The organism is Paenibacillus senegalensis JC66, assembly GCF_000285515.1.
In the GTDB taxonomy this organism is placed as follows: Bacteria; Bacillota; Bacilli; order Paenibacillales; family NBRC-103111; genus Paenibacillus_L; species Paenibacillus_L senegalensis.
On record NZ_HE610958.1, the window covers coordinates 379,549 to 432,868 of the forward strand.

The 53,320-nt window shown below is 48.3% G+C and carries 41 protein-coding genes and 1 pseudogene; 19 read left to right on the forward strand and 23 right to left on the reverse strand.

Annotation, left to right across the window (positions count from 1 at the left end):
* Positions 1-631: 631 nt before the first annotated feature.
* Positions 632-790 (forward strand): annotated as a pseudogene (locus PSHG_RS32090) (transposase); the annotation flags it as partial.
* Positions 791-874: 84 nt separating this feature from the next.
* Here the strand turns inward: PSHG_RS32090 and PSHG_RS10225 are convergent.
* Entirely contained in the window at positions 875-1,081 is a 207-nt protein-coding gene (locus tag PSHG_RS10225) for a hypothetical protein (RefSeq protein ID WP_010272502.1), read from the reverse strand.
* Between the two features lie 290 nt (positions 1,082-1,371).
* Entirely contained in the window at positions 1,372-1,863 is a 492-nt protein-coding gene (locus PSHG_RS31450; protein ID WP_010272503.1) for a WGxxGxxG family protein, read from the reverse strand.
* Positions 1,864-2,571: 708 nt separating this feature from the next.
* Between PSHG_RS31450 and PSHG_RS10235 the strand changes: the two genes are divergently transcribed.
* The 3 genes from PSHG_RS10235 (at position 2,572) to PSHG_RS10245 (ending at position 5,437) form a co-directional block, all read left to right on the forward strand.
* The gene (locus PSHG_RS10235) at positions 2,572-3,552 is read left to right on the forward strand and encodes a TIGR01212 family radical SAM protein (RefSeq protein WP_010272504.1); all 981 of its coding nucleotides are present in this window, start codon (positions 2,572-2,574) and stop codon (positions 3,550-3,552) included.
* A 193-nt stretch (positions 3,553-3,745) separates the two neighbouring features.
* Positions 3,746-4,333 carry a class I SAM-dependent methyltransferase gene (locus PSHG_RS10240; protein WP_010272505.1) on the forward strand — a complete coding sequence of 196 codons (588 nt, stop codon included), beginning with the start codon at positions 3,746-3,748 and terminating at the stop codon, positions 4,331-4,333.
* A 138-nt stretch (positions 4,334-4,471) separates the two neighbouring features.
* Positions 4,472-5,437, forward strand: a complete 966-nt coding sequence (locus tag PSHG_RS10245; RefSeq protein WP_010272507.1) for a type I phosphomannose isomerase catalytic subunit — start codon at positions 4,472-4,474, stop codon at positions 5,435-5,437.
* 298 nt (positions 5,438-5,735) lie between these two features.
* Here the strand turns inward: PSHG_RS10245 and PSHG_RS10250 are convergent, their stop codons facing one another.
* From PSHG_RS10250 to PSHG_RS10320, 14 genes are all read right to left on the reverse strand, one after another.
* On the reverse strand, positions 5,736-7,211 hold the full coding sequence (locus PSHG_RS10250) for a protein adenylyltransferase SelO (RefSeq protein ID WP_010272509.1): 1,476 nt from the start codon (positions 7,209-7,211) through the stop codon (positions 5,736-5,738).
* Between the two features lie 1,045 nt (positions 7,212-8,256).
* Positions 8,257-11,331: a glycerophosphodiester phosphodiesterase family protein gene (locus PSHG_RS10260; RefSeq protein WP_010272511.1), complete on the reverse strand. Its 3,075-nt coding sequence runs from the start codon at positions 11,329-11,331 to the stop codon at positions 8,257-8,259.
* Between the two features lie 182 nt (positions 11,332-11,513).
* Positions 11,514-12,341 (reverse strand): carbohydrate ABC transporter permease, encoded by an 828-nt coding sequence (locus PSHG_RS10265; protein ID WP_010272512.1) that lies wholly within the window; start codon positions 12,339-12,341, stop codon positions 11,514-11,516.
* Positions 12,331-13,215, reverse strand: coding sequence for a carbohydrate ABC transporter permease (locus PSHG_RS10270; protein WP_010272513.1), 885 nt, complete (start codon positions 13,213-13,215; stop codon positions 12,331-12,333). The genes PSHG_RS10265 and PSHG_RS10270 overlap by 11 nt, the downstream gene beginning before the upstream one ends.
* Entirely contained in the window at positions 13,215-14,012 is a 798-nt protein-coding gene (locus tag PSHG_RS10275; RefSeq protein ID WP_010272514.1) for a sugar phosphate isomerase/epimerase family protein, read from the reverse strand. The genes PSHG_RS10270 and PSHG_RS10275 overlap by 1 nt, the downstream gene beginning before the upstream one ends.
* Before the next feature lie 186 nt (positions 14,013-14,198).
* Complete coding sequence (locus PSHG_RS10280; protein WP_010272516.1) at positions 14,199-15,578, reverse strand: ABC transporter substrate-binding protein; 1,380 nt, start codon at positions 15,576-15,578, stop codon at positions 14,199-14,201.
* Between the two features lie 516 nt (positions 15,579-16,094).
* Positions 16,095-17,861: a B12-binding domain-containing radical SAM protein gene (locus PSHG_RS10290; RefSeq protein ID WP_010272518.1), complete on the reverse strand. Its 1,767-nt coding sequence runs from the start codon at positions 17,859-17,861 to the stop codon at positions 16,095-16,097.
* Between the two features lie 159 nt (positions 17,862-18,020).
* Positions 18,021-19,106: an ABC transporter permease gene (locus PSHG_RS10295; RefSeq protein WP_010272520.1), complete on the reverse strand. Its 1,086-nt coding sequence runs from the start codon at positions 19,104-19,106 to the stop codon at positions 18,021-18,023.
* Positions 19,103-20,110, reverse strand: coding sequence for an ABC transporter ATP-binding protein (locus PSHG_RS10300; protein WP_010272522.1), 1,008 nt, complete (start codon positions 20,108-20,110; stop codon positions 19,103-19,105). The genes PSHG_RS10295 and PSHG_RS10300 overlap by 4 nt, the downstream gene beginning before the upstream one ends.
* A 70-nt stretch (positions 20,111-20,180) precedes the next feature.
* Positions 20,181-20,615, reverse strand: coding sequence for a DUF6886 family protein (locus tag PSHG_RS31850; RefSeq protein WP_328285599.1), 435 nt, complete (start codon positions 20,613-20,615; stop codon positions 20,181-20,183).
* A 3-nt stretch (positions 20,616-20,618) separates the two neighbouring features.
* The gene (locus PSHG_RS31700; protein WP_262362324.1) at positions 20,619-20,750 is read right to left on the reverse strand and encodes a hypothetical protein; all 132 of its coding nucleotides are present in this window, start codon (positions 20,748-20,750) and stop codon (positions 20,619-20,621) included.
* A gap of 938 nt (positions 20,751-21,688) precedes the next feature.
* The gene (locus PSHG_RS10310; protein ID WP_042121810.1) at positions 21,689-22,672 is read right to left on the reverse strand and encodes a FecCD family ABC transporter permease; all 984 of its coding nucleotides are present in this window, start codon (positions 22,670-22,672) and stop codon (positions 21,689-21,691) included.
* Positions 22,673-22,731: 59 nt separating this feature from the next.
* Entirely contained in the window at positions 22,732-23,787 is a 1,056-nt protein-coding gene (locus PSHG_RS10315; RefSeq protein WP_010272528.1) for a FecCD family ABC transporter permease, read from the reverse strand.
* Between the two features lie 79 nt (positions 23,788-23,866).
* A complete protein-coding gene (locus tag PSHG_RS10320) occupies positions 23,867-24,913 on the reverse strand; it encodes an ABC transporter substrate-binding protein (protein ID WP_010272530.1) in 1,047 nt (348 codons plus the stop codon).
* Positions 24,914-25,383: 470 nt separating this feature from the next.
* Here PSHG_RS10320 and PSHG_RS10325 point away from each other — a divergent pair, with 470 nt between their 5' ends.
* From PSHG_RS10325 to PSHG_RS10355, 7 genes are all read left to right on the forward strand, one after another.
* Positions 25,384-26,310 carry an ABC transporter permease gene (locus PSHG_RS10325; RefSeq protein WP_235782050.1) on the forward strand — a complete coding sequence of 309 codons (927 nt, stop codon included), beginning with the start codon at positions 25,384-25,386 and terminating at the stop codon, positions 26,308-26,310.
* Positions 26,291-27,226, forward strand: coding sequence for a carbohydrate ABC transporter permease (locus PSHG_RS10330; RefSeq protein WP_042121661.1), 936 nt, complete (start codon positions 26,291-26,293; stop codon positions 27,224-27,226). Before PSHG_RS10325 ends, PSHG_RS10330 begins: the two co-directional genes overlap by 20 nt.
* A 75-nt stretch (positions 27,227-27,301) precedes the next feature.
* Positions 27,302-28,954: an extracellular solute-binding protein gene (locus tag PSHG_RS10335; protein ID WP_010272533.1), complete on the forward strand. Its 1,653-nt coding sequence runs from the start codon at positions 27,302-27,304 to the stop codon at positions 28,952-28,954.
* A gap of 122 nt (positions 28,955-29,076) precedes the next feature.
* Positions 29,077-30,537 carry a metallophosphoesterase gene (locus tag PSHG_RS30495; protein WP_010272534.1) on the forward strand — a complete coding sequence of 487 codons (1,461 nt, stop codon included), beginning with the start codon at positions 29,077-29,079 and terminating at the stop codon, positions 30,535-30,537.
* Positions 30,509-31,003, forward strand: a complete 495-nt coding sequence (locus PSHG_RS10345) for a phosphodiester glycosidase family protein (protein ID WP_010272535.1) — start codon at positions 30,509-30,511, stop codon at positions 31,001-31,003. Before PSHG_RS30495 ends, PSHG_RS10345 begins: the two co-directional genes overlap by 29 nt.
* Before the next feature lie 118 nt (positions 31,004-31,121).
* A complete protein-coding gene (locus tag PSHG_RS10350) occupies positions 31,122-32,015 on the forward strand; it encodes an endonuclease/exonuclease/phosphatase family protein (protein ID WP_010272537.1) in 894 nt (297 codons plus the stop codon).
* Between the two features lie 167 nt (positions 32,016-32,182).
* The gene (locus PSHG_RS10355; RefSeq protein WP_010272539.1) at positions 32,183-32,932 is read left to right on the forward strand and encodes a DeoR/GlpR family DNA-binding transcription regulator; all 750 of its coding nucleotides are present in this window, start codon (positions 32,183-32,185) and stop codon (positions 32,930-32,932) included.
* Between the two features lie 329 nt (positions 32,933-33,261).
* Here PSHG_RS10355 and PSHG_RS10360 read toward each other — a convergent pair whose 3' ends face one another.
* The 4 genes from PSHG_RS10360 to PSHG_RS10380 form a co-directional block, all read right to left on the reverse strand.
* Entirely contained in the window at positions 33,262-33,990 is a 729-nt protein-coding gene (locus PSHG_RS10360) for a FadR/GntR family transcriptional regulator (protein WP_010272541.1), read from the reverse strand.
* Positions 33,991-34,206: 216 nt separating this feature from the next.
* Positions 34,207-34,890, reverse strand: coding sequence for an alpha/beta hydrolase (locus tag PSHG_RS27220; RefSeq protein ID WP_010272544.1), 684 nt, complete (start codon positions 34,888-34,890; stop codon positions 34,207-34,209).
* Positions 34,891-34,925: 35 nt separating this feature from the next.
* Positions 34,926-36,293, reverse strand: a complete 1,368-nt coding sequence (locus tag PSHG_RS10370) for a GntP family permease (protein ID WP_010272546.1) — start codon at positions 36,291-36,293, stop codon at positions 34,926-34,928.
* A 696-nt stretch (positions 36,294-36,989) separates the two neighbouring features.
* Positions 36,990-38,108: an SGNH/GDSL hydrolase family protein gene (locus tag PSHG_RS10380; protein ID WP_010272548.1), complete on the reverse strand. Its 1,119-nt coding sequence runs from the start codon at positions 38,106-38,108 to the stop codon at positions 36,990-36,992.
* A 388-nt stretch (positions 38,109-38,496) separates the two neighbouring features.
* Here PSHG_RS10380 and PSHG_RS30500 point away from each other — a divergent pair, with 388 nt between their 5' ends.
* From PSHG_RS30500 to PSHG_RS10400, 4 genes are all read left to right on the forward strand, one after another.
* Positions 38,497-38,667, forward strand: coding sequence for a histidinol dehydrogenase (locus tag PSHG_RS30500; protein ID WP_010272550.1), 171 nt, complete (start codon positions 38,497-38,499; stop codon positions 38,665-38,667).
* A gap of 575 nt (positions 38,668-39,242) precedes the next feature.
* On the forward strand, positions 39,243-40,454 hold the full coding sequence (locus PSHG_RS27225) for an ABC transporter substrate-binding protein (RefSeq protein WP_010272552.1): 1,212 nt from the start codon (positions 39,243-39,245) through the stop codon (positions 40,452-40,454).
* Positions 40,455-40,569: 115 nt separating this feature from the next.
* Positions 40,570-41,673 carry a sucrase ferredoxin gene (locus tag PSHG_RS10395; protein WP_010272554.1) on the forward strand — a complete coding sequence of 368 codons (1,104 nt, stop codon included), beginning with the start codon at positions 40,570-40,572 and terminating at the stop codon, positions 41,671-41,673.
* Positions 41,674-41,931: 258 nt separating this feature from the next.
* Complete coding sequence (locus PSHG_RS10400; RefSeq protein WP_010272556.1) at positions 41,932-43,503, forward strand: sugar ABC transporter permease; 1,572 nt, start codon at positions 41,932-41,934, stop codon at positions 43,501-43,503.
* 95 nt (positions 43,504-43,598) lie between these two features.
* Here the strand turns inward: PSHG_RS10400 and PSHG_RS10405 are convergent, their stop codons facing one another.
* Positions 43,599-46,532 carry a DEAD/DEAH box helicase family protein gene (locus PSHG_RS10405; protein ID WP_010272558.1) on the reverse strand — a complete coding sequence of 978 codons (2,934 nt, stop codon included), beginning with the start codon at positions 46,530-46,532 and terminating at the stop codon, positions 43,599-43,601.
* Between the two features lie 412 nt (positions 46,533-46,944).
* Between PSHG_RS10405 and PSHG_RS27230 the strand changes: the two genes are divergently transcribed.
* Entirely contained in the window at positions 46,945-48,141 is a 1,197-nt protein-coding gene (locus PSHG_RS27230; protein ID WP_010272560.1) for an MFS transporter, read from the forward strand.
* 98 nt (positions 48,142-48,239) lie between these two features.
* Positions 48,240-49,193, forward strand: a complete 954-nt coding sequence (locus tag PSHG_RS10415; RefSeq protein ID WP_010272562.1) for a hypothetical protein — start codon at positions 48,240-48,242, stop codon at positions 49,191-49,193.
* A 674-nt stretch (positions 49,194-49,867) separates the two neighbouring features.
* Here PSHG_RS10415 and PSHG_RS27235 read toward each other — a convergent pair.
* Together PSHG_RS27235 and PSHG_RS10425 are read right to left on the reverse strand one after the other, a co-directional pair.
* The gene (locus tag PSHG_RS27235) at positions 49,868-51,058 is read right to left on the reverse strand and encodes a S1C family serine protease (RefSeq protein ID WP_010272564.1); all 1,191 of its coding nucleotides are present in this window, start codon (positions 51,056-51,058) and stop codon (positions 49,868-49,870) included.
* A gap of 41 nt (positions 51,059-51,099) precedes the next feature.
* Positions 51,100-51,948: an SDR family oxidoreductase gene (locus tag PSHG_RS10425; protein ID WP_026021304.1), complete on the reverse strand. Its 849-nt coding sequence runs from the start codon at positions 51,946-51,948 to the stop codon at positions 51,100-51,102.
* Positions 51,949-52,489: 541 nt separating this feature from the next.
* On the opposite strand from PSHG_RS10425, the gene csaA reads away from it, so the two are divergent.
* A complete protein-coding gene (gene csaA / locus PSHG_RS10430; RefSeq protein WP_010272567.1) occupies positions 52,490-52,819 on the forward strand; it encodes a chaperone CsaA in 330 nt (109 codons plus the stop codon).
* Positions 52,820-53,160: 341 nt separating this feature from the next.
* Positions 53,161-53,320 (forward strand): PadR family transcriptional regulator (locus PSHG_RS31455; protein WP_010272568.1); only part of this gene is annotated, 160 nt, incomplete at its 3' end.

Genomic DNA, 53,320 nt, shown 5'->3' on the forward strand with positions numbered 1-53,320 from the left:
CGAAAGTGTGTGCGAAAGTGTGTGCGAAAGTGTGTGCGAAAACGGTCATGCCATTGAATTCTCAGGCACAACTCCAGCATGAAAATAGCCAAGGTTGGCCAAGGTTGGCGGGGTTCGCGGGACTGTTGCCTGCGCTTTGTACGAAATGTCGTACAAATGCATGGGGTTGAAGCGCGAATACCGGTGTTTTGTGTGAAACGTCGTACAAATTCAGGGGATTGAAGGGCAATTACCCAAGATTTGTATGACAAATCGTACAAACGCAGGGGATTGAGGGTGATTACCCGAGATTTGTATGACAAATCGTACAAATGCAGGAAGTCAGTGAAAACTGACGACTGGCCCGGCTACAATGTGCAAATGGCCACGGAAAAACAGGTTCGTTTTGTTTTACAGCATCCATCAGCGACCTACAGATACGCGCTGCTTCATTCCACATATGGAGCGTTTGGCCGCATCTTCGTTACCCATGCCCAAAACCGTGATTGCGATACGGGCTATGGTGCCGAATGTCCTTCTGGTATCGTCGGGTTTTCTCCTTCAAATAGTTGCCGTAGAGGATGAGAAAATCAAATCGCGGCTGTTTTTCTTCGCCCACCGCATACTAGTAGTTTTCCTCTCACCTGCGATCTATGCTCGGCGTAAAGTGGAGGTAGAGAACGTGTTCGGTCACCTCAAGGGCAACCGGTCGTTCCGACGGTTCTCTTTACGGGGGCTGAACAAGGTTCACGTCGAGTTTGGGATTATGGCATTAGCCCACAATCTATTGAAAGTGGAGGTATCCGCCTGACCATTTTCCGGGAAAATAGCAAACAAAAAATGGACGGAACACATTACGGCCCATCCATTTTTTAGTCTCTTCTCAATATCAGAATTACATATTCAATTGGTGAAAAGAAATGGGACGATTATCGGTATCGAGCAGTTCCCTTTCCAGCGAACGCTTGAGCTTCTTCTTCAGCTGACTCATCAATTCATTGTCATAGGGAAAGCGTTCCCCGCTCAGAGCCATCAGCTCTTTAACAGTCAATTGAACCGAAACCGTTTCATTGCCTTTGGGTACTAACACCTGTGTATTCATTGTCGTCACCTCTTTAATAATAGTTAGTTATTACATTCCCGAATTAAACCAACCATACAACAAAAACGACAAACAGATGAGGCTCGATCCCACTTCTGGAATTAAATTTTTTCTAATTAAAATTTAACACACCATGTCAGTTTTTTCAAGCCTAAACCATCCAATTTCCCCACTATTTTTAATCGCTTCAAGGTGTCTTCAACCCTTGTTAAAAGAGGCTTTTTCTACTGTAGTCGCGGCCTTCGACTTGCTTGTGAGCAAATCAGAAGGCCGCAAAAAATGTGCCAAAATTAACGGGTCGGATCATCATTGCGTCGTCTGTTTCGAAGTCCTGCCAACCCGATGAGGCCAAGCAAGCCTAACCAGCCGTAATCCATCGTATTATCGGCTCGGGTTGCCATACCAACACGGTAAGAGCTCATATGGGCTGATCTATCCCCATTACCTGGAGTCTGATTCGTATAGGTGCTGCGGTACCCTCCGTTGCCGTTGCGGTCAACTGTACGGCTCGTGCGGTTAATCTCGGTAGTTCTGTCATTCACGGGATTAAGCCCATTGCCTGTTTCGAAGGGAGCATTCATGCTTCTGCCCGGAACCAAGCCCTCACCACGGGCAGTAGTCTGATTAGTCAAGTTCGCTGCCCCGGTGTTAGTGCCCGCTGTACTTACGGTGGTAACACCTGGAGTTGATGTTCCGGCAGGATCGTTAACAGCGGCACCAGCCGGCACTGCAAACGCAAGAGTCAGGGCCAAAGCAGCCGTGCACAGACCAGTTTTCTTCAAAGATAATTCCCCCTTGACGGTTATAAAATTAAGGCACCTGCTTATTTTCCTCATGAAAGCTCTAATGTATTCTCCCCTGTTAGCTGGAAAATGTCTTGATACAATATTGGCTCAAAACTTAAACTAGCGGTTGACAACAAAGGAGGAAATCACTACGGGGAATGAGGGGACCTCCGATCGCTGTTAGCATATGCTCCCGAAGTACGCTTCCTTCCAGAAAGCGTTGACCCCAGATTTCTTCGCCTCAGCGGTTGAAATCCGGTGGCAAAGGCGAACGCTTCCACGCTCCCGAAATTGCTTTCCTTCGGAAAGCTTTGACTCCCTCTTCCCCTCCGCTGCTGCTATCTTATACTGTCAACCTCCAATTATTAGAGTGAGCCACAATATTAGCATCTCAGCCAAAAAAGCTTTGTGCCAATAGTTGCTTTATTTATGTCCAAGCTTTTTGCCTTGAATTTCCATCAATCATGGACGGTTCAACCTTGTTCAAGCAAAGCGGACATTTATCTGCCAAAAAGGGGCAGCAGTCGCATTTTTAGTCCAGATAAGCTACAATAAAATTGCTTTACCCTACAGCATTTTGCCTAAATCCAAGCGAAGCTTGTAATCGTATAAGATATAGATAATTAAGGTTTTTTACACTCGTTACCGTTATGGATGAATTATTATGGGCAAGGTGCTTACTATCCTAGAAGGGGGCTTTGGTCCATGCCAACATTAACAGAAGCACCCCTGTTATGGGGAGATAAACGATTCCATACCTGGAACTACGAAATGCGGGAGCAGTTTCAGACCAAGGTATTTAAAGTAATGCTGGATGCCGGCTTCACCTGCCCGAACCGGGATGGGAATTTGGCTATTGGCGGCTGCACCTTTTGCAGTGCCAGGGGCTCTGGGGATTTTGCAGGCAGAAGAAGAGACGACCTGGTTACCCAGTTCAACCAAATTCGCGACCGCCAGCATCAAAAATGGCCGGACGGCAAATATATCGGGTATTTTCAGGCTTACACCAACACTTATGCGCCCGTAGATGTGCTGCGGGATTATTACGAAGTCATTCTTGAGCAGCCTGGAGTTGTCGGGCTGTCCATTGCTACAAGACCGGATTGTCTGCCTGACGATGTGGTAGAGTATTTGGCTGAACTTAATGAACGAACTTACCTGTGGGTAGAAATGGGCTTGCAAACCGTTCACGAAAAAACATCCGCCCTGATCAATAGAGCCCATGATACTGATTGTTATCTCGAAGGTGTAGCCAAGCTGCGCAAGCACAATATCCGCACCTGCGCACATATCATCTACGGGTTGCCCGGGGAAACTGAAGATATGATGCTGGAAACAGGCAGACAAGTAGCGGAAATGGACGTTCAAGGCATTAAAATCCACCTGCTCCACCTTATGCGCAAAACGCCGATGGTCAAGCAGTATGAGGCCGGGCTGCTGAGATTTCTCGAGATGGATGAATATATTAAGCTCGTTGTAGATACTCTGGAAATGCTGCCTCCTGAAATGATTGTTCACAGGCTTACCGGGGATGCGCCAAGGGAGCTTCTTATCGGGCCAATGTGGAGTTTGAAGAAATGGGAGGTCCTGAACGGGATTGATAACCTGCTAAAGGAAAGGAATACTTGGCAGGGCAGAATGTGGAGGGATAACCTCCGAAATTCTCCCGCTCCTTCTATTATATAGGCAAGGCTGGGCTATATTGGCAAGGATCAGCTGTACAGGCAAAGTTCAGCTATATAGGCATGGTTCAGCTTGCTAGGCATGGTTCAGCTTAAGCGAAACGTTAGCCGCAAGCCGCCTAGAAAGATAAGGTTTACCTTGCCTCTAGACAAGATCTGGAAGATTCGTTAGTTTACTCAAGCCAAGGAGGAAGTCTGTGGGGTTTATCTCAATACTAGGCTGCGCCCAAAAACTGGTGTCGGAAAGGGTTCAGCCAGGCGAACCGGTAATCGATGCAACCGTCGGTAATGGTGTCGATACGCTGTTTTTATCTAAGCTGACAGGCTGTAAGGGAGAAGTATACGGGTTTGATGTGCAGCAGATCGCACTTGAGAAAGCAGCTCGAAGGTGGCAGCAGGATCCAGGCAAAAAAGCTGGGGTTCATTGGCTGAACTGCTCCCATGCAGAGATGAAAAGCATTGTATCTCCCCATCATCATGGCCACATAGCGGCGATCATGTTCAATCTCGGTTATTTGCCCGGTGCTGATCCTGGCACGATTACTCTTCCCGCCTCAACACTTGCCGCACTGCAATCTTCTGTTGAGCTTTTACGCATCGGCGGTATCTTGACTGTAGTCCTGTACACCGGTCATCCTGGCGGGCAGGAAGAAGCCGACGCCGTGGAGGAGTGGGCGGCAAAGCTCAACCCTAAATCGTTTCAAGTCATTAAATACGAGAGAGTGAATCAATCCAAGCGCCCTCCTTATTTAATTGCAGTAGAGAAGGTAGCGCCCTGCGATTAAAGTTTGTGCAGAATTTCATTATCACTATTTCTGCTATGTCTTACATTTACTATATATTTCAAGACACCCTTTCACAAGGAATTGCTACTTTATAAATAGGAAGAGACAGATGAAATTTTGATGAAAAGGAGAGTCGCCATGCAGCTTTATCCGTTAAAATTTCAGCCGGAATTGAAAGAACGCGTTTGGGGAGGGCGTTCATTGGAGCGCTTTGGCTTACAGCTTCCCGCAGGACCTATCGGCGAGGGGTGGATGATTGGAGATCACCCTCATGGTACGACAACGGTCAAAAACGGAGCTTACTCCGGATTGAAGCTGAGCGAGCTTCGTCAAAAGCTGGGAGCGGCTCTGCTGGGAGACAAGGGTGCCGCCTCCAAGAACGGACAGTTCCCGCTGCTTGTCAAGCTTCTCGACTGCGAGGACGATTTGTCCGTCCAGGTTCATCCCCATGACGACTACAAAGGACTGCCGGAGGGAGAACTGGGCAAGACCGAAATGTGGTACATTCTCGACGCGAAACCGGGTGCCAAAATCATTTATGGGCTTAAACCGGGCATAGATCGCGACCAATTAAAACAGGCAATCAACGAAGGCAGAATTATGGACTGTCTGCAGGAAGTGCCTGTGCAGGCCGGGGATTCTTTTTATATACCTGCCGGAACGGTACATGCCCTCGGTTCGGGAGTCCTTGTCGCCGAGGTTCAGCAAAATTCGGATACCGTATACCGCCTATACGACTATAATCGCCCTGGACTTGACGGCAAGCCCCGCGAACTGCATATCAAGGAGTCACTGGAAGTCATCGCTTATGATGGTACCGGCGCAACCCGCATGACCACAGAAATTAGCAAGCCTCATGAATGGCTGAAGCTAGCCCATTCCCCCTATTTCATCGTGGAAAAAGGAGTGCTGGATGGAAGCTGGGCACTAGCCACCTCCTCAGACAGCTTTGTTATCCTGATAGTGGGCGAAGGCCAGGGATCAATTCATTGGGGCGGGGAAAGCCTTCCCCTAAATGCAGGTGAATGCCTGCTGCTGCCCGCCCAACTGGGCGCCTACCGCCTGGAAGGAAAGGCTACGCTTCTTCGCAGTTATTTACCCTAAAAATGTTCGCTGCATCCATAGCAATAGCCACACGGCGGTCAGTCGGCCACATGCAGTTCGCCCGTTGTAAATGATGACTCTATCGTCGCGCGATTGTAAGTGGTACTGCACTGCCAGTGGCAGCTGCTGTACTTGGACTTGGCTATACCGAAATCATATTAAAATGCCCGTCATCCCCATTTGCACTGCCCCGTCAGCTAAACAGTTAAAATTATGACTGATTAGTATATTGGGGAGCGTATCCATTTGGAGGCGACGGGCTTTAATTGCCTGAGCCGCTGCTGCCAGGATACCCGGGCTAAGTCCCGCAGTAAGTGCGGTAGGGAACCTTGGAAGGCGCCGGCGGCTCGGCATATTCAGCTTGCTCAGGAGAATGTTCATACGGGTTGGCTAACACCTTGAGCAGCTTTTCCATCACGGTGTAATCTTCATGTTCCACCGCCGCTTCAAGAGCTTCCTCCACCCGGTGATTACGGGGAATGACCGCAGGATTATGCGATTTCATGAGCGCCATTGTTTTCTCCGAAGACTCCTGCTGCCGTTTCAGCCTGGCCTGCCAGCGCGCATACCAATCTGCAAACTCACTGCAGTCCGGCAGCGCATTCCCTTCTGTTGTGCCAAATGTGAGGGCCAAAAAGGTGTTCGTATAATCAGCCTCATGCTTATGCATCAAGGACAGCAATTCCTTGACCAGCTCCTCATCTTCGGACTCCTCCTGAAAAATACCAAGCTTGGCTCTCATTCCGGAAAGCCAATGCTCGCGGTAATACTTGCCAAAAGCTGAAATTTCCTCTTCAGCTTTTTTAATCGCCTTTTCTTGATCTTCATCCAACAGCGGCAGAAGCGCTTCAGCGAACCGCGCCAAATTCCACGAAGCAATATAAGGCTGGTTACCGAATGCATAACGGCCTTGCCGATCAATGGAGCTAAATACGGTTGCCGGATCGTAGCTATTCATAAAAGCACACGGACCATAATCGATTGTTTCTCCGGCAATGGCCATGTTATCAGTATTCATCACACCGTGGATAAAACCAACCAGCTGCCAACGAGCAATAAGTGAAGCTTGACGCTTGATAACTTCCCTCAAGAACGCTAGGTAACGGTCCGTTTCCTTGACTGTATCAGGAAAATGCCGTTCCATTGCATAATCAGCCAAAGCCTGAACGTCTTGGGACGATCCCCAATTGGCAGCATATTGAAAGGTGCCGACCCGAAGATGACTTGCAGCTACCCGTGTAAGAACAGCACCGGTCAATTCAGTTTCCCGGTACACCGGCTCCCCGGTCGTAACGACAGCAAGACTGCGAGTCGTCGGAATCCCCAGGGCATGCATAGCTTCGCTGATGATATACTCCCGCAGCATCGGACCAAGCGCTGCCCGGCCATCTCCCCCCCGCGAGTAAGGGGTTCTTCCCGAGCCCTTAAGCTGAATGTCAAAGCGCTCCCCGCCGGGAGTTATCTGCTCACCCAGCAGCAAAGCCCGTCCGTCACCCAGCATGGTAAAATGGCCAAACTGATGTCCGGCGTAGGCCTGCGCCAGGGGCGAAGCACCTTCCGGAATTTCGTTGCCGGCTAAGATCGCTGTCCCTTCTCGGCTGCGCAGAGCTTCAGCGTTCAATCCTAACGTTTCAGCCAACCGATCATTCAGCAGGGCTAACTCCGGAGAATTTACCGGGTTCGGATCTAGCCGTGTAAAAAATAAATCAGGCAAGCGCGCATAGCTATTGTCAAACTTCCAGCCTGCATTGGCAGGCGCATAATTTTCTGCCATGATATCTCCTTTCCTCCGGCGCTTTGCTCCGTCGGTAATTACATTAGATTATAGACACGCAAGCCCCAGCGACGCAACTGATTAGATCTTTTGTAACAGTTGGGCGGCAGGCTGTGAGGTCTTTTACCGCTTGCTATAAATTGTAACGCTCGCCATGGTCCTTAAATGAGCAAAATCAGAGGGATAAAAATTGTAACGCTGCCATCGTCCTTATTATGCTTCAGACCACGGTTATCGAGACTAATTGTCACAAATAAGAGCGAGGAGGAGCGTTAGAAATCAAATCCCTGCTTTTTCGGCCAAATAAGAGCGAGGGCGAGCGTTAGCTCGGGGGCTTCGCTGGGCATCTTAGCAAGGCATTGTGCAGGATACCCCGCCGCTTGATCTGTCGCCGTTTAATGTAGTATAGACAATGGCAACGGGGGTATCACATATCGGTAAAGCTGGTGGACATTGTATTTGGATACGGGATACGCATACCGCTTGTCTTATGTTATCAGCATATCGTTTGCGTATTCTCAAGCATCGCTTGTCTTATGCTCTCAGCAAATCGTTTGCGTATTCTCAAGCTTATGCTCTCAGTATTACATTTGTTTTATACTTCCGAGCATAACGTTTTCTTGTAATGCTTGCCATGCAAACCCGTCAAACACTTCAAATCCATACGCTTACTCAACCGCGTCCGCATCGTGCTTAGTGCGCTATCTCGTATAAAAGGCAAGTGCGCATTTTGTACAAAATATAAGTGCGCAGCACTTTTTCACCGCTCCTCTTAAGATGCTGCCCTGAAAGTCTTCCTGCGCCATGTATATCTTGACATAAGCTTTGCAAATGAATCGAGTCTTGTGAACATTACCCTCCGAACCTGCAGGTGAATCTTCTTTAATGTGTCCCTTACCGCTTACCGCAATAAATAGGAGCCAATTCAAAAGAAGAACTCCAGGGACTTGTCATACCCCCATGGAGTTCTTCTAACTTTACACAATGTTGATGTTAATCCAGCTTATCATTTAACGTCAGCCATTTCTGTGCGCTGCTGTTTACCTTATCTTCTTACCATCACTTCGGCAGGCGGGGTGAACAAAATATACGTTTCTTCATTAAACTCATATTCATAGTAAAGCTGAATCCATGCTTTTCCTTGAGCAATTCCAGAAAGCTCTGTACCTTCTGCATTGACAGACGCCAAGTGAGAGGACGACTCCAGCACGCGGATCTTCGCCTCGACCTCTTCGCTCGCTCCAGAACGATAGGTAACAGTCGCTTTCATCGTTTGCGGTTGACCGATTCTAGCCTGAAGCCGCTCCGGGGCTTCGAGACTTACCGGTTCGTCCGCAAAGCTAAGCGGAAAATCGGTTACTCTGCTGAATGGCCAAGCGAAGGTGACGAGACCGCGGTGCTTGGAATAATGCATCATTTCCGGTGTCATTGAATTGCTCGGGTTGAAATGCACATTCTGTTCAACAGCCTCCCTCAGGAATTTCTCTGCATGTCCTGCCGGATTGTTCACCTCAGGGGGACCATTATGAATGTACACAAGTCCGATTTCCTGGTTTAGCTGACGCACGTTGACCGGCTCCTGCAAGCGGAAGGAGATCACATAAGAATGCGGCTCGAGATTATGGGCCTGAACTAAATCGATAATCTTTTGCTCGATGTTAGGAGCTTTGATTTCCAGGAATACAGCAATTGCCCTGGTTTGGTTCTTGTCCTTCACCCACAGCAAGAATTCTTCCAGTGTAGGAACCTCGACACGCTCAGCCGGATTCACATAGTTGGCATTCAGCTGCTTGATCTCGGCCAGTGTTTTGTCCCTTACCTTTCCCGTCCCATCGGTTGTCCGGTCGACATTGTCATCATGCATTAAAATGAGATGCCCGTCTTTGGTCTCCAGGATATCGACTTCAATCAAGTCAACACCGCTCTGCCAGGCTTCCTCAGCAGCCAGCAAAGTATTTTCGGGAACTTGGTCCATTGATCCCCGATGCCCTCCGATTAAGTGGCGGCGGATTATTGTATTCTCCGGATACACCTGCAGTGATTCGCTTACGAGCTGCGGATCCTCCGTCAGGATGCCGTCGGCACCGATCGCAATCAGCTTATGGGTTTCTACATCGGACTCACCGCCGACTGCCCATACACTGATTCCGCGAACTCTTAGGTAATGAACCACTTCTTTAGTTAACCGTGTATGGTTTAATACAACTACCTGGGCGCCACTGCTGCGAGCGGCCAGTACTATGTTTTCCAGTTGATTCTTATTAACCGGATGATTGCCGAGCCATAATCCGCCGCGCAAGGAGGAATTCGCTGTACGAACCTCGGCAATCACTTGTGTATCCTCCGATATGATGTGTGCATCGCTTACATCTTTTTCCTCCAGCAAGCGGACGACTTTATCCGCAGCCGATGAAGTATTGACTTGAATGACCGGAATCAAGCTTCCCTCAATCAAGTCGAGCGCTTCCTCCAGCAGCGGAACCCGCTCGCCTGCGAACCCGGGAGCGAACCAGCTGCCGGCATCCAGCGTTTGAATGACAGACCATGGGGTTTGATCCACCCGGCCGTTTCCATTCGTAGTCCGGTTGAGCGTATCGTCCTTCATAAGCACCAATTCGCCGTCAGCGGTTTGTTGAACCGGCAGCAGCACCTGGCTGGCGTCCAGCTCCAGCAGCTCTTCGATTGCGGACAATGTATTTTCCGGTGCATGGATAGCATCACCACCATTAGCGATTACCGTCGGCGCAATGATGATGCCCGATTCCGGCTCCCTAGGCATCAGCACGTTATCGCTCAGCTCGTGGTCCGGGATACGGCTCACATCGGCATTAGGGCCGAACAGAATAATTCCTGGCGAAGGATCCGGCCTGGCGACGAAATCCGCAGCGACATTGTTCGTGTCGGTGGCATTCAACCTTTCAATCGAGTGTCCGTTGTTATTAAATATTGTTGGCAGGAAAGGGGAAGCGCCAGGGAAAGGCGCATTCTCCATCCAAACGACTGCGTCGATAATTTGCATATCGGCATCATAGAGCAGCGCCTGATCGCCGGCATTGGCCAGACGAACAGTACCTTGCGTCCATTCCATATTTTTCTCAAGAGTGGGGACCTCTTCCATCGAATGCTCAAATTCAAAATCTGGCAGGACGCCGTAACGGGCATACAAGCCTTCAGCTGAACCGGCTACAACCATAACCTGGTAAGGTTCGATCAACGTTCCTTCAGGAAAGCGGAACATTCCCTCCCCTGCTGCGCCGACACGCGGAAATTCAGAGTCTCCGATATGATAGCCGCTTATGTCAATCACTTCACCACTTATGTTTGTGAATTCTATATATTCTCCTGTATCCTCGTCGTGAATTGCATCATAGAGAACTTCCGTTATTAACAGCGTATCGCTGATCGCTTGACCGCTGAAAGGATGCGGGGTATCCTCTCTAAAGTAATACTCGCCCGGCGTCGGCTCCATCGGCCAGAAGTCGACGGACGCATCGCCGGATGTATAAACGCGCTGCAAAGTCTGGATATGCTGAACCATGGCTGGAGCCGCATCATACAATACGCCATTCAAGCTGCGTTCGATAATATACGGGACATAGTCAATGACCTGCCGCTTGGCATCCATCAGCAGAATATCATCTCCCCCTTGAGCAAGCACAAGGTAGCCCCTGCCCCAATCCGGCGCATCGAGCATCAGCGGGACACTAGGGTCAAGCCGCGGGTTATAGGTGTTGTGCTGAGGCAGCTCAAAGTCAGCCGTAAACCCATAGCGGTCTCTTGTAATGATAGCCGACTGGGCCACTACCAGTGATTCTCCGGCATCAATGACCGTTCCCGCGGGAAACTGGTACATGCCTTCATTTCCGTTAGGGGTTGCCGCGTCCCCTATATAGAAGCCGCTTATATCGACGGGCTGCTGCCCGACATTGGAAATCTCAACATATTCCGCCCCATTATCGTTACCTGGAGGGTCATACATAATCTTAGTAATATATAGAGAGGGCTGTGCAATTTCTTCAGCGTATGTTTTCTTAGGAGTAACAACCACAAGACTTGCGGCCGCGAGCATGATACTTAACGCAGTGCAAACGGACTTCTTTAGCCTACTTTTGCCTGTCATAGATTAGCCTCCTATGTTAACCATAGTCATTCTCTCAGTACTTGCGAATTGAAAGAATACATCCACGCCACTCTTTCTACATCACCTCCTAACCTCTATTAAAGACCCGGGGACTTCTCTATGAATTCAAACCCACTTTCGGGAGGTTCATTTCCCGCTGTAAAATGTAAATATCGTTAAGATTACTTCACGCCTGTACTTAAGAAACTGCTGATGATGTGCTTTTGAACGACCAAAAAGGCAAGAACAGGCGGAATCGAAGCTACCGTAGCTACAGCCATCATCGGCCCCCAGGAGGTTCCGCCCTCTGCGTTGATAAATAATTGCAGGGCCAGCGGAATCGTAAACATTCGCTGATCATTGATGACCATTAACGGCCAGAAATATTCATTCCATACATTAATGAAAAAAATGATGCTGATCGAAACAATCATCGGCCTCACAGCCGGTGCGACAATAAGCCACATTCGCTGCCAATCATTGGCTCCTTCCACTTGGGCCGACTCCAGCAGCGCTTTAGGAATCGTACGAAAAGACTGCCTTAGAAAAAATACCCCCATACCGTTAGCCAATTGCGGCAAAATGATAGCCCAATATGTATTGAGCAGGCCCCAATTGCTGAGCAGCAAATAATTGGGGAGCATCGTCACCAGCACCGGGATCAGCATACTGGCTACAATAATGTAGAACAGCGCAAACCTGCCTTTAAACTCAAACTGGGTCAGCGCATAGGCAGCAATGATGCTCGTCACAATCTGAAATGCCGTAGCCAGTGTCGCCACGACAAAAGAGTTAAAAATAAAGCGGGTCATCGGAGTGCTCACCATAACGTGAATAAAATGCTCCATCGTCACTGGCAAGGGAATTGGATTGAGGAAATCGCTAAAGATTTGTCCAGTTTCTTTCAGAGAAGTGCTGACCATCCAGACCAGCGGAAAAAAACTAAGAAGAAACGTGACGGCAAGCAGCAGGTGCCAGCCATTAAACCAACCCGCTAATCTAGTTTTCATAATGCACCCTCCGTTCCATCACAAAGGCTTGTAAAACGATCAAGCCGCTGAATACGATGAACGTCAAGACGGCAACAGCGGAAGCCAAACCACTTCTAAAGTATTGGAAAGCATATTGGTACACCGTAAACACCAAGTGGGTAGAAGCCTGATCCGGGCCTCCATTTGTCAGCATTTGAATCGGAACGAAAGACCATTGAATGCCCAGTACTACGGTAATAACAAAAACAAACATGATCGTTCCGCTGGCCAAAGGGATATAAATTCTGCGGATCAGCCCCATATTGCTGCTTACTCCGTCAATCCTGGCCGCTTCCACAATATCTTGGGGAACGGATAAGATCCCGGACAGCAGCAAGATAAAATGGTAACCGAACGTTTTCCAAGACGTAATGATAACAACCGAGATAAGGGCCCATTTGGGATCCGAAAGCCAATTTATTCCTGAAACTCCTAGAAGCTGCAAAAGATTGTTGACCGACCCGCTTATCGGGTTAAACAGCCATAAGAACACGATCGAGGCTACCGCCAGGGAAAGCACGGTTGGAACGAAGATGGCACTTTTATAAAAGCCTTGCAGCTTCCCGCGTACCTGGGTAACGGCATAAGCTGCAAAAAACGGCACAACAAGCAATAACAGAACTAGCAGGACCGTGTACACTCCTGTATTCCATACCGATTTCCAGAATTCGGAGCTGGCCAACAAATTTTGATAGTTGTCCAAGCCGACAAATCTGCGATTAGGGCTCACCATATTCCAGCTGAAAAAACTGATTTCCAGCGATTTAAACAAAGGGTAGTAGATAAAAACAGCAATAGGAATAACAGCAGGGGCCAAATAAATATATGGCTTCAGTTTGTTATATAGGGTCATTATCTGTTTCCTGTCTTTCTCAGCTTTTGTTCCAATTGAGCAGCGTGGGCCAACACAATGTCAGTCCGCGTCCCTATTTGATATTCAAGAATATAAGCCGGTTCCTGCTCCAGCCGCTCCAGCTTCTCCCAGATCGGCTCCCACTGTACCGTTCCGTCTCCCATTGGCAAATGCTCATCATAAGCCCCATGATTATCGTGCAGATGGATAGCCGTTAGCCTCGAGTCCAATCGCTCAATTAATCGCGGAATATCCCAGTTATTAATGTGTGCATGCCCAATATCCAACAGCGCATCGATCTCCGGGATTTCGTCGAACAGCTCAACGAATTCATCGGGATTAAACAGCGCACAGTCATGAAACCCAACGTTCTCAACCATCACCTTGACCCCGAGGCGTTCACCCAATTGGCCGAGCTGCCTCAAATAGTGCTTAGAGCACGCCTGGGCCCCCTCCCGGTCATAGATAGGCGTGGATTGCAGATTGGGATGAATAACTGCATGCTTCGCCCCAATCTTCGCCGACCAGAGGAGCGCCTGCTGATAAACTTCATAAGAATATTGGGAAAGAGTCCGGTAACGGGGCGAAGCCAAATTCAAGTCAAATATCGGAGTATGTACACTTATGGGTCCGGTATGCTTTGCCAAAGCCGGTATCTCTTGCGACCATTCCGATGGATGATTGGCCCACTGCACTCCCTCTGTCACCCATTCCACCCCTCCTTGCCATTGCTCTAAAAAAGCATTTAGCTGGGCTTCGTCTTTCATATATGGGAGCAAATTGATATAAATAGACATGATCTTCACACTCCTTAAATTTGATATAGAAATAGCAGTTTTCCAGATCTTGTGAAGCAGGATTCACAGAAAGCACTCTTTAGTAAACAACCGCCAAGAATTCAGCATAGATTGAATTGGATCACCGGAGGCTGGGCCATTCACGCAGCTCCGGCGACCCCTAATTCACCTTCCAAGGGCTGCCGCTTAGTCTAATAATGCTCTAATCCGTTCCGCCGCTCGGGTTAAGGCTTCCTCTGCGGTGGCCGAACCAGTCAGCACCTGATCCCGCGCATCGATTAATGCCTGCTCCGCCTGCAGGCCATTCTCCCCTGGGAAATTAGCCCACTGGACAGTGGAATCTTTTTGCGCAATAGCCGCCTGCATTAACGGATTGGAATCTAGGAAGGGCTTCAAGCCGTTAGGATCATCCGCTACGCCTTCACGCGGCGGCAGATAGCCGGTGCCCTCCACCCAGCGGGTCAAGGCTTCAGGAGATTGCAAATATTTAATAAATTCCCAGGAAGCCCGTTGTCTGTCCTGATCTTGTGCAAACACGACCAATGAGTTACCCCCTGCGGGGATCGATCTAGGTTTGTCTCCAAATGTCGGAGAAGTTGTAGTTCTTAAATCAAAGTTACTCTGCTCCACAATTCCGCTCATTCTTCCGATCGTCGTATAGTACATGGCCACTCTGCCGTTACCAAACGCTTGCTGCCCTTCTTCTTGTCTGGCATGGAATGCCAACCCTTCAGAGACCAAATCTCCCATCATTTGAAACACTTCAATCACTTCCGGAGAATCTACGACTACTTTTAATTCACCGTTCTCTTCCTCCAGCCAGTTTCCTCCGTTCGATCTGACCAAAGCGAATTGCGCCCAGTTATCCGGCGGCTCTTGTATGTACAGACCATAATTGCCGGTTTGCTTTTTGATCATTTCACTGAGTTCAATGACTTCATCCCAGGTTTGAGGAGGGGTATCCGGATTCCATCCCGCTTCCTGCAGCATATCAGCGTTATAATATAGCACCGGATTACTAAGTCCATAGGACAAACCAACAATAGTACCGTCATCTGCTTTACTTAATTCCACAATGTTTGGAAGGAAATGATCCTCAATAAAATTAGGTTCTTCCGAATCTAACGCAGCTACATCCTTAATCGGGGTATATGGAAGATTGCCGTTTACATAGGTTAGGTAGTTGTAACCCATCATCACTACGTCAGGAGGATTTCCGCCAGCAATAGCAGCCTGGGCCTGCTGAATTATTCCTTGATATTGGTTGGGAATATATCTGCCCTCTACCGTAATGTTTTTGTCATTGGTTTCATTAAAGGAATCAATAATGGCTTGAACTTGAGTCCCTCCCCAATCATTGGAATTCACATGCCAATACTCAATAGTGATTGGAGCTGATTCGCCTGAACCATTGCTTCCACCGCCAGCACCATCTCCGGATCCACCAGCTCCGCCGGAGCCTCCACTCCCACCGGATCCACCGTTTGTACTCGAAGAGCACCCCACAACTGCCAGCAGCACAATCAACAACATTAAGAATAATGGACGATGCTTAGGCTTTTTCACTCGTTGAACCCTCCCTAAAATTAATAATTTTATAATAAAGCGCTTTCATGTTATGTGCTCTAAGTTGTTAATTATCCTTATTTCAGAATTCCACCCTCCCTCGCTCAAATCTGCTCATTTATGTGCCATTACGCACAATTGACAACGGCATCGCACCACAATAATACATCTTTACCAATTACCCGTCAACAAACTCTGAACAGAATTTACATAAAATCAATCAAAAATGAGCCTATTCTCCTACTGTAAGCGTTTTATTTGCTTGTTTTTATTAATTTATTGATTATTTAGGCTTGAATCAGGTGAGATAAGTGGTAAGAGCTCCATGGATGCGACTCTAAACTTCTTGCATGATTGGAAATTGAGGAAAATGGTGGGGGGGCTTTCTGCTGGGGGTAAAAGTACGAAAAAAAGTGAACAAAAGGGGGAAATACAAATTTCGCATTCCCTGACCTTCTATCCACTTCAGAACTAAAGGCTTAGTTCAAACAATTGGCCAATCAGCCCCGTTAGGCCTTACCGGGCAATTACTTCCATAGGTACGGAGTAAAAGGACGGCCTGGCGCCGGCCGGCGGGAAATATACAATAAGCAAGCTTGATCCTTCTTCCAGCTCATTAATTCGCCCTTCTGCATCTGCATCGTTTACCAGCTTAAAAGGCAGCACCTCAAGCACAGTGTGCTTATGAAGCTCTTTCTCATCCAAATGAAGCTGTGCAAACTGCGGTGAAACAAGATAAGGATCGTCAGCCAGCTTTCTCATCCAGGCTCCCTGCTCGCTTTTATCCAAAGTCACCGGCCACCACACTTTACGCGGCTTATACTTGTGATTACCGAAGTAGTCCAGCTTCATTAAAGCCGTAATCCGCTGCAGCCCTGACGTGTTGCGGCTGAGCAAAAACTGATGGAGCCGGGTAAACAGATCCTCCAGCTGTTGACCGATCTTTTGCCAGCCCTGCTGCTCCCAGTAGTCGCCAAACTCCTGGAAAAAATCAAAAGGGCTGGCAAACACGTGCTCGATTAAATAGCGGACAGTACGATCGAGACGATGAGCGTTCCAATATTTCTCGAGTACATCTTCTACCCGCTTAATCCGGACAATGTCCGCAAACGGCAGAATAGAGTTGCCGAGAATTTCATAGGGAGCCTTGTCCATGTAGACGTACCCGTATTTGTCGGCATCGTGACGCAGACCTGTGCCTCGCAGCATTTTCAGAAATCCCAGCTGCAGCTCTTCAGGGCCTAGGGCAAACACATCATTAAAGGTTTTGCGGAAGGAGGCGTAGTCTTCCTCCGGCAGTCCGGCGATCAGATCCAGATGCTGGTCTATCTTGCCGCTTTCCTTAATCATCGTTACGGTTCTCGCCAGCTTGGTGAAATTTTGTCTTCTCTTGACCAGCTCGTTAGTAAGGTCATTAGTCGATTGGACCCCAATTTCAAATCGGAAAATTCCGGCAGGTGCATGCTCGGCCAGAAATTCCAGCACTTCCGGACGCATAATATCCGCAGTGATTTCAAACTGAAATACACAGCCTTGATGGTTATCTATAAGAAATTGAAAGATTTCCATTGCGTAATCTCTTTTAATATTAAACGTCCGATCAACAAATTTAATCAGCTTGGCACCAGAATTTATTAAATAAAGTAAATCCTGCTTCGTGCGCTCCATCTCAAAATAGCGGACACCGACTTCAATGCTGGACAGGCAAAATTGACAGCTGAACGGACAGCCCCGGCTCGTCTCGAAGTAGACGACCCGCTTGCCTAGCTCCGCATGGTCCTCCTCGAAACGGTAGGGAGAAGGAAGCTCTTGCAAATTAAGCTTCGGCCGACCCGGATTGAGGATGATCTCTTCTCCTTTGCGGTAAGCCAGTCCGTAAACAAAATGATACTTCTGACTGGACGATAGTTCGGTCAGCAAATGATGGAAGGTTTCTTCCCCTTCCCCCATTACAATGAAGTCTGCTTCAGGAAGACGCTGCATCCAGTATTCCGTATCGTACGAAACCTCCGGTCCTCCGAGAACAATTTTCAGCTGAGGCATAATTTTTTTGATCATGCGGATGATGGTCACGGTCTCTTCAATATTCCAAATATAGCAAGAAAAGCCGAGTACATCAGGCTTTCTCTGATATAAATCAGAGACGATATTCATCGCCGGATCTTTAATCGTGTATTCGGCCATATCTACTTTGAAGTCCGGCTCGCAATACGCTTTTAAACAGCGCAGCGCCAGGCAGGTGTGAATATATTTGGCATTTAACGTAGCCACCAGCACGTTCATGTTCGAAGTCCCTCTTTTTTCTGTAAAATTCAATCGTACAAGCTTTCCGCTCATTCCTCTTATTCTACCTTGAAACGGCTGCCTTGACAAAAAAACGGATCGCAGCGATTCTCTGCGGTTTTTCGCATACATCTTGTCTCAGAGCACGAGGCTGTAGTATTATTCCCACTTGAAAGTCAAGCTGGCAGCCGCAAAAGCGGCAATAAGCCAGCCTGTAAGCAGCAGCACATCGCCGGCAATATCCCCTAATCCTGCACCTACATTCATCACTTGTCTCATCCCCGTAGACAAGTGGGCGATAGGCAGCAGCTTGACGATTGGCTGTAAGAAGTCAGGCATGTTGGAAATCGGAAAAAAGACACCGCCCAAAAACAAAAGCGGAAAAGATACAAAGCCGGCAATCGGTCCGGCGCTTTCCGGAGTTTTGGCCAAACCGGCAATAATGAAGCCAATCGACATAAACGCCAAAGTACCAAGCACGACCAGGAATATGAGCAGCAGCCACGATCCCCTCATCTGAGTGCCAAACACCCCTTGAGCTATCAATAGCACGATGACAGCCTGCAGGCCATTCAGCAGCAGCCTGGCAGTAATTTGAGCAGCTATAAAAGAGGAGGCTTTCAGCGGAGTGCTCTGCATCCTGCGTAAGATGCCCCTCTCCCGCCAGGAGGCAATTTGTCCGGCAACGCCATTCAGGTTGTTATTCATGATCATCATCGCCACGATCCCCGGCACCAGAAAATCAATGTAGCCCAGGTTCAGGGACTCCACTCCCTGGGCTTGCACCGTAATGGCCGGCGTATATCCAACCGCTTCCTTGGACAAGGCATCGGCTGCCTGCACAACCAGCGTGACCGCCAAATCAGATACGGTCCGATTGGTTTCGTTGGTATAGAGCTGTATCTGCGCGGCTAGAGAAGCCATATCATCCTCCAGGCCGGCGGGAAGCAGTACAACCAGTTCAATGTCGCCCTTTTTTAACTGCTCCAGAGCAGCTTCCACATCGTCAGCAGCCTCCATTTGTAAAGCCGAGTTCTGCAGCAGAGATTGTGATATTTTAGCCGAAGCCTCGCTTCGATCCTGGTCAATCAGCAGCCCGTTCAGGGAGATTCCATTGCCGCCGCCCATAAACGAGCCGAGTACAAGCATAAAAAACACCGGAAAACCAAGCGACCAGAACAACACTTGCTTGTTGCGGGCAAACAGCCTGAGCTGAGCCAAGGTTAACTGCCAGTAAGCCTTCATTCGTCTCTCAAGCCCCTTCCCGTCATATGGATAAAGACATCCTCAAGCGTAGCCGTGCGGGTGCGAAGATCAGTAAAAGTTGTTCCTCTACTATCCATTAGTGCGATAAATGCTGTGAGGGAGACCTGCAGATCTTCGGTATAAAGCACGTAATTATCCTTGCGCAGCTCTGCCCGGCTAACGGCAGGCAGCCCGTTGAGCTGCTCCAGAAGCTCCGCCGCCCCTGCGAAAGAGCTAGGTGAGGCCTCCACTGAAGCGACTGGAGGTTCTTCATGTCCGATGCGAAATTCAATTGCATTTTGCAGAGCCAGATTGCGCGTTAGCTGTCTTGGGGTATCCAGCGCAACAATCTCTCCCTTATCCATCAGGCAGATTCGATCTGCCAGCAGTTCAGCTTCATCCATATAATGAGTGCTGAGGACAATCGTTTTGCCTTGATCGCGCAGCTGCAAAATAATATCCCACAGCGTTCGTCTGGCCTGCGGATCCAGCCCGGTTGTCGGCTCGTCAAGAAAAATAACCTGCGGGTCATTGACCAGCGCAAGGGCAATGGCGAGCCTCTGCTTTTGTCCGCCGGATAAATGCTTAACCCGGGCATTCAGCTTCTCCTGTAAGGTGACACTTTCCAGGAGCGGTTTGACAGGAATAGTAGGAACTTGATAAAAGCTTGCATACATTTCTGTAATCTCCTGCACCGTCAGCAGATCGAATAAAGAGGTCGATTGCAGTTGAACCCCGATCACCTCTTTAACCTTCGCCAGCTGTGTCCTTGTGTCATAACCGGCTACAATCGCCGAGCCTTCATCAGGCTGACGCAAGCCTTCTATCATTTCCATCGTCGTCGTTTTTCCCGCCCCGTTGGGACCTAGCAGACCAAAAACCTCTCCTTTGTATACGGTAAAATCAATCCCGTTAACGGCTGTAAAGCTGCCATAGCGCTTGACCAGCCCTTTCACTTCAATCAGAACGGATTGCTGCTCGCCTTTTTTCACAGCTTCTCCCACTTTCAGCCCTCCTCTTTTCTACGTCTTAGTATATCAATTTAGATAGCCAAATAATAAACCATCGAAATCGCTAAATCAGCCCAAGCCCAGCATCTTCTGCATTTTTCATGCGAATCATGGAGAACGTGCCTAGACCAGAGCGCAAAATATTCTCTCTCAAAGGCTGCAAAGAAGGAGTAATTCTCAGCTCAATTCCAAGGGAGAGCAGATGGTTATGAAGGTGTGTCATTTTAACTACTTTAACCGGCTTTTGCGTTTCGCAGGAAGTATAATAGCCGGCGTTCGCTTCATACAAGTGAAACCTCTGCGGCTCAAACTCATAACGGTAAAGAACTCTACGGGTTAAGGATTCGAACCAGCTGGACTCTATCGCTATAATGCGGGTGCTGCGGGAATGCCCGAAGAAACGATCCCGGTTCTGCTCACTGGTTGCCTGATCAGCCCAAATACAAATGCGGGGACAGTCACGGGGAAAATAATAATGAGGAGCATGAAATTCATCAATTGCTCACACCTGTGCCGGCTCGTCCTGCCTGTAACTTAGTTTCCTTGGCCTAAAAACAGCAATATCCGCTTCCTCGCTGAAATGAAACAGTCTCAAGCTCTCTTGCCGAGTATCTTCTTGCTTGTTAACCTGCAAAGCACCATCCTCCTTCCGCTTTAGTCATACTTGAATTTCTTATAAGATCCACGCCGGAATACCCACTATAGCAGCTATTAGTTTCTACATTAATTTACTTTACCGGTTTTTTTAAATGAAGAACAGCCGGAATATCGGGATGCCGGAATTGTCAATCAAGAAATCAATCTTTAACAGCGATCGGAGGCCCCCTCTATCCCGCAGTGGTCAACCTCACTCTTCAATCCAAAGCCGGATCTAATTTGTAACCTGATTTTTGCTATACAACAAAAAACGGGGCGTCCAGTCGCCAGTTTTCACTGGTTTCTGGACAGCCCCATTTCGCCTCGGTCCCGCTGTAGCGGCGATTGTATGCGGTTTTTCTGTGAAAAACCCCCGCGTATACTCCCCGCATGATGAGCAATTCGGGTAATCGTATCTTAATCACATAACTTGTACGATCATTTCGTCTAGAACATTGGCTGCAGTTCCTTAATAGCTTAAAGCCCTTGCATTTGTACGATTTGTCATACAAATCTCGGGCAATCGCCCTTCAATCCCATGCATTTGTACGATTTGTCATACAAATCTTGGGTAATTGCCCGTCAATCCCCTGTATTTGTACGACGTTTCATACAAATCTCCGGTATTCGCCCTCAATCCTATGCATTTGTACGACATTTCGTACAAAATGCAGGAAACAAGCCCGCGAACCCTGCCAGCCTTGGCTATTTTCATGCTGGAGTTGTGCCCGAACTGGAGAAGACATGACTGTTTTCGCATACACTTTCGCATATAACTTCGCATACACTTTCGCATACACTTTCGCATACACTTTCGCATACAATCGGGGCCGCTGGCCTCGGGTTAGCTGCTTGGGGGTTGCTTATTCTAGCTACCGGGCTAAACGGCCATTTGTCGGACAGCCCCGGAACAATCTCGCAACACCTGCCAATCGATTAAGCTTTGGCACGCGCCAGTAAATATAAGAAGTACGGGGCGCCAATGACCGCTACGATAATGCCGGTAGGGATTTCCGACGGCTGCAGCAGCCAGCGGGCAATTGTATCCGCCACAATCATCAGCAGGGCGCCGGCTAAGGCTGAGGCCGGAAGCAGCAGCTGATGCTTCGGTCCTACCAAATGGCGGGCCAGATGCGGGCCGATCAAGCCGACGAAGCCGATACCTCCGCTAACCGCCACTGCGGAAGCGGCAAGGCCGACCGAGGTTGCCAGTAGCTTGAGCCGTTCCGACTCAACCGGCGTCCCTAGTCCGGCTGCAATCTGATCCCCCAAATTCAGCGCATCCAGCATCCTGGCCTTAAAGAAGGCATAAGGCAGAAGAAAGAGCGTCCAGGGAAGCAGCGCCAATACATACTTCCAGGTAGTTCCCCAGATGCTGCCCGCCAACCAAGTCGCCACGAATTGATAGCGGTCCGGGTCCAGACGCAGGGTCATGACAATCATCGCAGCACTAATGCCTGCAGCGACTGCAATTCCGGTTAAGATTAGCCGGGTCGGTGCGATTCCCTCATGCCGCCGGTAGGCAAGGATATAGATTAGACATGCGGTAGCCCCCGCTCCGGCCAAAGCGAGTACCGGAAGCAGAAAAATCGAGCCAATCCCCGACACCGTGGCGGCCGGTACCAAAGCGATGTACAGCATGACCATAAGGCCTGCTCCGGCATTAATCCCGAGCAATCCCGGATCGGCTAGAGCATTGCGTGAGATGGCCTGCAAAATACAACCGGAAACCGCCAATCCCGCACCGACTAGCAGTGAAATTACAATACGCGGCAGGCGAAACTCAAATAACGTCAAATTCTGATTATGGGTGCCAAGCCCAACTAGCGTTCGCGCCACTTCGGCGGGAGTCAGCTTGAGGTATCCGGTATTTAAACTGACGATAAACACTGCCGCGATGGATATCGCCAGAATGAGCATAATCCGCAAGCCTCTGGCTGATCTTTTGCGGTGGTCATCCAGTATAGGAGAAGCTCCCACTATAAGCTCCTCCTTTCTTTACGCGCGAGATACAGAAAGAACGGCACGCCAAGCAGCGCAATAAGCGCACCAAGCGGCGTCTCGTAAGGGGGATTTACCATTCTTGCCGCCAAATCAGAAAGCACCACAAGCAGGCTGCCCAGTACCGCAGAACAAGGAATAATCCAGCGGTAATCTACGCCGACAAGAAATCTCGTCAGGTGAGGGATCAGCAATCCCACAAAGCCTACCGAGCCGACAACAGCGACCGCAGAGCCCGCCAGGACCAACACGATTGTGGTAGCTGCGGCTTTCACCAGGCCTGTCCGTTGGCCCAAGCCGGTGGCAATCTCCTGACCGAGACTTAATAATGTGATCGAGCGGGAAATGATAATAGCCGCCAGCAGCGCCCCGCTAATCCAGGGAAGCATCGCATGGATCTGAGGCCATTTGATGCCAGCAGCACCTCCGGCGTACCAGAAGGCGAGATCCTGACCGATGCGAAAATACAGGGCAATCCCTTCACTTAAAGCAACGAGCAGCGCACTTACGGCTGCCCCGGCCAGCACCAGCCTGACAGGCGTCAAGCCCCCCCGCGCCAAGGAGCCGATGCCGAATACCATGCCTGCTCCGATACCAGCCCCAAGAAAGGAATAAAAGATTAATTGGCCATAGGATAATCCGGGAAAAAAGGCGAAGCAGATGGCCAGCACAAATCCGGCTCCGGCATTGAGCCCAAGCAGGCCGGAATCGGCCATCGGGTTTCGCGTCATCCCCTGCATGATCGCCCCGGCAACAGCAAAACTGGCCCCTACCATAGCACCGCCCAACACTCTAGGCAGACGAAGCTCCTGAATAATTTGATGCGGGGTTAGATCCGGGTTGAACTGAAAGACAGCCTGCCATACCGTGGGGATCGAAATATCTGCTGCACCGAAAGAAACGGAAACCGCCATGCCAAGCACTAGGGCGATCAACCCCCCAGCCAAAATCAAGGATGCGGTCAAGGGCCTTGAGCGCAGTTCGTTTGACGGCGTTTCCGTATCCTCGAACTTTCTAGATGTTACAAGAGACATTGGGAAACTCCTTTTTTACTAGGATCATCTTGCTTGGAATAACAAATCACAGCAGCTAAACGTCAGCTGTTCCTCAACACTATTGGAGAACACTTTCCAGCACATCTTCAATAATAAGACGATTGGCAATCGTGCCGGTATAGAGCCAGCTCGCCTGCTGATCGAACTCGTAAACCTGCCCTTTCTTAACAGCAGGCACTGTTTGCCATACGGGATCGGCAAGCAATTCTTCCTTCGTTACTCCGGAACTGTTGACGACGAAAAGATGATCGGCATCGAGCTCGCTCAGCTTTTCCAACGACAGGGGATTCCAGTTAGCACTGGCTGATGCTGATATTTCTTCCACTACGGCAGGAACGGTTAGCTCCAGATCGCGGTACAGTACATCTCCGCTGGAAAGATGCTTGCTTACGACAAACACACTTTTAGCCGTCACCCATAGCGCAGCTGCGGACTGGTCCCCAATCTTCTCCTGGATTTGATCACGCGATTCCTTGGCGAATATTTCATAATCAGCAAGCACTTGGCTAGCTTCCTCTTCTTTATTCAACGCCTTACCGATGAGCATCAGCTCTTCACGCCAATCCGTATTCTGCTCTCCGCCTACTGCGAACGTCGGAGCAATTTTTGAATACTGACTATATTTGTCTCCAGCAACCGTTTCCGCGCTGTCAATCAATATCAAATCCGGCTCAAAGCTCATGACGGCTTCATAGGGAAGATCATGGGGAATAAGCGGCACGTCCTTCAGCCATTCCTGTAAATATTGTTGCACGGAACCTTCTTTAATCGACCATTGGGCCACAGGCTCCACTCCTAGAGCAACCAAATGGTCTTCCATATAGGAGGCAATGACACGCTGCGGTTCAGCAGGAACAGTCATCTCATGACCAAGCGCATCTGTAATGGATCTTGTATCGCCAGACTCTTGCGGAGTTTGGCTTTCATCTACGCTCCCCTGACCCTGCTCTTCGTTGGGACTAGCGGATGACTCCACCGTTGTAGCGGGTTCCTCTCCCTGTGCAACAGGCTCTCCTGGCTCTGAAGCACAGCCCGTTATAGCTGCTGCCAAACAAATTGTTCCCAACATGCCTGCGCGCCGCCACCCGAAATTTCCCTCTAACATGCTAACCCTTCCTCCACTCCGAATGAACCAAGTCCGTCCAATCTTCAATTGATAATGATTATCATATTCAAATTGAGTATAGATAATGGTTTGAGAACAGGCAATGGACATTTTCTATTGGCGACATGGACAGTTCCCTTTGCTCCTATTCGACCGGGACAAAATTAACGACCTTCAGTGTAGTTTCTCTATTTGAAGAGGAAAGTAATAAAAATCAATACATACATGTCCATATAATTCTAGATAATTTACAAAAAATTAATGAAAATCAAACAATAAAACCTTTGTAATTATTGATTTATTTGAGCATCATCTCTAAAATATAAAACAATACATAATAATAAACATAAATAAATAGTAATAAAGTTAATTGTTAAAAAGGAGTCCTTGATTAAACCTTTGTCTGCCTGAAGAGAACTGTATAAGAGGGGTGTTTGTTGTTGTCTAAATCTACCTTGCAAGAAAGTCCGCTGCTTCACCGGCCTTCCCGGTTGTCCAAGGCGCTTAAGCCCTACTGGAGGAACTGGGAGCTGTATGTCCTGATTGCGCCCGCAATCGCGTATTTTATTATCTTCGAGTACATTCCGATGTACGGACTGCAAATTGCGTTCAAAAATTTTATTGCCACTCAAGGAATTTGGGGAAGCCCCTGGATCGGATTCGATCATTTCGAGCGGTTTTTCAACAGCTATTTCTTTTGGCGCTTGATTAAGAATACGATCGGCATCAGCTTGTATCAGTTGGCAATAGGGTTCCCGGCTCCGATTATTTTGGCGCTGATGATCAACGAGGTGCGGCAAAAACATTTCAAAAGGTTCGTGCAAACGGTTACTTATGCACCGCACTTCTTGTCCACCGTTGTGCTCGTCGGGATGATCTTGATCTTCTTGTCCCCGTCCACAGGGCTGGTCAACCAGGTGATCAAGTTGTTCGGCGGTGATCCGGTCTTCTTCATGACCGAGCCCGGCTGGTTCAAGTCGATCTATGTCTGGTCCGGCGTCTGGCAGTCGATGGGATGGAGCTCGATCATTTATTTGGCGGCGCTGGCCGGTATTGATCCGCAGCTGCATGAGGCGGCGAAGGTAGATGGGGCGACCCGTCTGCAGCGGATATGGCATGTCAATATTCCCGGAATTATGCCAACGATCGTCATCCTGCTCATCCTGAATTCCGGTTCTTTGATGGCGGTCGGTTTCGAGAAAGTGTTCCTGATGCAGAACGATCTGAACATGGAGGCTTCAGACGTAATCGCGACTTACGTGTATCGGGCCGGTATTCTTGGCGCCCAGTACAGCTTCGCGGCGGCAGTCGGCTTGTTCAATTCGATCATTAACTTTATTCTGCTCGTGCTCGTGAACAAAGCGGCGAGACGGCTAAATGAAACCAGCTTATGGTAAACAGAAAAGAGGAAAAAGGGAGGGTACAACTGTGGTAGATAAAAGTCCGGGAGATCGCATATTTGATGCGGTTAACCTGTTTTTGCTCGGGTTGATTACGGTCGCCGTCCTCTACCCGCTCGTGTTCGTGCTAAGCGCTTCCATCAGTGATCCGTCAGCGGTGATGGGCGGACGGGTATGGCTGTGGCCAGTGGATATTACGTTTGTGGCGTATGAGAAGATTTTGGCGAACAGCCAGCTTCTGAACGGTTATAAAAATACAATCATCTATACGGTGGTTGGTAGCGCTACCAATCTCGTCCTGACGGTTTGCGCAGCCTATCCGCTTTCACGCCGCGACTTTAAGGGGCGCAATGTCATCACCGCCTTGATTGTGTTCACCATGTTCTTTAGCGGAGGCTTGATTCCGACTTACTTGCTCGTGCAGAGCCTGGGAATCATGAACACCATGTGGGCGCTTATTCTTCCCGGGGCCATCTCGGTCTATAATGTGGTCATCATGCGCACGTTCTTCCAATCAAGCATTCCTTACGAAATTCAGGAAGCAGCTTTTATTGACGGCAGCAACAACTTCCAGATTTTGTTCCGCATTGTGCTGCCGTTGTCGACGCCGATCATCGCGGTCATGATTTTGTTCTATGCAGTAGGTCACTGGAACGCGTTTTTCAATGCGCTTATTTACTTGTCCGATCAGACGAAATACCCGCTTCAACTCGTGCTGCGCGAAATCCTGATCCAGGGCCAAATGACGGGCGTCACCGACCTGTCTGTTGAAACACACGCGAAGCAGCTGATGGAGACAGAATCGATCAAGTATGCTGTCGTTATCTTCGCCAATCTTCCTGTGTTGATGCTTTACCCGTTCCTGCAGAGATATTTTGTTAAAGGGGTTATGATCGGGGCTTTAAAAGGTTAGAATCCGAGGCTCCGCTTAACAATAAATGACTTCATACAGTTGTGTATGTTGTCTAAACATTTAAGGAGGTCAAAGATGAGAGGATACAATGTGAAATGGACAGCGGCATTGCTAACGGCAGCGATGTCCGCCAGTGTGCTTGCAGGCTGCGGCGGCGGAGGGGGTAATGGCGGATCGGAGAATTCGCCCGCACCCGGAGAATCTGCTTCTCCTTCCGAGAATTTAGCTAATTTGAATGAATCGGGGATGCCGATTGTCAAAGAACCGATTAATCTGACATTCTTCACGGGCAAGCCAACTGGAAACTCTAACGACTACAGAGAGGTTCGGATATGGCAGGAGTACGCCAAGATGTCAAATATTGATGTAGATTTTCAGTTGGTTCCTACTGGCAACGTCTCTGAACGGAAGAATCTGGTGCTATCCGGCGGGGACTACCCGGATGTTTTTTATAGGGCTAATTTCAACAATATCGACTTGATTAAATACGGCTCGCAAGGCACGTTTATTGCACTAAATGATTTGATCGATCAGTACGCTCCCAACTTGAAAAAAATTATGGATGAAAATCCGGATATTCGTAAAGGGATGACGATGCCTGACGGGAACATTTATGGCCTGCCGCTAATATATGATGCGGATTTCACCTCAGTGCTGCTAGGAACTAAGCTGTGGTATAACAAGGATTGGCTGGAGGCTTTAGGGATGGAAGAGCCGCAGACGCTGGATGAGTTCTACAATTATTTGGTAGCGGTTAAAAATACCGATTTGAACGGTAACGGCCAACTGGACGAAGTGCCGCTCGGGTCTAATGATTTTAAAGACCTACTCAACGTTCTTAAAGGCTCTTACGGCTTGATGAATCGGGGATGGGCCAACCCTAATGTGGATATAGATCCTGAAACGGGTGAACTAAGGTACATTCCTATCTCTGATCGCATGAAGGAGCTGCTTGAGTTCCTGAATAAGCTGTATTCGGAAGGGCTGCTGGATCAGGAAGTCTTCACTTTAGGAAGCGCCGAATTTTATGCCAAAGGAGTCGAGGAGGTATTTGGCGCTATGTTGATCCAGTCACCTGAATCGTTAATGGGTTTGACAAACTACGCTGGTTTTCCTGTGCTAGAGGGCCCGCATGGGGACAAAATGATGTCCAAGGTACGTTCGCCGCTTGGCCATACAGGCCCGTTCGTCATTACGGATAAGAATCCGTATCCAGAAGCGACTGTCCGCTGGATGGATTACTTTTATGGCGAAGAAGGAAATAAAATGTTTTTTATGGGCATTGAGGGAGAAAGCCACGTTGTCAACGAGAACGGAGAAGTGGAATACACCGAAGAAATTGTCAATAATCCTCAAGGGCTGAATTTGGACCAGGCTATCCAGAAATATGTTATTTGGCCGGGCGGAGGTTATCCCGGGATTGTTAGAGAGCAATTTTTCAAAGGAGGAGAGTCTTTGCCTGAATCCCTGGAGGCTGCCGAAAAAATCAAGCCTTACATGGTAGAGGAAGTGTGGCCGGCTTTCATCTTTACGATCGAGGAATCGGATCGGTTTAACGCCTTACACTCGGATATCAATACGTATGTGGAAGAAATGCAGGCGAAATTTATTTCCGGCTCTGCTCCATTCTCCGAGTGGGATAACTTTGTCAATACGATTAAGAGAATGGGTCTTGATGATTATATGAGTCTGTACGAAGCAGCTTATGAGCGTTATTCAAATAATTAGAAGCTTAGGAAAATCACAAGCAGGTCAGCTATTCCTTCCTTGAAAGATATTCATGTAGAATTGAGCGTTTTTCATGAGTGGGTTGGACAACAAAAAAATGGAACCGGCAGGAGGAATTACCTGTGAATATTCAAAGAAGAAGTGTTTCATACTTTTTGGTTCTCATTTTGTTCATGTCTGCGTTCTTGAATGTTTTACTTCCCGGTAGAGCAGCTGCTGATTCGGTAATACCGATCAGCAGCGCGGCAGACTTGGAACTGATCCGCAGCAACCCGTCCGGGGACTTCAAGCTGACCGCGGATATCGAGCTGATCGAACCGTTCGTCCCGATTCCTGTCTTTAGCGGGACGCTGGACGGAGACGGGCATGTCATTTCCGGATTGTTCATCCATGCAGAGACGAATCCGGCCAAAGTCGCTTTTATAGTTGAAAATCAGGGCATTATCGAACGACTGGGGCTTGTTGATGCCACCGTCATCGGCAGCAGTGCGAATTCCAACCATTGGGCCGGCGGCATGACCGCCACGAACAGGGGAACGATCAGGGAATGTTTTATAACGGGAGTAGTGACAGGAGGCTACCGCAGCGCGGGGATGAGCGTCCATAATCACGGGCTGATCAAAAACACCTACGCCGATATTATCGTCAAAGCCAAAGTGGAAAGCGCGGCGCTTGTTGCTGTATCGGAGAGCGGTTCGGTCTTGGAATCGTCTTATGCGGTGCCAAGGGTATACTCCGAAGCGAACAACACAGGCGGTCTTTCAGCCTATGCCTATACGAATGCAGTCATTAAGAATAATGCTTTAATGGCGGGAACGATTGCAAACGGCAGCGACAGCAATATTGCCCGCATTACGGGCCGATTGAATGGTACTCCTACTTTTCTGAACAATGTAGCTTCGGTCAATGCATTGGTTCAAGGCTCGGTCGTTAGCGGGGGAACAGCTAATAACCATCAAGGGCTGTCCGTAACGGATGAGGCTCTGACGTTATTATCAACTTATCAAACCACACTAGGGTGGGACTTCCAGGAAGTCTGGGAAATGAACACCGAGACAGGGCGCCCTGTCCTGCAATATTTTGATGAAATCCCGGTATTTGAGAGCAATTCGATTATTTATAAGGTTTTGCGAGATGAATCGGAGATACTTTCCTCCGGCGTTATACACAGGCAGATGGATTTCATCGATGGTAACGGCAATATCCAAAAAGCTAATATTATCGATGTCGATCTTACCCTTCCTCAGAACACAATAATCGTCGGCACTGCAGACAACGAAATTCCACCGACAGATGAGAATGGAAATTACATTCGCGTAGCGGATGAGGAAGGACGCGACCGGATGGTCAGGACCCATGTTGCTGGTCATGCTTCGACAACGGCAGCGGTGACTGGGAAAACAGTCATTGCCGGCGTCAACGGGGAGTTTTTTACGAGAGATGGGCCAGAGGGGTATATGATTAAGGATGGCTCCGCTGTCATTAACGGGGTTCGTGTCCCAGGGGCTGACGGCAAAAATTATCCTTTCCACGGATTCTTTGGAATCCGTTACGATGGTACCCCGGTTATCGGTTATCGGTAATTATGAATCTGACTGGGATAACGAAAAAGACAATCTGCTCCAGGCTTCAGGCGGACAATATTGGATTGTCAAAGACGGCATCGTCCAGGATTTTCACGGGCAGGTCATTTCAAATCCAGATCATCCGGATTATGATCACGAGACCTACTACCGTCATAAAGACCGCCATCCCCGTACAGCTGGAGCGATCCGCTCGGATGGCACAGTATTCTTCGTTGTTGTGGACGGACGTGGGGCAAACAATTCCACTGGCTTCTATATTGAAGAATTAGGCCTCTATATGAAAAAGTTGGGAGCCTATCAAGCTCTGAATATGGACGGCGGAGGCTCTTCGACAGCAGTGACCTACAACAGTGAAACGGATGATTATGAAATTAAAAACACTCCGATCAATCGGGTGAATGGCGTCAATACGCCTGGAGTACCCAGAAATGTTTTTTCATCTTTATTGGTCATAGTTGAATGAGCTCCGATTTTGGGCTCCCGCTAGCGATAAATGAAAGACTCCAGCTCGGGTATCGACACTTTCGAAGCACTGGGGGGATTGCATGCTAAAAATATCAAAGTTGAGAGGATTGTTATTAATGAGTTTTTTATTTGCTGGAATGGTTCAGGCCGGATGCGCTTCAGATGATCAAGCTAAACCGCAAACAAAGCTGGTCGTCATGAGCTTTAATACCAAAGGAGACAATGCGGAACCGCCTAATGCCTGGCCTGACCGCCGGCCCGTTATGGCGGAATTGTTGAACGACATACAACCGGATATTATCGGTACGCAGGAAACACCATTCGGCCAGATCAAGGATTTAATAGAAGATTTGCCTCACTACGAGTGGATCGGACTTGGCAGAGAAGGAGGCAGCAAGTCTGAATACAATGCGATATTTTATAATGCGGAGCGTTTTGAACCTTTGGAGTATGACCATTATTGGTTGTCCGAAACTCCTAAGGTTATTGCTTCCAGAAGCTGGGGGAACCGTTATGTGCGCATGGTGACTTGGGCTAAATTCCTGGATAAGGAATCGAATAGTCATTTTTATTTTGTAAATACTCATCTTGATCACGACTCGGTAAATGGCAAGTCTATAGCTAGGGAAAACAGCGCTAAGATGATTATTAACACCGTTAACAAATTTGAATCCGGTGTACCGGTGTTTCTTACTGGGGATTTTAACAGCAGTTCGACCGTCCATCCTGATCATGATAATATCCCCTATCTGATATTTACAGAAGAAGGAGGATTTTTCGATACTTGGGTGGAAGCAGAAGAAAGAAAGGGAGAAGGTCTGGGAACGTTTAATTCCTTCAAGTATGAGGATGGCGGAGGGGCGGACAAACGCATCGATTGGATTTTGGCCAAAGGGGACATGGCGGTCCGTTACGCTGAAATCAGCAATTATCAGAAAAACGGTCACTTCCCAAGTGATCATTTCCCAGTTATTGCAGAAGTAGTCCTGCCTAATACGCCTGAGCAATGAGGCGAGTCAAGAGGCGTCGCCGGGGTAGCGATTTTTTGGTTATTGAGCGATAATAGATAATAGAAAAGCTTACAAGAGCACGTATTTGCTTGAGCTTGATTTATTAAATCTAATGCTACCGCCAGCCGTATATTTGCTTTGGCGACAGGAAAAAGGAGGATCAGCAAGTGTTTGCGGAAGAAAGAAGAAAGCGGATTGTCGATCTCATCCGTAAAGAAGGCCGGGTAGAGGTTAAAAATTTGGCCGCCCGCTTTGAAGTGACGGAAGACGCGATTCGAAAAGATCTGCGCTTGCTCGACAAAGAAGGATTAGTCCGTAAAATCTACGGAGGCGCCGTGCTTCCCACCAAGCTACCGGAATTTGTAGCTTATAAAGACCGGGGAGTTGTCGGGAAGCTCCCTTTCGCCAAAGCAGCTGTTTCCCTTATTAAGCCAGGGGATACGGTCTTTATAGAATCCTCCACCTTTACCAATCTGATGTTTTATGAGATGCCAAAGATGGAACGGGTCACCGTTGTGACAAACAGCATTCACGGCCTTTCTGAGCTGGCAGCTAAGGCGAACGTAATCCATGTCGGGGGAATGGTGCATGAGGGTGATGAATCGTCCTATGGCTTGTTTGCTCTTCAGGTGATCGGACAAATTAATTTTGACAAATGCTTCTTGCGTACCTCAGGCATATCCCCAGAGTGGCAGGTGACCGCCAGTCTGCAGGAGAGCCTCGCTTTGAAGCAGGCTGTCATTAAACAATCCAGCCAGTCCGTTATGCTTATCGTGCATAGCAACTGGGACATGCGCGGACGCTATAATGTTTGCGATATGCGGGAGATCGACACGGTCATAACGAATACTCAAGATCAATCCCTCTTAAAAAAGCTTACCGATCATGGAATCGATTACTTAACCGTATCCGAATAAAGGACTATTTAGATTGCAATCCTGTATTGAAACGAGACGAAACGGCCGATGAGATGAAATGGGATGAAAGCTCAGACCCTGAAACCAAGAATAAGAGCAGGTTATCGAAAAGATGGCCTGCTCTTTTTTTTGGATAAAAAGAGAAAAAGGATTTGACAAGCAGCGATGGGGCCCGGTATGCTATCCGCTTTGTTGGCTGTGCGCTTTTTTCCTTGCTTGCATAAAAAACCGGCGCAGGACTTTTCCCCATGCCGCTGTATATTTATTATTCTTGGTCTTGCTTTTGAGCTAAACTTAATGACATTGCCCGCAGGGACTTCTTGCATTTCTTATAAATATAAATAACCTTCCATGTCCTCTCCAGCCATCTTTCGCTTGATTCGCTGCACATTTCGCCTTAGGTTCAGCATAACTAAGCTGACGGCCAGCTTTTCATCCTTCATGGAAATCGCTTCGTACAATTGTTTATGCAATTTGAAGCTGTCTTGTAAATTATGAGAAACAAATACCCGATTCAATTCATCCAGACAGCGTACAAATTCGGACTGAATAGAAGTCACAGATTGGTATAATACCGGATTTTGTGCACCTTTTAATATCGCGAAATGAAACTTCGCATCTGCCTTCGTATATTTGACATAATCGTGCGTGCTGCTCTCCATCTCCGAGAGCGCTTCTTTTATTTCCTCCAAATTTTCCGGAGTAGCGTTCTGAATACAAAGCTCAACCGCCTTAACCTCAACCGCTTCACGAAATTCAGTGATATCCAGCAGCTCTTTGGGGGTAATATTCACAATGACTCGGCTTGGAGACTTCTCCATATCTTGGGCATAATGGGATACGAATGAGCCTTTGCCCTGATAAGTTGTAATCATGCCCATTGTGCGCAGCATTTGCAGTGCAGCTCGGATGCTTACCTTGCTGGCGCCCAATTCTGCAGACAATTCACTTTCGGAAGGAATCTTATCCCCGGCCTTCCATTCGCCCAATTGAATTCTCTCCGCACAATAGCGGTAGACTTTGTCTACGATACTTTGACGTCCATTTGTCATAGTCATTCACCCAATTTACTCCCAATGTTAATGGAAGTATACGATAAAAGAAAATGAAGGTCAAACGCTGTCAGTATAACAATTATAGAAAACGGGAATGTTTTTCATCACCCGTCAATCCAAAATGTTGTAGCATTTTTGGCAGTTCTTTATTCCAGAAATCCCAGTTGTGTCCTCCCTCACTTTCTTCAAATGTATAATCAAAGGTAGAGGTATGCTGATTTACAAAATCACGGTATGCAATATTCGTTTGGTACAAAGGGTCACTTTGCCCGCAGGATTGATAGATTCTGGGCTTGGGTGTATTTTCTTATCCAGCTTTCCCGTTACGTAGAACAAATCACTCTCTGTATGCTGGTACTCTTCCTTCGTTCCGAATACATTTTTAAAGTTTTCAGTAAAGTCTGTAACCGTAAACATACCATTCTTATCTGCTTTGATTAACGCATCGATCGGAGACATCGCACCGGATAAGCTTCCGACCGCTGCAAATTTTTCAGGGAAGTTGAGTGCGAGCTTCAGCGCTCCGTAACCGCCCATGGAAAGACCCGCAATGAAGTTATCCTCCCGTTTGTCTGAAGCAGGAAAGAAATTGCCTACCACGACAGGCAGCTCATGTGCGAAAAAGTCAAAGTAGCGATGCCCATGCTTTCCATTCGTATAAAAGCTGCGATGAGCGTTAGGCATGACCACAATCAAATCGTGATCTCTAACAAGCAGTTCAATCAAGCTCTTGCGTTGCCAGGACGTATGATCATCAGAGTGGCCGTGAAGTAAATAAAGCACCGGATATTTTTTATTCGGGTTTGACTGGTACGGCTGTTGTCTCTTTTCAGGCAGCAGCACCGTCATGGAACTGTCCATGCCTAAGATATACGAAAAAAAGTTTACTTGAAGCAATGCCATTGTATGAATTCCTCCCGGAGATCTAAATTCTATTTTTAAGACACGAAGAAGCTGATAAGAAGAATGATTAAAAACGTAACGATAGAAGCGATCCCGGTATAGAGCGTCCAGGACTTCAATGTCGTTTTCAGATCTAAATTCATATATTCCTTAAACATCCAGAAACCGGAATCATTCACATGAGAAAAGGAGGTCGCTCCATTAATGACTACCAAAGCAACAAGGGCTAAATAAGCAGGGGACAGCTCCGCCATTTGCGGCATTGGCGTCAAAATTCCTGCTGTCATCGTCATCGATACGACTGCGGACCCGATAGAGACGCGCAGTGCAACGGCAATGATATACGCGACTACGATGATCGGCATATGCATGCTTGAAATAAAATTGCCAATCAGTGTTGCTGTACCGGAATATTCAAGCATATACCTTAACACCCCGCCCCCAGCTGTAACGAGGATAATTATCGCCACCGGATTCAGCGCTTTTGTCATCGTTTGCTCCAAATCCCCGGCTTTAAATCCTCGACGAATACCCAAGAAGTAAAGGGCAAGCAGATTTGCAATCGTAAGCGCAACAAAAGGCTGCCCGATAAATTGCCCCACTTCCTTTAGTATATTTAGTGCGGTATTCTCCGTTTCAACCATGGAAAAGCCTGTATTAAGCAAAATAAGAAAGATGGGGGATAACATGATGAGCAGCACAGTGGAAAAAGATGCAGTATTCCCATTGTTGCTGTTATCATTTGCCGCGAAAGTCTCCGGAACCGGAACAAACATCCGGCGGCCAATCATTTTTCCAAGCAAATATCCCGATAAAATCCATGCCGGCACGACAATCAGCAGAGCGAATAAAGTCATTATGCCCAAGTCCGCTGAAAGCTGTCCGGATACAAGAATCGGCCCCGGCGTAGGAGCGATCATCTGAGACAGGCCAATACCGGATACTAGCGGAATGACGAATGTCAGCAAGGATTGTCCTGTTTTCCTTGCAACTTGAAAGACCAGCGGCAGTAAAATAATAAACGCCGCATCGTAAAAGACGGGAATCCCTACCAATAATGAGGTAATCCCGATGGCAATCACAGCCTTATTACTACCGAATCTATTAATTAACGTATTGGCAAGCACCTCCGCTGCGCCTGTAGCGGCCAGCAGTCCGCCAAACATCGAACCTAATCCTACAATTAAGGCGATGGAGCCTAATGTATTGGTGATGCCGGTAGTAAAGGCTTGCAGAACCATGTCAGTCGGCATACCAGAGCCAAACCCAATAAAGGCAGCACTGACCAAAATAGCAATGAGTGAATGCAGCTTAAGCCTAATAATGAGAAATAGCAGCAAAGCGAAACCGAGTAAAGCGACAATGATCAATCTTAATGGATCTGCTACAAAAATGGTTTCCATTTCCTAACTTCCTCCCCTTTGATGAAAGTGGTTACAAAAATAAAATACTTAATAACCCCAAAATATAACCTCGAACTCATAAGTCAACTAATAAGTTATTCGTTTAATTCCATGTTTATGTGAGGATTAAATTAAACATAACTAATATGTTAATTAGTATAACGTGCGATTCTTTTTCCTGTCAATCATAAATTGAAGCGGTTTCAAATATAAAAAAAGCTGGCATTTATGCCAATGTCATTAAGTTAAGGCGCAGACCCAGAAACCAAGAATAAGAGCACGTTATCAAAAAGATGGCCCGCCCTTTTTTGGATAAAATTGGACAAAAAGAGAAAAAGGACTTGACAAGCAGTTTGGGAAGTGTGTGGCGAAGCCCCTTGAAAAAACGAGGAGGTTACGCCAATGAATAAGTACGCGATTTCGTTAAAGCAAACGCTGACATCCCTCATAAGAGAAAGGTCATCTGCACCAGCTCCTTATATCCTTTCTGCCGCTGATTTCTCACCCGATGAAAATAAGCCCATTTATAACCTACGATGGGGCCCGGTATGCTATCCGCTTTGTTTGCTGTGCGCTTTTTTCCTTGCTTGCATAAAAAAACGGCACAGGACCTTTCCCTATGCCGCTTTGTATTTTATTACGGGTCTTGCTTTTGAGCTATACTTAATGAACATTGCCGCGAGGTCCGTTTCTTTTTTAAGCAGTTTTGATCAGCGGCTCGAGAATCTTCAGTAAAATCGGATGCAGAGCCTGGGCCATCTTCCAAAAACCAAGGTCGGTGGGATGAACCCCATCCACCGTACACTCGGAGGCGTCCTCCCCAAGTAAGCAGTAGCCATCAACAAAGTGAAGATGCATGTCCCCGGCTTCCCGCAGACTTTGGATAGTATCCATCTGCACCTTTCTCCTGGCCTCGTGAAGCTGAGCTATTTCCCGGTTAAAACGGATTCCAGCATATTCAATGTTGGAAATAGCCAGAATCGGCAACTTCGGATGATTGCTTCTTACTATACGGATAAATTCAGGGAACGTCCGGGCCATGTCCTCTACGGTTCCAACATTAGCTTCATAGTCCAGAACCAGAAGCGCCGGATCTTCAATGGTCGAAATCACTTCGGCCAGCTCCGGCTCACCTTTACCATTGCCGGAAAAACCCAGGTTAATAAAAGGAAGCGGAAGCTGCCTGCTGAGAATGTTCGGATAAGCCATTCCCGGACGCGAGGCGCAGCCCCCTTGAGTAATGGACGTTCCGTAAATAATGACTGGCTTGTAGCTGGCTAGCGGGGCTGGAGAGAACAGTTCGGCATCCGAATCTATGCCAATCCATACAGATTCGACCGCTTGATAAAGCGGAAAATAAAGCGTAACCTCTTCCTCCTGCTGCCGCTGCCAATCGTAAAAAGCCGCCTCGTACTCCCGTTCACGCGGATTCAATCGCGCTGTCGTCAAGAAATACCGGGCACCCGGATCTCCCAAATAGCAATCGAAGCCGCATTGACCAGTCGGCGCCATATGATACATGTCGGCCGGGTCCCGCAAGCGAACCCGTATCGATAGCCGGGAAGAATTCGTGCGAAAACGGATTTGACCGCCGGCCGTGCAATTTGCCAACACATCTACTGCCGGAGGCAATGGGACTGCAGGCTTGACGGGGAGGCGGCGATATTTCTTATCTTGTTCCAGCCAGGCAAATCCGAGCTGTTCTACCGGAGCGAGAAATGGCGAAAGCCATTTCAACGCAGATCCTCCTTGCTGGGGTACAGCCATATTGCGGTCCAGCTTCTGAATATCCATTCGTTGGGTTGACTCTGACATGAACATCTCTCCCATTTACATTGTGCATGTGCTGACTTCAATTCCCGTCTTTGGTTTAAGAAAACGTGCAGGGGTTCTAAATGCAGCCTAACAATGCCCCCGTAATGCTCCCACCTCATTTTCGCAAAAGAAACTTCATAAAGCCTCATAAATGCATCCTAAAAGCTTCTAAAAACTAAAACTTCCTAAAAGCAGCCTTATAAAGCATCCTAACAGTCTCTGCCTTTATCAGCATTTTATTAATTGGAATAATTATTTGTAATATTAAAAGCATTACATCCATGTGAAAGCGTTTTAATCTATTCAATTTAATACTATCGGATACCTTCGTTTTCAGCAACGCTTTTCAATTGGCTTCGTAGCAGTAGAATGACTTAAAGCAATACTAATGAGAGCGTTCTCGGGCATAACCTGCAAGGACATGGTCAAAACAACTACGATCGGGCAGTTAGACGAGCAGGCCCTGCGGCAGCTGTATCCGCTCATTCAGGAACTAGCTGCGCAAGAGCAGCTCCCAGCTCACCGTCAGGCGGTACAGGCCAGATTAGAACAAAGCTAAGCGTATAGTCGGTCAGCTGGCGACTGGTCCGGGAAAACCATTACTAAGCCCTCATGGGATTCTGCGTTATTTTTTCCCAGAGGGCTTTGCCCCCAGGCCGCAATGTCAGCGGACTAGCTAAGATTGTAGCAAATCATCGCCTCAGCCAGCAGCTTATATGTGGTCCTCCCGTCATAAGTATGTATGTGGAGGACTGTCTTCGTACGCTGCTCATATGTGGGGTACTATCGTCATTTGCGTGTATGTGGGTAACAGTTTCTATTAGCGGGTAACAGTGTTTATATATTTTAGCGGGCAACCCTCCTCCTATGCTGCTTGTATGTGGGTGATAACGTCATATACTGCTAGCCGCAGGCTCACAGGCCGTCCGCAGCTTATCGCTTATGCAATTGCATAATGCCGGCAGCGTTTTTATTTTTGTCCATGGACTTCGTGTAAATTTCCATTGTAAATTCCAATAGCTTTCTCTAGAATTGAAAATGATTATCAATTTCAGAGAATGGTCATTTGGACCCTGGCTCTGCAAGATGCACCCCAGCTTTTTACTGAACTACAACTCAGGAGGCCCCGATCCCATGGCCAGATCCAAGATTTCATTAGAGCACAGCTATATGGACAAAGTACAGCCTTCTTTAACCGAAACACAGGAACGTGTACGGCAGGCTAGTCCCTCATGGATACGACCGTTTCGGCCGCTTTTCTGCCTTCGACTGCCGAGCTTTTTGCAGCTTCAGTCGCTTTTCTGCTTTAGGCAGCTAAGTTTTTCACGGCTACAGTCACTTTTTACCCTTCGCTCATACCTTCCATTGTATTTGGTGCTTATCATTGTGCTTCTCTCCGCATGCGGACAAAACACTCCAACAGCCGAAACTTCTCCCGCTCCATCCCTTTCTCCTCCGGCTGAAAAGGCACCTCCTTCACCAGCACCGGACCAGGAGGCTTCTACGACCCGGGAAATTCGTCACCTGTTTGGGGTTACCCCTATTGATGGCGTACCTGATAAAATTGTTTCCCTGCATCCTTGGATCACGGATTTCATGCTCTCCCTTGAGCTCATTCCTGCGGCAGCGACTAGTGCAGGGCCTAATAATGGGGAATTTCCGTGGTACTTTCAAGACTATCTGAGTTCTACTATGAATCTGGGATGGCAAATCCCCGAGGTTAATTTCGAAACGCTGCTGTCTATTGATCCTGACCTGATCATTGCAAGCCAAAATCACGAACAGGCTTATGAACAGCTGGACAAAATAGCTCCAACGATAGCCATTCGCCCAGCCGAGAATGAAGAAGGCATTCGCAAAATGCGCGATACTTACCGCGAGCTTGCAGACATGCTCGACATGCAGGATAAGGCTGAGGAAGCAATTGCCCAGTACGATCAAAAGGTAGAGGAAGCCCGTGCCATCCTGGCCGATTCCATCGGGGAGGAGAAGGTCATGTTTTTGCGCATTACCGATAAGGAGCTCCGCTATTACAGCACCAAGCTGTTTGAAGTGCTTTACGAAGATCTGAACCTTCAGCCTTCAGCACTGATTCCTGAGCCAGTCAACGGTTTTGAAGTGCTTTCTCCAGAGCTGCTTCCGGAAATTAATCCAGATCACATCTTCCTGCTGTCCGAAAGTGAAGATCACCACTCCTCTCTTCAGGAGCTTTCCTTATGGAAACAGCTAAGCGCGGTTGAACAAAATCATGTCTATCCTGTAGACTATGAACTGTGGTTTCAAGGCTTTGGGCCTATCGCCAACTCCTTAATCATCGAGGATGTATTGTCCAAATTAGTTGATTGAGCCTAGTGATTTAGATTGATTGAAACTGATTTTAACTGTTTTAAATTTAAATTAATTGAGATTAACCTAAATGATTTAAAAAGTTACTTTTTATTACTATTGGAGGGTTATTTCCATGCCGTCTACAAAATCATTGGAGAAAAGCGGCGGGCTGCCTGACATGATTAGTCACCCCTGTTCCCTTGTATCCAGGATGCAAAATGAAGATCCCGTAGGCTCCGCAGCGGTACATAGAAGATATTTGCTGCTTGAGGTTCCGTTACCCTGGGAATATCATGTTCAGGATTCCCGTTATTTTCCCAAAGGCCTTGAAGCCATGCTTGAGGAATGCCGTGCCAATGCGGCGCCTTTCCGCTTTCTTGGCTTTGATCCCGGAATGTTTACTAGCCCGGAGGGCTGCCGTCGCTTAATGTTTTTTGAGCGGCCGGAAGTGCCTACTGCTTTCTTCCGCAAGCAGGAATATATCGTTAAGGAGAATGAGCTGTACGAGGTCATAGAAGCTCTATTGATGCAGCGGGAGCTCCCTTCCTATTTGGAAAACATCGCGTCCATAACAGAGCTTGATTATGCCGCAGCCGCTGAGGAGCTCAGTCAGCGCTTGCCTGATCCAGGCTATCTTTTGGCTTATCCGGGGACACGCGACTTATTTGTCTGTTCTCATGGTCGTCACGATCTTTGCTGCGGCAAATTCGGGGCTCCTATGTACCAGGAAATTTTTGATCGCTATGTCCAGCCTTTTGCAGCTTCGGAAGACTCTTCTTCGTTACCTTTTAGGGTATGGCGGACCAGTCATTTTGGCGGTCATCGCCACGCCCCCACTATACTCGATCTGCCCGAAGGCCGTTATTGGGCCCAACTGAAACCGGAAATGCTCGATACGTTATTGCTGCGAAAAGGGGATTTCGCTTCCATTGCCCGTCATTACAGAGGCTGGGGAGGCGTTCCAGCATTTGCGCAAGCAGTGGAAAGGGAAGCGTTCAAGCGGGAAGGCTGGCAATGGATTCACTATGATAAACAGACCGCCATGCTGGAAGAAGAGGAAACACGCGCGGTTGTTCGGATTGATTACCGCTCTCCAGATGGAACAGTTTCCGGTCGCTATGAAGCCGAAGTCCGGACTGGCGAGCCTAAGGAGGTAGGCGGTTGCGGCAACGCTCCAACCTTAGCCCGGCAATTGAAGGTCGTTTCCATTCACAAGCAGCCCCTCATCCAGTCATAGTTTTTAATAAAGTGATACGATGTACATTTTAACTTATTAGCTCCTTTACATTAACCAGCACCTAAGCCATTAGGGAAATCTATATGAGGCGATCCGCATCGGATCGCTTTTTTTCGTAGTACGAAGCTACCGCTACGGCGGTAATTCTATGCGTGAAAACTACTGGGTATTTTTACAAAAAAGTACTGTATAATGGGAAATAAGAAAACCGCAGGTCTGAAATCGACTCGAGTAATAAGCAAGGAGGTTGATTAACGCTTGAAGGAAAACAACAAAAATTCAGCATATCTCATTCTTTCTGTCGCAGCTCTTGGCATTTCCCTGATCATCGCATTGATTATGTTTGGACGGGAATGGTTTATAAGTCTTCGTGAATACGGGCCGGACGGCTCCCAATTGGCTTGGGTGGGCTGGAGTTATTACCAGCAGCTTTTGGATTCTGGCCATTTTCAAAGGGTGGTTCTAAATACGGTCCGGTTCAACGTCTTATTTGCTTTTTTTGCCTTTGTGCTAGCTGTTCTTATAGGCACCGGATTAAGATATGTACCTTCCCGATTTCGCACGGCGCTAGTCATGCTGTTTCTGCTCATTGTATTCCTGCCTGCTGAAGTATATGCCGGTTGGTGGATTCATCAGCTGCCAGTCGAGGTGCTGCTCCAGTCCGACCGGATGATGCTGCTGCATCCGTTATTAAGCGCTGTTAAATATTTGGGGATTCCGCTTGCCCTTATCTATGCTCTCGCTTATTTTCGGCCGGAAGATCGCTGGCTTCCTTTAAAAGGCGCAGGTTTATTTGCTCTTTCCATACTCGCTTTTATCGGTACAGGCTTGTTCTCTTTATCATCTGCCTTCTATAATCCCGCAATTGCCGATGCTATCGATACACTGGACAATTTTGTCTTCCGGACAGGTCCAACGCAAGCCCAATACAGCATGCTTGCAGCTCTTAACGTCATGTCAACCTTATTGTCCGCATGCGCATTGCTCATTATGATTGTACCGCTCTGGCTTTTAATCCGGGTTACTCTCAAGCGACCTGCTATTCAGGAAAACCAAATAGTTCAGGAGACAGCTCAGGCTCCACAGCGAGAACTGATCAATGAATCATCTTTGGCTCATCACGCTATCTCGGCTCTGATTGCACTTGTTCTTTTCGCAGTCATTTATTTCTCTCCTTACTGGCTGCGGGGCTTGCCTACGTGGCCCGAGCAATTCCAAGGCCAGCTCCAGCTGGCGGGACCCTTTGCATATTCCATCGCTCTTTCTCTGCTGACTGCATTAGGCAGTGTGCTTATCGCCCTTGCTATAGCCGGGGTTTTCCGTTCCAGCCATAAACTGTTGCTGTGGTCAGCTTCTGCGGCTCTTGCCATCATCACCCTAGTATCCCTGCATACACGATCTATTTCCGAATATTTTACCATAATGAATTGGGGTCTTTTGAATACCTATGCCGCTATATTTTTGACTACCGTATTTTCCACTGCCGCTATTTGGGCGCTAGCCGCTGTATGGAGGATAGAGAGCAACCTCTCGCTATCCACAATTGTGACTTCGCTAAGTGGCCTCCTGCTGATCCAAGCGGCCCTTCATTACGGTTATGTTCAGCCTTATCTGCTTTACATTAGCGATCCCGGGCAGTTCACGCCTGTCATGATGTATCGTATGTTGACCAAAATGCCACCCGGACCGGATAGCCATTCTCTCGAAGGAGGTATAGCACTCATCGGCTTCCTTGTTTCCACGCCAGCACTTCTCTTGTATTTGTTTGCCCACATGCTGCTACCTGGAAAACGCCTGCTGTTGATGATTGCCGGCGGCATGAAGCAGTAGCTTCAGCAGAACGCGTTTTTCGTTTTTGCGTTTCAGAGCTTTGAGTTTCTGCGTATTCTTTTTCGGGTTTTCGGGAAGGCTTACTTACCTCCTGTTTAGCGCCAAGCGCTTAAGCGTTCGGCTTTAGGCACAAAGGCTGCTGACAATGATTTCATCCGGGCGTTTAACAAAATGCGCCGCCCTTCCAAATTCCGGGCATACACCAGCTCAACCTTACCCACACGCTTGCTCCACTGCTCCGCAAACACGGTAGCATGGTCTCTGTTGCGGCCAATCCATTGCGGGACAGCGTGATAATCCTGACGCCTCAGCGGACCCAGCTTGGACTTGCGGGAAAGCAAATAGCGGGGGTTTTCTATCGGACCCAGCAGCTCCTGCAGGCTGTCCAGGAACAAGGTTTGCTCATAAGTTGTCGCATCTTCGAGCCAGCAGAACACATAGCCCATCGGATCTTGATCGGTTTTGACAGTGACCTTTTTACCCGTTGTGTCGATCAGCCCCATAGAACTGTAGGTATGAAGCAGCGCTTCCCCGACATTTCTCATATTGGATTCTACCGAACCGTTGCGAAGCAGCAGCAAAACCGCGCGGATCGTGCCCGGCAGAGCGACTAGCATGCCAATAATAGCAAAGACCCCGACAACACCTAATACGACCTGGAGCGAAGCAGCATGAAACACTCCTTCCAGGGTGCTAATGAGCTGGACAAATACAAGCAAACCTATCATCAGAGCCTGATTTAGCACAGCCCGGATCGTATTCATCCATAGAAAACGGCGGTCTAATACCTCTTTCTCAACACGAACCTCCTCGACCATCCGTTTTCTTCCCTCCTTATGGATAGCCCGTTCCCAACGAGATTTTAGCTGCTCCCTCTGTCCAGCCAGCTCCAGCATTCGGCGGTTCATGGAATCTATGCTCATCCTAGCGTAAGGAGGCGCAGGGAGATCCAAACGAGCGAACCCGCTCTCGATCGAATCCTCTTTGTTCGACAGACCGACAAACGTTTTAAACCGCCGGCCCAAGGTCTCCAGGTCGCTGCCTTGATGCTCTACAGCTAACATCTTCGGCTCTATACAGACGAGATGCCAGATGGTTGAGGTTTTGTCCGGATTTCCCCGCTCTGTGCGAATAGCCCTTCCTCTCATCTGATTAGACAGCATAAAACTGCCAACGTAAGAGGCCAGAACGAGCGAATTGATACAAGGCGCATCCCATCCCTCGCCCAGTAAAGCGGTCGTTCCGATCAGCACCTGAATCTCCCCTGCAGCAAACAAATCGGTTACCCACCTGACGGTCAAAGAGTTCGTTTTGCCCGGCATTCGCAGGACCACATAACGTTCGTCATGATCCAGTACGGAATAGGAGAACGGAATTCCTCCAGTTTCTTCCTCGCTAATTCGCTGCAGTGCAGGTAGTGCGCTTTTGGGCAAGATGACAATCGAACCGCTGAGTACGGCGAGCTTCAAGCGGTCATCTTCCTGATTCCTCCGCAGCATTTCAAAGATCGGGATAACGCCGATGCGGGTTAAAGGGCGAAGGTCGTCCGGATGCTTGGGCAGGTCGTGCTGCCGAATATAATCGGTTAAAACGACCAGCCGCAGCCTATCGTTCATCGTCTTGTGCTCAAAAGAGACAATCTGGTTTATGCTTTCCAGCTTGGAGATGCTATGAACGAGCAGCCTGTCCAGCTGTCGGTTAGACTGCAAATAGACCCTTCTTCTCTCCAAAGAGCCGATCCGTTGAAGCCATTTCTTCAGCTGCTGGCCATGCTCCTCGCGATCGATCGGGGTGTTGTCTTGAAAAAGCGCCCCGTTCAGCAGCTTTTCCAGCCATTCCAGGTTTAACTTCGGCATCGATTTGGGCGTGGCCCCGAGTACCGGCAGAAGGCTTTCCCAGCGGGAACTGCCGATTTCCTTCAAATAAACAATCATACTGGAGAAATATTCAGGATTCCCGAGGATCGCATCCAGGTGAGCTTCCGGCTCGCTTACCCAGTTATGAGTTTCCACCCAGCACCGAAATTGTTCATCCGTTAACAAATAGTCTTTGACCTTTTCCACATTTTCTTGGAATTGCTCAATTTGCTGTTTTTCCGCAAGCGAAGGTGAAGACAAATATACATAATCTTGATGAGGGCACAGGTCCCCTTCACGAACAAGCTCGGGTACGCTGATTTCCAGGTCGATCGGTCCGCACAGCTCGATGTATTTTTGCCACTCGGCAGGAGCAACGTCGTAGGGAGGCGTAGCGGTTAAGGCTACCAGGTTCGGTTTTACCAGCCTGTCGCGCAGGTTAAGAGTACTGCGCCACCATTCTGCACGCAAATGATGAGCTTCATCCAGCACGAGCGTCTTGAACCTGCCCTGCTTTAGCACAGCATCGAGATCAATAATGCCATCCAGGCGACTATTCTCAGACTGTTCTGCCGATTCCGCCAGAGGTTCTTCTTGCGGCTCCTCCTGCAGCTCTTCCTGCTGCAAATCTTCCTGCAGTTCCTCTTGCCGCTCTTCTTGCAGTACTACCTCAGTTTCTGCCTGCGTCTCTACCCGGAGTTCCTGCCGCAATCCACCCTTGACCCGCCGGTCTCCTGCCTGGTCTTTACTTCTGTTACCGTTAGGTGATTCCTCGTCAGCTGTACAATCACCTTCATCCCCAGCGGCCCTCTTGCGGCTCTGTTCTGTTAAACTGTGCAGCGCCTGATACGTTGTAACTGTCAGCAGCCCAGGTTTGCGAAGATCATCGGAAATCCAGTTCGGTACCGTATCCGTATCCATGAAAAGCGTAACCAAACGGTCGATCCATTGGTTTTTTATCGTTAAGGTCGGTGCCAAAATCAAGGTTGGTTCATCTAAACGTCGCACCACCTCGAGACCGACCACAGTTTTGCCGGAACCGGGAGGCGCTACGAGATGAAAGTGACGGCTGCGCAGTAGATCGTCCAGTTGATCCAACACCTTCTGCTGGTAGCTTCTCCATGGATATTTAAAGCTTAGATCGGCAGGGAATGTGCTTTTGCTTTTGCCCATAGGCGCCTCCTTCCAGGAATATGTGCACGAGGGATGAGGGGGCATACTCCCCATTCTGTTCCCGGTTCAATTCTTCTTAATTCTTTATTCATTGTACACGGGTAACCTGGCGTGTTTCAATTTCCTTCGCTGTCACTCCTGCACTCACCTGTGCTTACGCCTCTGTTTTCTACTATTCTGCCTCTGCTTTTCTGCTTTTCTGCTTTTCTGCTCTTTTGCTTTTTCTGCTCTTTTGCTTTTTCTGCTTATGTTTTTCACTCCCTTTTATGTCAGTTCTCCTTACAACCTTTCGGCCCGCTCATGCTGCCCCCCATCTTTTCTACCTTTGCGGTTTGGTATACACTAGAACCAGAATCAAGCGGCTTACAAAATGTGTTAGCCACAACTAGAAAAATAAGAAAGAGAGACATCCATGCTTACGATTTGGCGCTTGGCTCCCCGCGAGATTAAAGTTTTGTACACAGCTTATTTGTTTATCAACCTGGGCTTCTATGCCTTCATTCCTTATTTGACCCTGTATTTGACAGGAAGCTTCGCATGGTCGATGGCCCTAGCCGGAGTACTGCTAGGTGTCCGCCAATTCTCCCAACAAGGGGTAACCTTCATCGGTGGAATTGTTGCGGATCGCCTAGGCTGCAAACCTGCGCTGATTCTGGGGCTGCTTGTCCGCTCTATCGGTTTTGCTTCTTTTGCCTTTTGCAGCGAAACGTGGCATTTTTTCATTAGCGCTATTTTATCTGGATTAGGAGGGGCTTTATTCGAGCCGTCCTATCAGGCTGCGTTTGTCAAGCTGGCTCCACAGGAATATCGCAAGCCACTGTTTTCGTTTAAAAATTTGATCGTCAATGTTGCCATGATCGCTTCTACATTTTTGGGCAGTCTGCTGATTTCAATAGATTTCGTATACTTATCTCTGATCACGGGCTCTATTTATTTGGCAATAGCCTTTGCGATTTACTTATTGCTCCCTAACTTGCAGGTCGAAACAAGTCAACACAGCGTACTGCAGGATATGGGAAAAATCCTCCGGGATGGTCCATTCGTCTTTTATACCGTGGTACTGATCGGTTATTTTTATTTATACATGCAGCTCTATTTAACAATTCCGATAAAAGCGCAGGCGCTGACAGGCCAGGAAATCAGTGTAGCTTACGTATATGCTACTTTGGCCGTAACCGTTATTATTGGACAGCTGCCGATGATCCGCTACCTGGAACGATTTCCGAACCGCTTTCCATTAATTGGTGCAGGCGCTGTGTTCATGGGTATCGGCCTGCTTGGATTCGGACTTTCCGGCAATCTGCTCATGCTGTGTGCCAGTGCGGTACTTTTTGCGTTAGGAACGATGATCGCCGCTCCGCTCCAGCTGGATGTCATCCCATCCTTCGCCGATTCACGCTTACTGGCTTCCTACTACGGATTCAACGGCTATTCCTTGGCTGTTGGCGGGGCTCTAAGCACAAGTGCCGGAGGCTGGTTTTATGATTTGGGGGAGCGTCTGGGTCTGCCGCTGCTTCCCTGGCTGATCTGTCTGGCCGTATCGTTGATCGTTGCGGTGTGTCTGTACTTTTTTAAAGATGCTCGTGCAGATACTAGCGGAACATCCTAAGCCTGAAGTCAAAAGAACCATTAGAGAAATTCGAGCATGCCAGCTAGATAAAGTACAAACTAGGACAGAGTGCGTATTGAATAGGGAGGAGTACTAAAATGGAACCAGCACATTTTGCCAGCTATGAAATTCCAGAGAAGCTTAAGCGGTGGCGCCAATTGGAAAAAGAAGCTGAGAAGGAAGGGCGCTATCTCGGAAATGATATCGGTGTTTTTTTAACCCGCGACGATATTCGTTATACGTCAACACCGCCTGATGTCATTCCTTTTGCCAGTGCCGGGGTTGATGGGATCCATTATGGATTTGTGACTGATTTCGGCCGTGTTCAAAATTTAGCAGACGCTTATATTGCTGCTATTTTCCCTATGGACTTTGGATGCGAGATACAGCTGCTGGCCAAAAATTTGGATGACTTTCTGGCCATGTTGTGCACGGACGATAGTCTGCTCTACAACTCTTTTCCATACTTAGACCGTCTCGCCTCTTACCTGGAGACAAAGGGGGAGCCTTCCTGGGATAAAGAGGCATTGCGGGCCAGGGAACATTTTCAAAGCGTTATGGGAGTTCAGGTGATTTCCGATTTGGTTGGTTATATTGGGAATCTCCGAAGTGAGAGAGTCAAGTCGTCTGTTCTGCCGACACTTAACGGAATGGGGGTTGTTCCGCTCTCCGTTGATGCGGATCCGGAAGCCGTTCGAGCAGTCGTCTCGCCCTTCCCTTACCAGCTGAGCAAGGAAATGGACTGGCGGGAGTTGTACCCGGAAATTAAGTCTTTTTTTTCACAGGCTTCTGTGGAAGCGCGGCTGGCGTTTTTGCGCGATGCGCAGACAATCCAGTGGCTGGATGAACGCGAACCACTGGAATGGGCGGTACGGCAGCTTCGCGATATGGGATTTCCAGCGGAGGCCGGACGGCTGATGGACGGTTATATGACCGCCTACGGACACTGCGGGATAAGCGAGGGCAGTGACAGGACGATAAGTGTAACGGAAACGATATCTGTCCTCTGGTGGTCTGATTCTGCGGATGACGAATCTCCCGATAGCAAATAAAGGAACGATTGACGGCAAACTGCGCGGGAGGGGCGTTAGGGTACGATGACTGCGGAATCGCCGCAGCGCGCCCCGGGACGCGCTGCAGCGATGCTTGTATGCGGTTTTTCGCATACATTTCGCCTCGACACGCGCTGCGGCGATGCTTGTATGCGGTTTTTTCGCATACATTTCGCCTCGACACGCGCTGCGACGATGGTTGTATGCGGTTTTTTGTGATAATAAAACGCCCCGCATGTTGAGCAGCCTTGGTAATCGCTCCTCAATCACATAACTTGTACGAAATTGCGTTTGAAAACAATGACTGCAGCACCTTAATAGCTTAAACCCCATTAACCCCCTGCATTTGTACGATTTGTCATACAAATCTCGGGTAATCGCCCTTCAATCCCATGCTTTGTACGATTTGTCATACAAATCTTGGGTAATCGCACCTCAAACCCATGCTTTTGTACGACGTTTCATACAAATCTCCGGAATTCGCATTTCAACCGCATGAATTTGTACGACATTTCGTACAAAACGCAGGAAACAAGCCCGCGAACCCTGCGAACCCCGTGAACCCCGCCAACCTTGGCTGTTTTCATGCTGGAGTTGTGCCTGAGAATTCAATGGTACGCGGTTTTTCGCATACATTTCACCCCGGCAGGACCGTGCCAATTAAGCAAAAGCACCTACTCTTCCAGCAGGGAAAGCAGGTGCTCTACGGGAACGGCCAATCCTACCCGGATCGATTCTCCATCGGAATCGATTTGGGTCGTGGCATACACAATGGCGATCACTTCACCATCCATGTTAATGACAGGGCTCCCGCTATTGCCCCGATAGATCGGAGCTTGCAAAGCAAGCACCGGCACGTCCAGGCCGCGCACGGGAATTTCGTCAAAAATGGTACCTTCATTAGCAATAAAATTGAAAAATAACGGATTGCCAATGACGTACACCGGATCTCCCGGCTGCCATGGCCCCGATGATGAATTCAGCGGAAGTACAGGACGCTCGCTTTCTCCCTCTTTTAGCTGTACTAGTGCTAAATCCACGGAAGCATCACTTTTGACTACCTCCGCTTCACGGGCCGGACCGTCGGCGAAAGTAACAAATATTTCCTGCATGCCATCAATAACATGATGGTTGGTTGCAATTAGTCCGGATTCCGAGATGAGGAAGCCAGTACCTTTTCGCCCGTTAATTGAACTGATAACCACGATCGACTCCCTGTATTGGGCTATCTCTTCATTCTTCAGCAGCTCCCTGGACTGGATAACAAAACGGACGGCGGCTGAATTGTACAGCATAGGCCAAAAAGCCAAAACGTTAGCCAGGAGGGCAAAGGAAATCAACAAAGATATTGTTTTTTTCCAGCGCTTGCGGCTTCTTTCTTTTTGCTCGAGATACTCTCTTTCTTCTTCCTCATCCCCGCCGAAGAATTGCTCTTCCCACGCGGCAATTTGCTCCTCCGTAGGATCCTCAACTGGTTCCAAATGCCCATTCTGTGTTACTCCAGAACCTTCCTTCGAGGAAGCATTTTGTTCCTTCAATGACCTACCCATCGAAGATGCACTCTCTTCCTTCGCTGACTGCTCTACAAATGGCTCACCAAGAGCCGGGGCGGGTTGATCCTCTTGCTCCTCTTTCTCTTCGCCTCTCTCATCAAGACCTTGCTGTACATGGGTCTGGGCCGTGTGTTCCTTGTCGTGCTGCTGTTTGTCACGATCCTCGTCTTCATGACGCTTCTCATCACTGCGGCTGTTTTCGCATTGCTCGTCTTCGCATGACCCCTTGGCGTGTTGCCCCTTTTCGCGGCTCCTGTGCTCCCCTTGCTCCTTCAAAGCTCTGCCGTTGCGAGGGCTCTTGTCCTCTGTCATCTCTGTCCCCCTCTCCCTGGGCGGGAACGTTCTTTACCCAATTACTCCCATTGAAACTGGACCTGCTCCTCACTCCATTCCCACAGCTTTTTCGCTTGCTCCCGGTCTCCGGCTAGAATTGAGGTATCAGTCACTTTCTTTTTATAAAAATATTTACCGCTTATCTCTGCAACCTCCGGACTTGAGGCCAAATAAATAGCGGTTTCCGCACCTTGCTCAGGCGTTAAAAAAACATAGCTAAGCAGCTTTAGAATCGTTTTGCCGAATCCGGTGCTGCGGTCAACTCCTATTTGCGTGCCGACAGCTCCCGGATGGAGACAGTTGGCCGTCATTCCTGTTCCTTTAATCCGTTCAGCAAGCTCAATCGTAAACCAGATATTGGCCAGCTTGGATTGCCCATATCCTTTCATCACGTTAAATCCGTTTTTCAGATGAGGGTCGTTCCAATCAATCCGCCCGGCCTTATGGGCACCGCTCGACACATTCACGATTCGCGCATTAGGAGCGGCTTTTAGCTTGTCCAGCAGCAAACCGGTCAGCAAAAAGTGACCCAAATGGTTCACCCCCAGCATCTGCTCAAAGCCGTCCGCGGTTTCCTGCCTTTTCAGAGTAATCACTCCGGCGTTGTTAACCAGTACATCCAGGCTATCATACTGCTGATTGAATAATTCCGCGAATCTGCGGATACTATCCAGTGATCCCAAATCGCACAGCATCAGCGATAAACGTTCTGATTCGCTCTCCTGCTTTGCGCGGAGCAGCGCTTCCTTGCCGCGGCTTTCACTCCGGCAGACCATGACAACCTCTGCTCCCATACGCGCCAAAGCTACACTAGTAGCCAGGCCCATTCCAGAGTTGGCCCCAGTTACGAGTGCCCGCTTGCCCTCCATACCGACATGGCTGCTCTTTGCAGACTGATCCCGCCCCCCATGAATCTGTCCCATTAATTGATCCTCCTCACCGGATTATTATCCCTATCTCTATTCCTGAACTGCTGAAGGCATCCAGCCAGCCTCTCTGTGACAGTCCCCCTCGTTCTTTCCTGGCCGGATATAAAAGAGGATTCCGCGTGTCTGACCAAATAAATTGTTTGTCCAAGCCGTTCCCTCGCAGCTTCTATAATGAGCATTGTGTATAATGAACTTAAGTTGGAAAAAGGCTGCCATTCTCAATTTATTGAGCTTACAAAGGCGTTTTTTATCAGTATACCAAAGTTTTTCCGGCAAAGCGCACTGACTTCAATTGCTATTAGTTCTCAAAAGAAGAAAAGCCTCAGCCACTCATAAGTAATCCTTAAGCCAAGCCATTCAATGATGTTCTTAACAAACAAAGGCAGCAGCATTACTTGCCATCAACGACAGTAACGTCAACACATCAACAGCTATATCGATAAAAAAACTATATTGTTCATATCTGGAGGGAAAGGACGGAATGGCAGCCATTGACGATTTTTTGAAGCTGGATATTCGTATAGGTACAGTAATTAAAGCGGAGGAATTCCCGGAAGCGCGAAAGCCCGCCATTAAACTCGAAATAGATTTCGGAGAAATCGGAATCAAGCGCTCATCGGCTCAGATCACAAAACGGTATGTGCCCGAGCAGTTGATTGGCAAACAAGTCGCAGCCGTCGTCAATTTTCCGCCCAGGCGTATTGCCGGGTTTGAGTCGGAAGTGTTAGTCATTGGGGGCATACCGGAAGAAGGGGATGTCGTTCTCCTTCAGCCCGACAAGCCAGTACCGAATGGAACACCCGTAGCCTAAGCCCGATAGTAAAACAACATAAGGGTACCCAGAGCCGCCTAACTGGCGGTTTTTTGGTTTGGCTTCGCGGACAAGTTGCTCCACTACCGTAAGCCGAGAAGCGTTATTGATCGAATCACATTACAGCATTCCTTATTCCGGCGGCATTAGGAATACGGAGTTACACGATGATGGTCTATCACAATTTTCTTACTACAATCAAAGTAAGTTTATCCGCATTTTTTCTTACTACAATCAAAGTAAGTTTATCCGCATTTTTCCCTTACTACAGACAAAGTACTTTCACACGCATAGTAATATGTGTTATGATACTGTTATCAAATTGAAGGTGGCGAAAACGATTGGAGCCTCTATATAACAGCGATTTGGTGCGCGGCAGCATTGATACGATCATTCTGAGCGTGCTGCTGCGGGAAGACAATTATGGGTACCAGATCATAAAGGAAATTTACAGGAAAAGCGGTCAACAATATGAATTAAAAGAGCCCACCCTTTATTCCA

What these genes read in the sequence shown, in the direction of transcription:
- PSHG_RS10225 (WP_010272502.1), bottom strand. Translation starts at nt 1,081, where the DNA reads ATGAATACACAGGTGTTAGTACCCAAAGGCAATGAAACGGTTTCGGTT.
- PSHG_RS10235 (WP_010272504.1), top strand. Translation starts at nt 2,572, where the DNA reads ATGCCAACATTAACAGAAGCACCCCTGTTATGGGGAGATAAACGATTC.
- PSHG_RS10245 (WP_010272507.1), top strand. Translation starts at nt 4,472, where the DNA reads ATGCAGCTTTATCCGTTAAAATTTCAGCCGGAATTGAAAGAACGCGTT.
- PSHG_RS10250 (WP_010272509.1), bottom strand. Translation starts at nt 7,211, where the DNA reads ATGGCAGAAAATTATGCGCCTGCCAATGCAGGCTGGAAGTTTGACAAT.
- PSHG_RS10260 (WP_010272511.1), bottom strand. Translation starts at nt 11,331, where the DNA reads ATGACAGGCAAAAGTAGGCTAAAGAAGTCCGTTTGCACTGCGTTAAGT.
- PSHG_RS10265 (WP_010272512.1), bottom strand. Translation starts at nt 12,341, where the DNA reads ATGAAAACTAGATTAGCGGGTTGGTTTAATGGCTGGCACCTGCTGCTT.
- PSHG_RS10270 (WP_010272513.1), bottom strand. Translation starts at nt 13,215, where the DNA reads ATGACCCTATATAACAAACTGAAGCCATATATTTATTTGGCCCCTGCT.
- PSHG_RS10275 (WP_010272514.1), bottom strand. Translation starts at nt 14,012, where the DNA reads ATGTCTATTTATATCAATTTGCTCCCATATATGAAAGACGAAGCCCAG.
- PSHG_RS10290 (WP_010272518.1), bottom strand. Translation starts at nt 17,861, where the DNA reads ATGAACGTGCTGGTGGCTACGTTAAATGCCAAATATATTCACACCTGC.
- PSHG_RS10295 (WP_010272520.1), bottom strand. Translation starts at nt 19,106, where the DNA reads ATGAAGGCTTACTGGCAGTTAACCTTGGCTCAGCTCAGGCTGTTTGCC.
- PSHG_RS10310 (WP_042121810.1), bottom strand. Translation starts at nt 22,672, where the DNA reads ATGCTCATTCTGGCGATATCCATCGCGGCAGTGTTTATCGTCAGTTTA.
- PSHG_RS10315 (WP_010272528.1), bottom strand. Translation starts at nt 23,787, where the DNA reads ATGTCTCTTGTAACATCTAGAAAGTTCGAGGATACGGAAACGCCGTCA.
- PSHG_RS10320 (WP_010272530.1), bottom strand. Translation starts at nt 24,913, where the DNA reads ATGTTAGAGGGAAATTTCGGGTGGCGGCGCGCAGGCATGTTGGGAACA.
- PSHG_RS10330 (WP_042121661.1), top strand. Translation starts at nt 26,291, where the DNA reads ATGAAACCAGCTTATGGTAAACAGAAAAGAGGAAAAAGGGAGGGTACA.
- PSHG_RS10335 (WP_010272533.1), top strand. Translation starts at nt 27,302, where the DNA reads ATGAGAGGATACAATGTGAAATGGACAGCGGCATTGCTAACGGCAGCG.
- PSHG_RS10345 (WP_010272535.1), top strand. Translation starts at nt 30,509, where the DNA reads ATGGTACCCCGGTTATCGGTTATCGGTAATTATGAATCTGACTGGGAT.
- PSHG_RS10350 (WP_010272537.1), top strand. Translation starts at nt 31,122, where the DNA reads ATGAGTTTTTTATTTGCTGGAATGGTTCAGGCCGGATGCGCTTCAGAT.
- PSHG_RS10360 (WP_010272541.1), bottom strand. Translation starts at nt 33,990, where the DNA reads ATGACTATGACAAATGGACGTCAAAGTATCGTAGACAAAGTCTACCGC.
- PSHG_RS27220 (WP_010272544.1), bottom strand. Translation starts at nt 34,890, where the DNA reads ATGGCATTGCTTCAAGTAAACTTTTTTTCGTATATCTTAGGCATGGAC.
- PSHG_RS10370 (WP_010272546.1), bottom strand. Translation starts at nt 36,293, where the DNA reads ATGGAAACCATTTTTGTAGCAGATCCATTAAGATTGATCATTGTCGCT.
- PSHG_RS10380 (WP_010272548.1), bottom strand. Translation starts at nt 38,108, where the DNA reads ATGTCAGAGTCAACCCAACGAATGGATATTCAGAAGCTGGACCGCAAT.
- PSHG_RS30500 (WP_010272550.1), top strand. Translation starts at nt 38,497, where the DNA reads ATGAGAGCGTTCTCGGGCATAACCTGCAAGGACATGGTCAAAACAACT.
- PSHG_RS27225 (WP_010272552.1), top strand. Translation starts at nt 39,243, where the DNA reads ATGGCCAGATCCAAGATTTCATTAGAGCACAGCTATATGGACAAAGTA.
- PSHG_RS10395 (WP_010272554.1), top strand. Translation starts at nt 40,570, where the DNA reads ATGCCGTCTACAAAATCATTGGAGAAAAGCGGCGGGCTGCCTGACATG.
- PSHG_RS10405 (WP_010272558.1), bottom strand. Translation starts at nt 46,532, where the DNA reads ATGGGCAAAAGCAAAAGCACATTCCCTGCCGATCTAAGCTTTAAATAT.
- PSHG_RS27230 (WP_010272560.1), top strand. Translation starts at nt 46,945, where the DNA reads ATGCTTACGATTTGGCGCTTGGCTCCCCGCGAGATTAAAGTTTTGTAC.
- PSHG_RS10415 (WP_010272562.1), top strand. Translation starts at nt 48,240, where the DNA reads ATGGAACCAGCACATTTTGCCAGCTATGAAATTCCAGAGAAGCTTAAG.
- PSHG_RS27235 (WP_010272564.1), bottom strand. Translation starts at nt 51,058, where the DNA reads ATGACAGAGGACAAGAGCCCTCGCAACGGCAGAGCTTTGAAGGAGCAA.
- PSHG_RS10425 (WP_026021304.1), bottom strand. Translation starts at nt 51,948, where the DNA reads ATGGAGGGCAAGCGGGCACTCGTAACTGGGGCCAACTCTGGAATGGGC.
- csaA (WP_010272567.1), top strand. Translation starts at nt 52,490, where the DNA reads ATGGCAGCCATTGACGATTTTTTGAAGCTGGATATTCGTATAGGTACA.